General features: G+C 64.9%; 45 protein-coding genes (1 of these 45 only partly in view). 19 read left to right on the top strand and 26 right to left on the bottom strand.

The annotated features are described in order from the left end of the window. Positions 1 to 595: the 3' portion of a lactonase family protein gene (locus tag AC25MA_RS02155; RefSeq protein ID WP_028692920.1), read on the top strand. It extends 536 nt beyond the left edge of the window; the window shows 595 of its 1,131 coding nt (coding positions 537-1,131); its start codon lies off the left edge, out of view; it ends in the stop codon at positions 593 to 595. A gap of 282 nt (positions 596 to 877) precedes the next feature. Next, the gene (locus tag AC25MA_RS02150) at positions 878 to 1,054 is read left to right on the top strand and encodes a hypothetical protein (protein WP_167388412.1); all 177 of its coding nucleotides are present in this window, start codon (positions 878 to 880) and stop codon (positions 1,052 to 1,054) included. 157 nt (positions 1,055 to 1,211) lie between these two features. On the opposite strand, the gene AC25MA_RS02145 is transcribed toward AC25MA_RS02150, so the two are convergent. From AC25MA_RS02145 to AC25MA_RS02085, 13 genes are all read right to left on the bottom strand, one after another. After that, the gene (locus AC25MA_RS02145) at positions 1,212 to 1,805 is read right to left on the bottom strand and encodes a glutathione S-transferase (RefSeq protein WP_486971755.1); all 594 of its coding nucleotides are present in this window, start codon (positions 1,803 to 1,805) and stop codon (positions 1,212 to 1,214) included. Beyond that, a complete protein-coding gene (locus AC25MA_RS02140; RefSeq protein ID WP_486971754.1) occupies positions 1,802 to 5,446 on the bottom strand; it encodes an AAA family ATPase in 3,645 nt (1,214 codons plus the stop codon). Before AC25MA_RS02140 ends, AC25MA_RS02145 begins: the two co-directional genes overlap by 4 nt. After that, positions 5,443 to 6,681 carry an exonuclease SbcCD subunit D C-terminal domain-containing protein gene (locus AC25MA_RS02135; RefSeq protein WP_028692923.1) on the bottom strand — a complete coding sequence of 413 codons (1,239 nt, stop codon included), beginning with the start codon at positions 6,679 to 6,681 and terminating at the stop codon, positions 5,443 to 5,445. The genes AC25MA_RS02140 and AC25MA_RS02135 overlap by 4 nt, the downstream gene beginning before the upstream one ends. Before the next feature lie 96 nt (positions 6,682 to 6,777). Next, complete coding sequence (locus AC25MA_RS02130) at positions 6,778 to 8,403, bottom strand: BatD family protein (protein ID WP_028692924.1); 1,626 nt, start codon at positions 8,401 to 8,403, stop codon at positions 6,778 to 6,780. Next, positions 8,400 to 10,118 (bottom strand): vWA domain-containing protein, encoded by a 1,719-nt coding sequence (locus tag AC25MA_RS02125; protein WP_028692925.1) that lies wholly within the window; start codon positions 10,116 to 10,118, stop codon positions 8,400 to 8,402. The genes AC25MA_RS02130 and AC25MA_RS02125 overlap by 4 nt, the downstream gene beginning before the upstream one ends. Then, on the bottom strand, positions 10,115 to 11,191 hold the full coding sequence (locus tag AC25MA_RS02120; RefSeq protein WP_028692926.1) for a vWA domain-containing protein: 1,077 nt from the start codon (positions 11,189 to 11,191) through the stop codon (positions 10,115 to 10,117). Before AC25MA_RS02120 ends, AC25MA_RS02125 begins: the two co-directional genes overlap by 4 nt. Beyond that, positions 11,184 to 11,678: a DUF4381 domain-containing protein gene (locus AC25MA_RS02115; RefSeq protein ID WP_062363855.1), complete on the bottom strand. Its 495-nt coding sequence runs from the start codon at positions 11,676 to 11,678 to the stop codon at positions 11,184 to 11,186. Before AC25MA_RS02115 ends, AC25MA_RS02120 begins: the two co-directional genes overlap by 8 nt. Then, positions 11,675 to 12,619: a DUF58 domain-containing protein gene (locus AC25MA_RS02110; RefSeq protein WP_028692928.1), complete on the bottom strand. Its 945-nt coding sequence runs from the start codon at positions 12,617 to 12,619 to the stop codon at positions 11,675 to 11,677. The genes AC25MA_RS02115 and AC25MA_RS02110 overlap by 4 nt, the downstream gene beginning before the upstream one ends. Before the next feature lie 4 nt (positions 12,620 to 12,623). After that, positions 12,624 to 13,583, bottom strand: a complete 960-nt coding sequence (locus AC25MA_RS02105) for an AAA family ATPase (RefSeq protein WP_011532987.1) — start codon at positions 13,581 to 13,583, stop codon at positions 12,624 to 12,626. Positions 13,584 to 14,662: 1,079 nt separating this feature from the next. Then, the gene (locus AC25MA_RS02100) at positions 14,663 to 15,991 is read right to left on the bottom strand and encodes an MFS transporter (RefSeq protein ID WP_028692929.1); all 1,329 of its coding nucleotides are present in this window, start codon (positions 15,989 to 15,991) and stop codon (positions 14,663 to 14,665) included. A gap of 46 nt (positions 15,992 to 16,037) precedes the next feature. Further along, complete coding sequence (gene lhgO, locus AC25MA_RS02095; protein ID WP_028692930.1) at positions 16,038 to 17,231, bottom strand: L-2-hydroxyglutarate oxidase; 1,194 nt, start codon at positions 17,229 to 17,231, stop codon at positions 16,038 to 16,040. Between the two features lie 102 nt (positions 17,232 to 17,333). Beyond that, entirely contained in the window at positions 17,334 to 18,044 is a 711-nt protein-coding gene (locus AC25MA_RS02090) for a FadR/GntR family transcriptional regulator (protein WP_213883988.1), read from the bottom strand. Between the two features lie 105 nt (positions 18,045 to 18,149). Beyond that, on the bottom strand, positions 18,150 to 18,503 hold the full coding sequence (locus tag AC25MA_RS02085) for a hypothetical protein (protein ID WP_028692932.1): 354 nt from the start codon (positions 18,501 to 18,503) through the stop codon (positions 18,150 to 18,152). Positions 18,504 to 18,774: 271 nt separating this feature from the next. Between AC25MA_RS02085 and AC25MA_RS02080 the strand changes: the two genes are divergently transcribed. Beyond that, positions 18,775 to 23,640 (top strand): NAD-glutamate dehydrogenase, encoded by a 4,866-nt coding sequence (locus AC25MA_RS02080; protein ID WP_028692933.1) that lies wholly within the window; start codon positions 18,775 to 18,777, stop codon positions 23,638 to 23,640. An 86-nt stretch (positions 23,641 to 23,726) separates the two neighbouring features. On the opposite strand, the gene ppsR is transcribed toward AC25MA_RS02080, so the two are convergent. Beyond that, on the bottom strand, positions 23,727 to 24,545 hold the full coding sequence (gene ppsR / locus AC25MA_RS02075) for a posphoenolpyruvate synthetase regulatory kinase/phosphorylase PpsR (protein ID WP_028692934.1): 819 nt from the start codon (positions 24,543 to 24,545) through the stop codon (positions 23,727 to 23,729). A gap of 178 nt (positions 24,546 to 24,723) precedes the next feature. On the opposite strand from ppsR, the gene ppsA reads away from it, so the two are divergent. From ppsA to AC25MA_RS02035, 8 genes are all read left to right on the top strand, one after another. Continuing rightward, positions 24,724 to 27,099, top strand: coding sequence for a phosphoenolpyruvate synthase (ppsA, locus tag AC25MA_RS02070; RefSeq protein WP_028692935.1), 2,376 nt, complete (start codon positions 24,724 to 24,726; stop codon positions 27,097 to 27,099). A gap of 136 nt (positions 27,100 to 27,235) precedes the next feature. Further along, positions 27,236 to 28,228 (top strand): alpha/beta fold hydrolase, encoded by a 993-nt coding sequence (locus AC25MA_RS02065; protein WP_028692936.1) that lies wholly within the window; start codon positions 27,236 to 27,238, stop codon positions 28,226 to 28,228. Positions 28,229 to 28,349: 121 nt separating this feature from the next. Further along, positions 28,350 to 28,841, top strand: a complete 492-nt coding sequence (gene rraA, locus AC25MA_RS02060; protein ID WP_023630330.1) for a ribonuclease E activity regulator RraA — start codon at positions 28,350 to 28,352, stop codon at positions 28,839 to 28,841. A 25-nt stretch (positions 28,842 to 28,866) separates the two neighbouring features. Further along, entirely contained in the window at positions 28,867 to 29,862 is a 996-nt protein-coding gene (locus tag AC25MA_RS02055; RefSeq protein ID WP_028692937.1) for a zinc transporter ZntB, read from the top strand. 210 nt (positions 29,863 to 30,072) lie between these two features. Next, positions 30,073 to 30,336 carry a hypothetical protein gene (locus AC25MA_RS02050; protein ID WP_028692938.1) on the top strand — a complete coding sequence of 88 codons (264 nt, stop codon included), beginning with the start codon at positions 30,073 to 30,075 and terminating at the stop codon, positions 30,334 to 30,336. A gap of 2 nt (positions 30,337 to 30,338) precedes the next feature. Next, positions 30,339 to 31,163 (top strand): mechanosensitive ion channel family protein, encoded by an 825-nt coding sequence (locus AC25MA_RS02045; RefSeq protein ID WP_028692939.1) that lies wholly within the window; start codon positions 30,339 to 30,341, stop codon positions 31,161 to 31,163. Positions 31,164 to 31,275: 112 nt separating this feature from the next. Beyond that, positions 31,276 to 31,842, top strand: a complete 567-nt coding sequence (gene sigX / locus AC25MA_RS02040) for an RNA polymerase sigma factor SigX (protein ID WP_036986838.1) — start codon at positions 31,276 to 31,278, stop codon at positions 31,840 to 31,842. Positions 31,843 to 31,953: 111 nt separating this feature from the next. Then, on the top strand, positions 31,954 to 32,994 hold the full coding sequence (locus AC25MA_RS02035) for an OmpA family protein (RefSeq protein ID WP_028692941.1): 1,041 nt from the start codon (positions 31,954 to 31,956) through the stop codon (positions 32,992 to 32,994). Between the two features lie 72 nt (positions 32,995 to 33,066). Here the strand turns inward: AC25MA_RS02035 and AC25MA_RS02030 are convergent, their stop codons facing one another. The 4 genes from AC25MA_RS02030 to AC25MA_RS02015 all read right to left on the bottom strand — a co-directional run bounded on the left by AC25MA_RS02030 (position 33,067) and on the right by AC25MA_RS02015 (position 37,957). Further along, positions 33,067 to 34,725 carry a bifunctional protein-serine/threonine kinase/phosphatase gene (locus AC25MA_RS02030; protein ID WP_062359628.1) on the bottom strand — a complete coding sequence of 553 codons (1,659 nt, stop codon included), beginning with the start codon at positions 34,723 to 34,725 and terminating at the stop codon, positions 33,067 to 33,069. 9 nt (positions 34,726 to 34,734) lie between these two features. Then, positions 34,735 to 35,946, bottom strand: a complete 1,212-nt coding sequence (locus AC25MA_RS02025; protein WP_069017317.1) for a nitrate/nitrite transporter — start codon at positions 35,944 to 35,946, stop codon at positions 34,735 to 34,737. 150 nt (positions 35,947 to 36,096) lie between these two features. Next, positions 36,097 to 36,672, bottom strand: a complete 576-nt coding sequence (locus tag AC25MA_RS02020; protein WP_062359624.1) for an ANTAR domain-containing response regulator — start codon at positions 36,670 to 36,672, stop codon at positions 36,097 to 36,099. Positions 36,673 to 36,682: 10 nt separating this feature from the next. Continuing rightward, the gene (locus tag AC25MA_RS02015) at positions 36,683 to 37,957 is read right to left on the bottom strand and encodes a CmpA/NrtA family ABC transporter substrate-binding protein (RefSeq protein ID WP_197866929.1); all 1,275 of its coding nucleotides are present in this window, start codon (positions 37,955 to 37,957) and stop codon (positions 36,683 to 36,685) included. A 66-nt stretch (positions 37,958 to 38,023) separates the two neighbouring features. Here AC25MA_RS02015 and AC25MA_RS02010 point away from each other — a divergent pair, with 66 nt between their 5' ends. Continuing rightward, complete coding sequence (locus AC25MA_RS02010; protein WP_028692946.1) at positions 38,024 to 39,046, top strand: quinone-dependent dihydroorotate dehydrogenase; 1,023 nt, start codon at positions 38,024 to 38,026, stop codon at positions 39,044 to 39,046. Positions 39,047 to 39,174: 128 nt separating this feature from the next. Here the strand turns inward: AC25MA_RS02010 and rmf are convergent, their stop codons facing one another. Beyond that, a complete protein-coding gene (rmf, locus tag AC25MA_RS02005; protein WP_003248687.1) occupies positions 39,175 to 39,390 on the bottom strand; it encodes a ribosome modulation factor in 216 nt (71 codons plus the stop codon). A gap of 550 nt (positions 39,391 to 39,940) precedes the next feature. Here rmf and rlmKL point away from each other — a divergent pair. Then, on the top strand, positions 39,941 to 42,139 hold the full coding sequence (rlmKL, locus tag AC25MA_RS02000; RefSeq protein WP_486971753.1) for a bifunctional 23S rRNA (guanine(2069)-N(7))-methyltransferase RlmK/23S rRNA (guanine(2445)-N(2))-methyltransferase RlmL: 2,199 nt from the start codon (positions 39,941 to 39,943) through the stop codon (positions 42,137 to 42,139). 95 nt (positions 42,140 to 42,234) lie between these two features. Continuing rightward, positions 42,235 to 44,631, top strand: a complete 2,397-nt coding sequence (locus AC25MA_RS01995; RefSeq protein ID WP_028692948.1) for a sensor domain-containing diguanylate cyclase — start codon at positions 42,235 to 42,237, stop codon at positions 44,629 to 44,631. A gap of 337 nt (positions 44,632 to 44,968) precedes the next feature. Here the strand turns inward: AC25MA_RS01995 and dacB are convergent, their stop codons facing one another. Further along, entirely contained in the window at positions 44,969 to 46,432 is a 1,464-nt protein-coding gene (gene dacB, locus AC25MA_RS01990) for a D-alanyl-D-alanine carboxypeptidase/D-alanyl-D-alanine endopeptidase (protein WP_062359614.1), read from the bottom strand. Between the two features lie 186 nt (positions 46,433 to 46,618). On the opposite strand from dacB, the gene AC25MA_RS01985 reads away from it, so the two are divergent. Further along, positions 46,619 to 46,963: a YggL family protein gene (locus AC25MA_RS01985; protein WP_028692777.1), complete on the top strand. Its 345-nt coding sequence runs from the start codon at positions 46,619 to 46,621 to the stop codon at positions 46,961 to 46,963. A gap of 30 nt (positions 46,964 to 46,993) precedes the next feature. Here AC25MA_RS01985 and AC25MA_RS01980 read toward each other — a convergent pair whose 3' ends face one another. The 6 genes from AC25MA_RS01980 to AC25MA_RS01955 all read right to left on the bottom strand — a co-directional run bounded on the left by AC25MA_RS01980 (position 46,994) and on the right by AC25MA_RS01955 (position 53,967). Next, positions 46,994 to 50,626 (bottom strand): ATP-binding protein, encoded by a 3,633-nt coding sequence (locus AC25MA_RS01980; protein ID WP_486971771.1) that lies wholly within the window; start codon positions 50,624 to 50,626, stop codon positions 46,994 to 46,996. Between the two features lie 7 nt (positions 50,627 to 50,633). Beyond that, positions 50,634 to 51,254 (bottom strand): response regulator transcription factor, encoded by a 621-nt coding sequence (locus AC25MA_RS01975; RefSeq protein ID WP_028692775.1) that lies wholly within the window; start codon positions 51,252 to 51,254, stop codon positions 50,634 to 50,636. A gap of 281 nt (positions 51,255 to 51,535) precedes the next feature. Further along, a complete protein-coding gene (locus AC25MA_RS01970; RefSeq protein WP_486971770.1) occupies positions 51,536 to 52,867 on the bottom strand; it encodes a deoxyguanosinetriphosphate triphosphohydrolase in 1,332 nt (443 codons plus the stop codon). Between the two features lie 78 nt (positions 52,868 to 52,945). Then, positions 52,946 to 53,275: a hypothetical protein gene (locus AC25MA_RS01965; RefSeq protein WP_028692773.1), complete on the bottom strand. Its 330-nt coding sequence runs from the start codon at positions 53,273 to 53,275 to the stop codon at positions 52,946 to 52,948. Further along, positions 53,272 to 53,646 carry a phage holin family protein gene (locus tag AC25MA_RS01960; protein WP_028692772.1) on the bottom strand — a complete coding sequence of 125 codons (375 nt, stop codon included), beginning with the start codon at positions 53,644 to 53,646 and terminating at the stop codon, positions 53,272 to 53,274. Before AC25MA_RS01960 ends, AC25MA_RS01965 begins: the two co-directional genes overlap by 4 nt. A gap of 9 nt (positions 53,647 to 53,655) precedes the next feature. After that, positions 53,656 to 53,967, bottom strand: a complete 312-nt coding sequence (locus AC25MA_RS01955) for an ElaB/YgaM/YqjD family protein (protein ID WP_028692771.1) — start codon at positions 53,965 to 53,967, stop codon at positions 53,656 to 53,658. Positions 53,968 to 54,269: 302 nt separating this feature from the next. Here AC25MA_RS01955 and AC25MA_RS01950 point away from each other — a divergent pair, with 302 nt between their 5' ends. From AC25MA_RS01950 to AC25MA_RS01935, 4 genes are all read left to right on the top strand, one after another. After that, positions 54,270 to 55,478: an ammonium transporter gene (locus AC25MA_RS01950; RefSeq protein ID WP_028692770.1), complete on the top strand. Its 1,209-nt coding sequence runs from the start codon at positions 54,270 to 54,272 to the stop codon at positions 55,476 to 55,478. Between the two features lie 72 nt (positions 55,479 to 55,550). Then, positions 55,551 to 55,787: a glutaredoxin family protein gene (locus AC25MA_RS01945; RefSeq protein WP_028692769.1), complete on the top strand. Its 237-nt coding sequence runs from the start codon at positions 55,551 to 55,553 to the stop codon at positions 55,785 to 55,787. 68 nt (positions 55,788 to 55,855) lie between these two features. Then, positions 55,856 to 56,164, top strand: coding sequence for a hypothetical protein (locus tag AC25MA_RS01940; RefSeq protein WP_028692768.1), 309 nt, complete (start codon positions 55,856 to 55,858; stop codon positions 56,162 to 56,164). A gap of 49 nt (positions 56,165 to 56,213) precedes the next feature. Beyond that, positions 56,214 to 57,098, top strand: a complete 885-nt coding sequence (locus AC25MA_RS01935) for a pseudouridine synthase (protein ID WP_280092372.1) — start codon at positions 56,214 to 56,216, stop codon at positions 57,096 to 57,098. The last annotated feature ends 63 nt before the right edge of the window (positions 57,099 to 57,161 follow it).

The following is a 57,161-nucleotide window of genomic DNA, read 5'->3' as shown; positions in this document are numbered from 1 at the left end:
CGATGGCCGCCACCTGTACGCCAGCGATCTGGGCGCCGACAAGGTGTTCATCTACCGCTATGACGGCGCCAGCCCCGAGCATCCGCTGAGCCCGGCGATCCCGCCCTCGGTGACACTGCCACCAGGTAGCGGCCCACGTCACCTGCTGTTCGACGCAAAGGGCCGGCATGCCTACCTGACCCTGGAGATGAGCGCCGAGGTGGTGGTGTTCGATGTGCAGGACGGCGCGCTGACCGAGCGCCAGCGCCTGCCGCTGACCGAAAGCAAGGACTTCGCGGCGAAGGCCGCGGGCGGCCTGCACCTGTCGGCCGATGGGCGTTTCCTCTATGTCAGCAATCGTGGCACGGCCAACGAGATCGTGGTGTATGCCGTGGGCAAGGACGATGGCCGGCTCACCCTCCTGCAGCGCCGTTCGGTGGAAGGCGACCATCCCCGGGAGTTTGCCCTCGACCCGGATGGCAACTACCTGCTGGTGGCGAACCAGAAGAGCAACCAGATCGTGGTCATGCGCCGCGACCCGCGCAGCGGCAAGTTGGGGGATACGGTGCAGAAACTGCCCCAGCAGGCGCCTTCGGACCTCAAGTTTCTGGAGTGATCATCCTCCGCCGGGTTGTCTCGCCCCCTGTGGGAGCGGCCTTGCGTCGCGAATGGGCTGCGTAACAGCCCCAGAGTTTCAGCGTTGACGCAAGAATCGCCGGGGCCGCTGTGCGGCCCTTTCGCGACGCAAGGCCGCTCCCACAGGGGGGCTTCCAATTATCGATAGGCGTGATAATCGCTACTGCTGCAATGAATTTCAGTGGTCGAGTCCATCGGCGTAAGTTTTGACCCAAGGCCCCCGACGGGCCAACGTCAACCACCGAAGTCGAGGTCAGCCCACATGAACTTCAATCTCTTCCCGGTCATCGCCGCTTCCGCCATCTCCGCCTCCGTCGTACTGCCGGCCCACGCCCAGCTGGAGCAAAGCGCCAAGGCGTCCAACACCCACAGCTACACCCAGAAATACCTGCAGCAGAGCGCGCATTTCCACGCCGCCCTGAGCAAGCATGCCAATTGAGTGTGTAAAGCCATTGGTAATAGCACAACGCCATGTGATTTAATTTGACGCTAAATTTTTGACTCGCCAAAGGGGCAGAGCATGATGTGGCGTATCACGGCGGTAGTGCTGTTGTTGATGTCCGCGCCGATCCTGGCGCTTTGAGCGACACGCTGTCTCACTTGGCCATCACGGCCTTGAACAGCGGCGATGCCAGCCAGCCCTGCAACCAGCTGCGCAACCGCGGATAAGCCGCCTCGGTGAACCATTCGGGTTCGACCCCGGCAAACTGGCGCATCAGGGGCAGCAAGGCGGCGTCGGCCAGGCTTGGGTGAGCGGCCAGCAGATAGGGTCTGCCTTCGAGCAGACGTTTCAGCTCGGCCAGCCAAGGCTCGGCCTGGGCGCGGTAGTGCGCCCGGGTGTGCTCGGGGTAGCGCTCGGCGTACTTGTACAAGTTCACTTGCGCCTTGAAGGTGCCATCGTTGCGCGCGATCAGCGTTTCGGCCTGCCGCGCGGCGGCGGGGTCGGCCTGCAGGCGCCAGTCCTCGGGGTCATGTCGGGCCAGCGCCCAGCGCATGATGTCCAGGCTTTCCTCCAGCACCGCATCCCCGGTATCGAGCACCGGCACCGTGCCCTTGGGCGACAGTGCCAGCAGCTCGGCCGGCTTTTCCTTCATCTTCACCTCGTGGACCTGTACGTCGCAGCCGGCGTAGCGCAGGGCCAGGCGCGCGCGCATGGCCCAGGGGCAGCGGCGGAACGAGTAGAGGATCACCCGCACACCTGCACGTCGCTCAGGCCATTGCCCTGGCGGCGCACCTGGATCTGCACCGGAATGCGCTCGTGCATCTCCTGCACGTGGGAGATCACCGCCACCTTGCGCCCCTGGGCCTGCAGGCCGTCGAGGGCGTCCATGGCCAGTTGCAGCGACTCGGGGTCGAGGCTGCCGAAGCCTTCGTCGATGAACAGCGATTCGATACGCAGGGTGCTCGACGCCATGGATGCCAGGCCCAGGGCCAGGGCCAGCGACACTAGGAAGGTCTCGCCGCCCGACAGCGAATGCACCGAACGCAGCTCGTCGCCCATCTCGGTGTCCAGCACCAGCAGGCCCAGGGCGCTGCCGCCGCGCTTGAGGCGATATCGCCGGGCCAGCTGGCGCAACTGGCTGTTGGCGTGGTGCAGCAGCAGGTCGAGGTTGTAGCCCTGGGCGATCTTGCGGAATACATCGCCCGAGGCCGAGCCGATCAATGCATTCAGGCGTGCCCAACGTTGCCATTGCTGGTAGGCCTGGTCGATCTGTTCGGCCAGGGCCTGGCTGGCCTGTTGCCGGCGCTGGTCCTCGGCCTGTTGGGCGCGCAGCTCAGCGCATTGCTGCTCCTGGGCTGACAACTGCACGGCCAGCTCGGCGAGGGCGGTTTCCAGCGCTTCGACGGACAGTTCGCCGTGGGCCTGTGCGGTGTGTTGCTGCAGCTGCTGCTCACGCTCCCCTAGCAACACGCGGCCTTGCTCGACAGCTTTTTCCGCGGCCTGCAGGCGTTGGCGCAGCTCGCCCACCTGGCTGTCGTCGATGGCCAGCAGGCGGTCGAGGCCGGCGTCGTCCAGTTCCGGGTGTTCGCTGCGCCACTGGGCGATTTCGCCCTGCAGCTGCTGGTGCTCCTGCTCCAGTGCCTGTTGGCGCTGCTGGTTGGCCTTGAGTTCGCCGGCCAGTTGCACACCTTGGGTGTGCAGCGCCTGCAGTTGCCGGGCGCTGTCTGCCTCGGCGGCGCGGGCCTGCTCCAGCTGGGTGTCCATGTGCTGCTGCCAGGCTTCGGCGCTGGGCTGATCGCCGAGCAGTTCGCCCAGGGTGGCCTGGGCCTGGCGGCGTTGTTCGTCCAGCACGGCAAGCTTCTGTTGCAGCTGTTGCTGGCTGTGCAGGCGCGCCTGTTGCTGATCGCGCTGTTTGTCCAGCTGGACCTGGCGAGCCTGCTGTTCTTCCTGCTCGTCCTTGCGCAGGTCGAGTTGCTGACGGCGTTGGGCAATCTGCTGGTCGAGGCCGAGGAACGCATTGGCCGGGTCGTCGCGCAGGGCCTGGAGAATGTCCGGGGGCAGCACGTTTTCGAGACTTTCGAGGGCCTGCGCGAGTTGCTGCTCGTCGGCGGCCAGGGCCTGGTGCTGCTGGTCAAGGTGGCGCTGGGCCTGTTGCTGTGCTTCGCCTGCGGCCTGCAATTGCTGGGTGAGGCGCGCGGCGTCCTTTTGCAGGGCGAGCAGGGCGCCCTGGCGTTTCTCGTCGCGGTCGATCTCGTCGCCGAGGCGGCGCAACTGGCCGTCGAGCCACTTGCCCCGGCCGCTGTCGTCCTGCGGCGCCAGCGCTGGCCACAAGGCATGGGCCTGGACCTGCTCGAGGACGGGCTGCAGCTGCTCGCTCAACTGCTGCTGTTGCTGCTGGTAATCCTTGAGCTGGGCGTTGACCACGCCCAGCTGGGTGCGCAGCTCCACCAACCGGGTATTGAGCTGTTCGACCTGCTGCTGCGCCGCCGCTTCCTCGGCCTGGTCGTGGCGCCCGAGGCTGTGCAGCAACGCTTCGGGCTGATGGAACGGATGCTCGGCGCTGCCGCACACCGGGCAGGGCTCGCCATCGCGCAGTTGGGCGCGCAGTTCCTCGACGCTGGTGTTGCGGGCCAGGCGCTGGCGCTCGAGCAACTGGCGGGTCAGGGTCAGCGCCTGCTCGGCGCCCTCCAGTTCGGCCTTGGCCGCCGTGCCTTCACCGATCAGTTGCTGGCGTTGCTGCATGGCCAATTGTTGGCGCTCGCGCAGCGCATCGAGGCCGTTGCGCAGTTCCATTTCGCGGCCATGCAGGCGCGACAGCTCCTCGACCGCGCGTTGCTGCTTACGGTTGTCCTGGAGCATGGCGCCGAGCAGGTCGATCTGCTCGGCCAGCGCCTGGGGTTCGGCCCCGGCCTCGCGGAACAGCAACTCGAAATGCTCGCGCTGGGCTTGCAGTTGGGCGTTGGCCTGACTGGCTTGGGCCTGCAGGCCGGGCAGCTCTTCGCGGCCCTTGGCCAGGCGGCCGCCGATCAGCATCACCTGTTTGAGCTGCGGCAGGTAGGCTTGCCAGGCGTCGGCCAGGCTGCCGAGTGCTTCGCTCTCGGCCAGGGCGCTGTCGATCCGAGCCAGTTGTTGCAGGCTGCGCTGCTGGCTGTCCTCCAGCTGCAGCAGTTGCTGCTGGGCTGTACCGACTTCCTGTTCGACCCGGGTGCAGGCTTCACGTTGCTCGGCAAGCTCCTTGTCCAGGCGCGCCAGGTCGCCCTGGGCAGCAAAGGCCTGGCGCAGGCGCGGGGCGTTTTCGCCGTGCAGGGCCTGGTGCTCGATCAGGTGCTGGCGGGCTGTTTCCAGGGCCAGCTGCAGCGCGTCGGTGTGTTGCTGCAGTTCGGAGTGCTGGCGCTGTTGCTGGTCGATATCGGCCAGTACCGGGGCCAGTTGCGCGGCCAGGTGCTGCTGACGGTGGAACTGGTGGCGCTGGGGCGCCAGGCGTTCCAGGCGTTGCAGGTCGACGCGCTGTTCGGCCAGTTGTTGCCACTCGTGTTCCGCGTTTTGCAGGGCCGTGCCGGCTTCACTGTGCAGCGCCTGCAGGCGCTGCTGTTCGGCAAACCAGGTGCGCTGCTGTTCCAGCTGGCGCTGGCGCGCCTGTTCGGCCTTGAGCTGCTGCTGGGCCTGTTCCAGTGCCTGGTCGAGGGCGGCGCGGGCTTCGGCTTCCATTGGCAGCAGGTGCTCGGCCTGCTTCTTCAGGTCGTTGTGAACCTCGCCGGTTTCCCGCGCCTTGCTGAAGGCGCGTTGGCCCAGGCGGGTGTAGATTGCGGTGTTGGTGAGTTTTTCCAGCAGTTCGCTGCGCTCACGGTCGTCGGCCTTGAGGAAGGCACCGAATTCGCTCTGGGCCAGCATCACCGCGCGGGTGAACTGCTCGAAGTTCAGGCCCAGGCGCGCCTCGACCAGTTGTTTGTATTCGTTCTTGCCGCTGCCCAGCAGTTGCTCGCTGTCCAGGTCGTAGAGGCTCTGGCGGCTGTTCTGCAGTTTGCCGGTGGCCTTTTCGCGAGCGCGGTTGGCTTCCCAGCGGGCGCGGTAGCGGCCGCCGTCGATGCCGACGAAATCGACCTCGGCGAAGCCGCTGCCAGTGCCGCGACGCAGCAGGTTGCGCGGATCCGAGGTGGGGATCTCGCCATCGGCGTCCGGGACCTTGGCTTCCCGGGCGATGTCGTTCAAGCGCGGCACGCTGCCGAACAGCGCCAGGCACAGGGCGTCGAGCAGGGTGCTCTTGCCGGCGCCGGTGGGGCCGGTGATGGCGAACAGGCCGGCGCTGGCCAGGGGCTCGGCGGTGAAGTCGATATCGATCGGGCCGGCCAGCGAGGCCAGGTTCTTCAGGCGGATGGCGAGGATCTTCATGCCTGCTCCTCCTCTTGCAGGACGTCCTGCAGCAATTCGGCGAAATCGGCCAGGGCCTGGTCGTCGGCGGGGTTGCCATAGGCCTGCTCCCAGGCACGGCCGAACAGGTCCTGCGGGGTCATCTGGGCCAGCTCGACGAAGGCGTGCTCGTCGTCCTCGGCGCGGCCGCTGCCGGCGTATTCGGCGCTGATGCGCACCAGGCGCACGGCCTTGCCCTGCAGGGCGCCTTCGATCTGCTGGCGCAGGTCGGGCTGCGGCTCGTCCAGGCGCACCCGCACTTCCAGCCAGGGCTGGCGGTTGGGGTCTTCGAGCAGGTCGATCACCGGCAGTTGCCCGAGCTGTTCGAGCAATTCGCCCAGCGGCGCCGGCCCGACCCGTTGCAGGGCCACCGCGCGGGGCACCGGACGCGGCTCGACACTGACCAGCTCGGCACCGTCCAGCTCCACCTCCAGGACCTGGTGCGGGTAGTTGATCTCGGCGAACGACAACGGGATCGGCGCGCCGCTGTAGCGGATACGGTTTTCGCGGTTGACCTTCTGCGGCTTGTGCAGGTGGCCGAGGGCGACATAGCTGATGGCCTTGTCGAACAGCCTGGCCGGCAAGGCCTCGGCGTTGCCGATGATCAGGCTGCGCTCGGAGTCTTCCGAGATGCTGCCGCCGGCCATGTGCGCGTGGCTGATGGCGACCAGTGCCTGGTCTTTCTTGCGCTTCTTCTGCGCCGCGGCGATCAGTTGCTCATGGACCTGGTTGATGCCCTGCAGGTAGTCGTCCCCCAGCGCGGGGCCGGTGACTTCGGCGGGGCGCAGGAAGGGCAGGGCCAGGCACCAGGCGCCGACCTTGCCACGGGCGTTGGTCAACGGGATCAGCAGTCGCTCGGTGTCCAGCTGGCCCTCGTCTAGCCAGTGCACCCGGCCCAGGGCGTGGGTGCGCAGGCGGCGCATCAGTGGCGCCGGCAGCTCGATGCGCGAGCCGGAGTCGTGGTTGCCAGCGATCATCACGATATCCAGCTTGGGCTGTTGCTCGTGGGCCTGGACAATGAAGTCGTAGAGACGCTCCTGGGCTTTGACCGGCGGGTTGACCGTGTCGAAGATGTCGCCGGCGATCAGCAGCGCGTCGGGTTGGCGCAGGCGCAGCTGGCCGAGCAGCCAGTCAATGAAACAGGCGTGTTCGAAATCGCGTTCCTGGCCATGCAGGCTCTGGCCCAGGTGCCAGTCGGAGGTGTGAAACAGACGCATGGAAGATCCGTTGGATGAGCGGCAGGGGGCGTTTGGATTAGGGCGCTATGGTAACTCATCGCGGGGCCGTGGGAGCGGGCTTGCCCCGCGATGAGGCTACTTGGGATACAGCGGCGGCAAGCTGCCGGCTTCGCCCGACGGCGCCAGCACCTGCTCGGCCGGCGGAATCGCGCCAATCGCGCGCCACAGCTCGTCGCCGTGCCAGTATTGCCCGCTCTCGCTGTACAACGCGCCATTCAACCCATCCAGCGCATCGGACAACGGCACGAAGCGCGCCGCCATCTCGGCCAGGGTTTCCGGCTGCTGCCGGGCCCAGGCGTCCAGCGCCTGGCGGGTGGCCTGCGGGTCGTTGGCCTGGCAGGCGCGCTTGAGGTCATCGAGCAGCGTGCGCGGGCTCGGGCCGGTCTGTGCCGCGCGCAGCACCGCCGGTTGCGAGCGGGCCCGCCACCACAGGGTGAAGCCGAGCAGGGTGGTCAGGGCCAGGACCAGCGTGGCCAGTTGCCAGGGCCAGAGCGGGCCGGGGCTCAGGTTGCCGTCGCCGGCCGGGGTGTCGGCGCTCAGCGCCGGGTTGTCCTGCACGTTCAGGGTGCGGGCCGGCAGGCTGCTGTGCTCCAGATGGTCTTCGCGGGTGTTCCACCAGGTCACCTCCAGCGCCGGCAAGGCCAGCTCGCCAGCGTGGGTCGGCACCAGCGCCTCGCGCTCTTCGCGATTGGCGACCATGCCGCGCTCGCCGATCTCGTTGCGCAGCAGCGGCTGGTCGGGGTAGCGGCGCAGACCGGCGGCTTCGGTGGCCGGCAGTGGCGGCAACTGGGTGCTCGACAGGCCCTCGGCGCGCACGGTGATGTTGCGCGTGAGCGAGTCGCCGATCTGCGTCGGCTGGCGCTCCGGGTCGGGGTTCCAGTGTTCTTCCAGGGTCAGGCTGCGGGCCGGCAGCCAAGGGCGGTCGGCTGGGTAGCTGGCCGGGATCGGCTTGACCGTCAGACGCAGCGGCAGCGAGCTGACCTGCACCTGGCGACCGACCCGCGGCGTGCCGGCCGGTTGTTCGCCATTGTCGGCGGCGGTGGCGGTGAAGCGCAGCGGCGGCACTTCAAGGCTACCGCTCTGTTGCGGATAGATCGCATAACGGGTCTCAATCACCCCGTGACGCACGCCGTTGATGTCCTTCTCGTAGGTGCGCGACTCGCCCAGCGGGTCGACCTTGGCGTTTTCCAGCTGCAGTGGGCTGAGGCTGCTGTCGTCGTACAGCGCCACCGAATGGTAGATGCGCAGGGTCAGCACGGCCTGGGCCTGGACATAGACCTCGCTGCTGTCCAGGGTGGCCTCGACGAACACCTGCGCAGCCGCGTCCGGGCGCTGGCTGTCGGCCTGCTGCACCTGCAGTTCGATGGCCTGGCTGCGCGATTGGCCCAGCTGCAGCTCGGGAATGCGCAGGCTGCCGCTGCGCCGGGGCAGCAGGGTGATGATCCAGCGGGTGCTGGCGCGGGTTTCGCCGTCCAGGGTATGCAAGCTGTTGAGCTGGCGCGTGCCGCGCACCTCGAAGTCGGGCTCGAGGGAGCGCAGGTCGGGCTTGCCGAACTGGGTGACGTCCTGACTCTCGAGGGTGAGTTCCAGGGTTTCGCCGGCTTCCAGGCGCGTGCGGTCGACGCTGGCCTGCAGGATCGGTTCGGCCTGGGCCGCGAGGCTCCACAGCAGGCCTAGGAGAAAGACGCCGAGGCGACTCATCGTGGGGTTTCCTGATGCAATTGCTGTTCGTACCAGAATTTGCGCCGCAGCAGTTCCGCCGGGTTGTCGGGGATCTCCCGCAGCCATTGCTCCAGGGCCTGGCGCTGTTCGGCGTCGAGGCTGGTGGAGAGCGGCCGCTGGGGCGGCTGGGTGAGGCTGTCGTCATCGCCGCCGGCAGCGCCGGGCGGGGCCTGGGTGTTGCCCTGGCTGTCGCCGTTCTGCTGGCCCTGGGCCTGTTCGTCGCTGCCTGGCGTGCCCTGGGCCTGGCTGCTGGTCGAGCTGCTGTTGCCTTCGGTTTCGCTGCCGGGTGTGCCTTGGGCATCGGCGTTGTTCGGTTGGGTCTCGGCGCTGGCCTGGCGTTGTTGCAACAGTTGCTGGACCAGGGCCTGGTTGTCCAGTGCCGCCTTCAGGTCGGGTTGGCGTTCCAGGGCCTGTTCATAGGCGTCCAGCGCCGCCTCCAGTTCCCCGGCGCGGGCCAGGGCATTACCCCGATTGTAGTGGGCGGCCGCTGTGCCGGCCTGGGCGAAGGCGGCGGCGGCGCCTTCGAAATCGCCGGCCTGGTACAGGGCCATGCCGCGCCACTGGCTGTCCTCGAAGTGGTGGGCCGCCTGGGCCGGGCGTTGCCGCTCCAGCAGGCGCTGGCCCTGCTGGTCGGGGCGCAGCCACAGGTCATTGAATTCGAAGGCCTGGCTCGGTTGCGGCAAGGCCAGCAGCAGCGGCAGGCAGAACAACCAGCCGCGCCGGCCAGCGCAGGCGGCTAGCAGCAGCAGGGGCAACAGCAGCCAGTAGCCCTGGTCGGCCCAGCTGTCCAGTTGCAGGGTCTGGCCATCGTTGTGCAACAGTCGCGGGTTGTCGAACAAGCCCAGGCCGCGCAGGTCGAGGTCGTCGATGCGGGCATGGCGGTAACGCCCGCCGGTCGAGCCGATGAAGCTTTTCAGCGAGGCGCTGTCCAGGCGTGGCAGGAGGATGCCGCCCTGGTCGTCCTTCAGGTACTCGCCGTTGGCCTGGCGTACCGGTGCACCCTCGGCGCTGCCGACGCCCAGCATCAGCAGGTTTGGGCCCTGGCGCCCGAGGGCCTGTCGAATGCCTTCGCGCTCCGGTTCACTCAGCGACGAGCCGATCAGTAGCAGGCGGCCCTGGCCCAGGCCGCTCTGGGCGAGCAGGGCCAGGCCCTTGTGCACGGCGAGGTCGGCACGCTGGCCGGGCTGCGGCATGATCGACGGGTCGACGGCCTCGAGCAGGTTGCGCGTGGTGCCCAGGTCATCGGATAGCGGCACCAGGGTGTGGGCGGAGCCTGCGTAGACGATCAGCGCGGTCTGGCTGTCGCGACGGTGCTCAAGCAGGTCGAGGATCTTGCGCCGGGCCTGTTCCAGGCGGTTCGGCGTGCTGTCCTCGGCGAGCATCTGCGGCGTCAGTTCGAGCAGGATCACCAGCGGGTCGGCCGGGCGTTGGCGGGTTTCTTCCAGGCGTTGCCAACTCGGCCCGAGCAGGGCCAGGACGATCAGCAGCCAGGCCAGGCCCAGGGCGATCCACGGCAGCTTGCTGGTGCTGCCGCTGCCACCGCCAAGCAAGACCGCGTGGAACGGCTGCGGCAGGATCAACTGCCAGCGCCCGGCGCGCTTGCGCCGATGCCAGAGCTTGAACAGCAGCCAGCCGAGCAGGGGCAGCACCAGCAGCCAGAGCGGGCGCAGCCATTGGGGCCAGAGTTCGATCATCGCCGCCTCCTCAGGCGCAGGCGCTTGAGGCGCTGGCGCCATTCCGGGTGGGGCTGCAGGAAGCGTGGCTTGCGCAGCAGGCGTTGCAGCAGGTTGTCCGGCCACTGCACGGCCACCACCAGCAGCACGCTGAGCAGCAACGCCAGGGCCAGCGGCCAGGCGTACAGCGCGTGGGCGGTGCGCGCCTGGGTCGGCTGCTGGGCCACCGGTTCCAGTTGGTCAAGGGTGTCGCCGATGGCGTTCAGCTCGGCGCCGTCGTGGGCGCGGAAGTAGCTGCCGTGGGTAATTTCGGCGATTTCCTTGAGCGAGGCTTCGTCCAGGTCCAGGCTCGGGTTCAGCCCGAGCAGGCCCGGCGTGCCGCTGGCCTCAGGGTTGGCACCGATGCCGATGGTGTAGATGCGCACGCCTTCCTGGGCGGCCAGGCGGGCGGCGGTCAGTGGGTGGATCTGCCCGCCGTTGTTGGCGCCATCGGTGATCAGGATCAGCACCCGACTTTGCGCCGGGCGCTGGCGCAGACGCTTGACCGCCAGGCCGATGGCGTCGCCGATGGCGGTGTTCTTGCCGGCGATGCCGATCTGCGCCTCGTCGAGGAAGGTGCGCACGGTACGCCGGTCGAAGGTCAGCGGGGCCTGCAGGTAGGCCTGGCTGCCGAACAGGATCAGGCCGACGCGGTCGCCCTGGCGGTCCTGGAGGAAGTCGCCCATCAGCGCCTTGACCAGGTCCAGACGGCTGATCTCGTCGTCCTTCCACTGCATGTCGGGGAAGTCCATGGAGCCCGACACATCCACTGCCACCAGCAGGTCGCGGCCACTGGCCGACACCGGCAGCGGATCGCCCAGCCACTGTGGGCGGGCGGCGGCCAGCAACAGCAGTAGCCAGATCAGGATGAACGGCGCCTGCTGGCGCCAGGTTGGCAGGTTCAGCCGCGCGCGGCGCCCGGCCAGGCCTTCGAGTTCGTCGAGAAAGCCCACCTTGAGCACCGGCTCGCCGCTGTCGGCGGCAGGCAGCGCCAAGCGCGCCAGCCAGGGCAGCGGCAACAGCAGGAAGATCCACGGCCAGGCCAGTTCAAACATGCTTGCGGATCCAGGTTTCGACCGCCTGGGTGAGCCCGGCGATGGCCTTGTCGTCGAGCTTGCACTCGGGCTTGTAGGCGCCTTCGACCAGTACCATCCAACGGGTCAGGCCGGCGGCCGGGCAGCGGTTGTCGAGAAACGCCAGCCACTGCCGGCCATTGAGGGTGTGGCTGTTGGCGCCGGGATAGTGGTTGCGGCACAGGCGCTTGAGCAGGGCGTTGATCTGCTGCAGCCAGGCGCCGGCCGGCGCGCCGTCATAGGGGCGTGGCAGGCGCGCCAGCTCGGCCAGGGCCTCGACACGAATCGGGTCCAGCGGCAGTTCGGCGCGCACCACCTTGCGCTTGCCCGGGCGCCAGTGGCGCAGGCGCCACAGGCCCCAGCCGAGCAATGGCAGCAAGGCGAGCAACAGCCACCAGCCTGGGGCCGGTGGCCACAGGCCGATGGCCGGCGGTGCGATCAGCGGTTGCAACTGATCCAGGGGGTTCATTTGGCGCTCCCGGGACGCTGCGCGTTCAGGTATTCGCGCAATTGCTCGATCATCTCACTCTGGGTGCTCAGCGGCATCAGCACCACCCGCAGCTTCTGCGCCAGCAGTTCCCAGCGCTCGATGCGCGCCTCGGCCTGCTGGCGGTAGGCCTGGCGCAGGTTGGCATCCAGCGTGTCGAGTTCCAGTTGCGCGCCGCGTTGGGCGAAACGCAGCAGGCCGGCGGCGGGCAGGGCATGGTCGAGCGGGTCGCTGACCGGCATCAGCAGCACGTCGCAGTGACGCGACAGCATCGCCAGGTGCTGCTCGACGCTGGCGCTCAGGGCACGCTCGTCACAGATGACGATGGCCAGGCTGCCCGGGCGCAGCACCTCACGTGCCCGGCGCAGGGCCAGGCCCAGGCTGTCGGGCTGTGGCACGGCCTCGGTGTGCAGGGCCTGGTTGACCTTGGCCAGGCGGTTGAGCAGTTGCAGCAGGCTCTGCTTGCTGCGCCTCGGCTTGATCTCGTGGGGCTCGCTGTCGCCGAACACCAGCCCGCCGATACGGTCGTTGTGGCCCAGCGCCGCCCAGCCGAACAGGGCCGCGGCCTGGGCCGCCAGCACTGACTTGAACATCAGCCCGGAGCCGAAGAACAGCCGCTGGCTCTGCTCGACCATGATGAAGATCGGCCGCTCGCGCTCTTCGTGAAAAAGCTTGGTGTGCGGCTCCTGGGTGCGCGCGGTGACGCGCCAGTCGATGTTGCGCACATCGTCACCGGCCTGGTAGACCCGCACCTGGTCGAAGTCCACGCCGCGGCCACGCAGCTTGGAGTGGTGCAGGCCCACCAGCGGGCTGCGCTGGCCGGGCCGGGAGAACAGCTGGATCTCACGCACGCGGTGGCGCATGTCGATCAGGTCGGCCAGGCCGATGCGGATGCCGGGTTCGGCCAACTGCGAGGTGGGCATGGGGTCAGGCGACGGCGACGACGTCGAGGATGCGCTGGACCACGCGGTCTTGGTCGACCCCGGCCGCCTCGGCCTCGAACGAAAGGATGATGCGGTGGCGCAGCACGTCGAACAGCACTGCCTGGATATCCTCGGGGCTGACGAAGTCGCGCCCGGCCAGCCAGGCGTGGGCGCGTGCGCAACGGTCCAGGGCGATTGAGCCGCGGGGGCTGGCGCCGTAGGCGATCCAGTCGGCCAGCTCACTGTCGAACTTGGCCGGGGTGCGGGTGGCCATGACCAGCTGCACCAGATATTCCTCCACGGCATCTGCCATGTACAGGCCGAGGATTTCCTTGCGGGCGGCGAAGATGGCCTGCTGGCTAACCCGGCGCTCGGGCTTCACCTCGCCACCCAGTGCCTCGCCCCGGGCTTGCAGGAGGATGCGTCGCTCCACCGCGGCGTCTGGGAAGCCGATTTTGACGTGCATGAGGAAGCGGTCGAGCTGGGCCTCGGGCAGCGGGTAGGTGCCTTCCTGCTCGATCGGGTTCTGCGTGGCCATCACCAGGAACAGCGGCGACAACTCGTAGGTGCTGCGTCCAACGCTGACCTGGCGCTCGGCCATGGCTTCGAGCAGCGCCGATTGAACCTTTGCAGGGGCGCGGTTGATTTCGTCGGCCAGCACCAGGTTGTGGAAGATCGGTCCTTGCTGGAACACGAAGCTGCCGGTTTCCGGGCGGTAGATCTCGGTACCGGTGATGTCGGCGGGCAGCAGGTCGGGGGTGAACTGGATGCGATGGAATTGCGCCTCGATGCCCTCGGCGAGCTCCTTGATAGCCTTGGTCTTGGCCAGGCCCGGGGCGCCTTCGACCAGCATGTGGCCGTCGGCCAGGAGCACGATCAGCAGGCGCTCGACCAGTTTTTCCTGGCCGAGGATCTGGGAGGAGAGAAAGGTGCGCAGCGCGATCAGCGCTTCACGGTGTTCCATCGTTGGCGGTTCCTGGGGATGGGCCCTGGCGCGCTGAGGGCGCTTGCCGGGCGAGGGGGGATACTTTAATCCATCCGGGGGGGTGGCGACCAATGGCGGTTTGCAAAAATCGTGTAAAGGATAGAGGTGAGGCAGTGGGAACCTATCGTGGCAGGGAAGTCTGTTACAGGTGTTGGATGGGGTTGCTGGGGGCGCTTCATTGCTTCTTGACGGCGGTCGCTTTGAGGGGCAGTAGTTACACGTAACGCGGCGCCCACTATCCCCCATAGGTGTTTTCCTGCTCGGCAGGTGATTCATATTTTTTGATCTTGATCTTGATCTTGATCTTGATCTTGATCTTGATCTTGATCTTGATCTTGCTTTTAAGTGTGCGATAGTTCAGGCAACACCAATTGCGACTTCAGGAGGCCGAGCGGAGTTCTTGCGGAGGGAGGTGACGGCCATGGATGGCCGTCAAGCGCTGCGCCCCAGGATGGGGCGTTCAGCGCGGTCCTCCCGGGAGCAAGAACGGAGCGAGGGGACCCCGGAGCGAAGCGTAGGGGCCGGATGAATGGAGCGAGGATTTTTTGGTGACTTTTTGATCCTTCAAAAAGTTACCCGCCGTAAGGGCGGAAAGGTAAATTCGCGTCGCCATCGCGAATGAATGCGCATGTAAATTTCAAAACACATGCTCTAAAAGTCAAAGTCAAATTCGGTCAGTACTGGTATTGATAGTTGTAGGTGCATTCATTTGCGATGTCGACGCATAGTCACCTTTTCGCCCTTACGGCGAGTTCCTTTTTGAAGGATCAAAAAGGAACCAAAAAATCCTCGCTCCATTCATCCGGCCCTACGCTTCGCTTCGGGTCCCCTCACTCCGGCCTTGCTCCCGGGAGGACCGCGCTGCAGGGCCCATCCTGGGCCCCAGCGCTTGACGGGCATCCATGCCCGTCACCTCCCTGCGCAAGACCTGCGTTCGGCCTCCTGAAGTCGCGAAGTTACGGGCGGCGCCTGGGCTGGCGTAGCTGTCGCTAGTGAGGAGGGGTTAGCCTTGCGATCAAGATCAAGATCAAGATCAAGATCAAGATCGTTGGTGTCGCTTAATTCTTCGACTTCGAATGCCGCCAGCCCTGGTCAAGGAACGCAAACACCACCACCAGCACCCCGGCCACCGCGAGGATCAACGCCACGCCATCGGTGGAGTGAGTCGCCGACCCGGCCACCAGCGCCAGCCCGCCCAGCGGCGCCAGGCCACCGGCCACGGCGGTACCGACCTCGCGCCCGGTGCCGAACCCCGACGAGCGGGTCTGGGTCGGGAACTGTCGGCTGAGGAACGAGCCCTGCGGGGCGAACATCATCGGCGCCAGGATCCCGGTGCCCACGGCAATGGCCAGGTAGATCATCATCGGCTCGCCGGTCGACAGCAGTTGCAGGAACGGAAAGGCGAACAGCGCCGACAGCAACCCGCCGAGCATCAGCACGGTCTTGCTGCTCCACTTGTCGCACAGCCAGCCGAAGAACGGCACGGCAAAGATCGCCACCAGGCTGGCCAAGGTCACCGACAGCGAGGTGACGTGGGCCTCGACGCCCTTGAACTGGGTCAGGTAGGCCAGCGAGAAAGTCTTGAAGATGTAGCTCAGGGCGTTGTAGCCCACGGCCACGAAGAACACCACCGCCAGGCCTTTGAGGTCGTTCCGGAACAGCAGCTTGAGCGGCGACACCTGCGGCTTGTCGTCGTCCTTGTCCAGCTCCTTGAAGTCCGGGGTCTCGGGGATGCTCTTGCGCACCCACAGGCCCACCGCCACCAGGGCGATGCTGGCGATGAACGGGATGCGCCAGCCGCCGGCCAGCAGGAACTCGTTGCCGTTCATGGTCAACAGGTACACGGTCAGCGACGACAGCAGCAGGCCCAGATTCAGCCCCAGCGCCGGCCAGGCGCCCTGGCTGCCGCGCTTGCCTTCGCTGGCGTGCTCGTAGGAGGTCACCGCCGCGCCGGACAGTTCGGCACCGGCGCCCAGGCCCTGGATGATGCGGATGATCACCAGCAGGATCGGCGCCCATATGCCGATGGTGGCGTAGCCGGGGATCAGGCCGATCAGCATGGTGCACAGGCCCATCATGCAAAAGGTGATCACCAGCACGTGCTTGCGCCCGAAGCGATCGCCCAGGTAGCCGAACAGCACGCCGCCGAAGGGCCGGGCGATGAAGCCGATGGCGAAGGTGGAGAACGCCAGCAGCGAGGCCACCGCCGGGTTGCTCGGGTCGAAGAAGATCTTCGAGAAGACGATCGCCGCCATGGTGGCGTAGAGGTAGAAGTCGTACCACTCCAGCATCGAGCCGAAGATGGTCGCCGCCGCCACCTTGCGCAGGCGCTTGCGTTGCTGTTCGGGGGTTTCGCTCGCGGCCAGGGCCGTTTCGTGTACCGACATTGAGGTTTTCCTTGTTGTCTTTGTAATTGTGGATGCAGCGGGTGGATCAGCGAGCCTGGAGAATCTTCTCGGCGATCATCTGGCCGATGGGGATCGCCGAGGTGGCGGCGGGCGACGGCGCATTGCACACATGCACCATGCGTGGCGTCTCGGCGAACAGGAAGTCGTGCACCAGGGTGCCGTCGCGCATCACCGCCTGGGCGCGGATGCCGGCTTCATAGGGCAGCAGGTCCTCGACTTCGAGGGACGGGCAATACTTGCGGCACTGCTCCAGATAGCCGCGCTTGAACAGCGAATTCTTCATCTCGGTGGTGCCGGAACCGAGGTTGTTCCAGAGGGTTTTCCAGAAGCCCGGAAAGCGCGCGTACTCGGCGACATCGCGCCAGTTCACCGAAAACTTGCGGTAGTTCTCCCGACCAAAGCCGAGCACCGCGTTGGGGCCGACGGTGACGCTGCCGTCGATCATCCGCGTCAGGTGCACGCCGAGGAACGGCAGCTCCGGGTCGGGGATCGGGTAGATCAGGTGGTTGACGATCTGGCTCTTGCTCGCTGGCAGGCGGTAGTACTCGCCGCGGAAGGGAATGATCTGATGGTCGATCCTGACCCCGGCCAGGCGCGCCAAGCGGTCGGACTGCAGGCCAGCACAGGCCACCAGCTGGCGGGCGCGCCAGGCGTTGCCGTCGGCGCTGATCGCGACGTGGTCGCCATGTTCCTGGATGGCGCGCACGGTGGTGGACAGGCGCAGTTCGCCGCCGGCCTGGCGGATTACCTTGGCCATGGCGTCGCACACTTGCTGGTAGTCGACGATTCCGGTGGCATCGAGGAACAACGCGCCCTTGCCGACGATGTTCGGCTCCCGCTCGCGCAGGGCGTCGGCATCCAGGCGCTCGACCTTCAGGCCATTGTGCTGCGAGCGCTCGTACAGCGCCTGCATGCGCTGCACTTCCTGGTCGTTGGAGGCCACCAGCAGCTTGCCGCAGACCTCGAAGGCGATGCCGTGCGCGCCGCAGAAATCCTTGGTGGCCTGGGCGCCGCGCTTGCACAGGTCGGCTTTGAGGCTGCCGGGGGCGTAGTAGATGCCGGCATGGATCACGCCGCTGTTGTGGCCGGTCTGGTGACGGCCGAGGCTGGCTTCCTTTTCCAGGATCAGCAGCGAAGCGCCGGGGCGTCGTTCGAGCAGGGCCATCGCGGTGGCGAGGCCGACGATGCCGCCGCCGATGATGCAGTAGTCGTAGGTCATGCAGGGTACCTTGGTATTCTTGTCGGTGAATCTGCTTATCAGGTTGTCAGACTAAGTAGTTCGCGTGAAAGCCTCGCCAGGTCGCGATGGGGTTCTCCGGAGTCAGTCGAGGTCGGGAAGGTCGAGTTTCAGGCGCTTGGCAGAGGCGCGCAGGTGGGCTTCAGCGCAGCCGGCAGCCGCCTGGCGGTCACCGTCGGCGATGGCTTGGTACAGCGCCCGGTGCTCGCGCAGGGCATCGGCCGAACCGCCCACCGCCGGGGTGGCGGAGTTTTCCCAGGCGGTGCGGCGCGCGGCGGCCAGCTGGCCGCCGAGGAAGTCGTGGAAGGCGACAAAGTAGTCGTTCTTGCTGGCTTCGGCGATGGCGCGGTGGAAGGCCACGTCGGCGGCCGAGGCCGTGGCGAAGTCGCTACGCGGGTTTTCCATCGTGCCCAGGGCGCTGGCCATGCGCGCGAGGTCGTCGGTGTCGCGGCGGCGGGCGGCGATGGCGGCGGCCTGGGTTTCGATCCACAGGCGCATCTCGAACATCTGCACCAGGTCCGGCTTGCGCCCCTGGCTGCCGGGGAAGCGGAACACCGTGCCGCTGGGCGTCTGCGAGATGTACGAGCCGAGCCCGCGGCGGGCGATCAGCACCCCGTCGGCCTTGAGCTGCGCCACGGCCTCGCGCACCACCGAGCGGCTGACATTGAGTTGTTCAGCCAGTTGCTGTTCGGTGGGCAGGCGCGATTCGGCGGCCAGGCGGCCGGAATCGATCTCGGCGCGGATGGCGCTGACGACACGTTCGACGAGGGTGTCGGGGCGCTGGAGCTCTAGCATGGACAGGGGTTCTTATTGGTCAGGTTGTCAGACAATGCCTGTCTCGATAGTGGCCTGTCAATCTCCTGAAGGCTTGCGCGGTCCCTGTAGGAGCGATGTAGCAGTTCAGATTTCGGACACGAATGTCCCGGTCCCGGCAAGGATGTTCTGCAACGTTTCCTTCACTTCATCCAGGTCGGTTCCGGCGCTGGTCAGAATGATCTCCAGCGTTTCATCCCCCTTCAGCGCATCACGATCCCCCGCCGCCACCTCGATCAGCAGCCGCTGCGCGCTCAGGGTCACCTTCAGCCCGTCCAGGGTCGACGGCTCGTCATCCAGGGTCAGGTCGACGGTGTCCTCGTCCGGATAACGGGTCAGCAGGAACATCTGGCCCTTGTCGCTGTGGCAGCACAGGGTCGCCATGTTGTCTTCCTCATCGTCACAGGGGGTGGCGAAGAGCAGGGCGGTTTTCAGTTGCATGGGCGGCTCGGGTCAATGGCAAAGGAAAGGAATTCTGACAGCCTTGGCGGCCGCGATAAACGTAAAGTTACCGCGCATTGACCGAAATTGTCGCAGCGCTGCAAGCCGCGGTGACCGTTCAGTCGTTAAGCTGCCCAGTCGGTGGACATGACGTTCATGTCCAACGCCTGGTTTTACCGTCCGGCTTGCCGCGGGTTGGCTATCGTTGATCCGTACCCGGCGGACGTACGCGACGCTTCACCTATAACAAAGCCCAAGCGGAGTACCACAGATGGCGTTTTTCACCGCAGCCAGCAAAGCCGACTTCCAGCATCAACTGCAGACGGCCCTGGCGCAGCACATCAGCGAACAGTCCCTGCCACAAGTGGCGCTGTTCGCCGAGCAGTTCTTCGGCATCATCTCTCTGGACGAACTCACTCAGCGCAGGCTGTCGGACCTTGCCGGCTGCACGCTGTCCGCCTGGCGCATCATCGAGCGCTTCGACCCCGAACACCCGCAGGTGCGGGTCTACAACCCTGATTACGAACGCCACGGCTGGCAATCGACCCATACCGTGGTCGAGGTGCTGCACCACGACCTGCCATTCCTGGTCGACTCGGTGCGCACCGAACTCAACCGCCGCGGCTACAGCATCCACACCCTGCAGACCACCGTGCTCAGCGTGCGCCGCGGCGCCAAGGGCGAGCTGGTCGAGCTGCTGCCAAAAGGCACCCAGGGCGAGGGCGTCAGCCATGAGTCGCTGATGTACCTGGAGATCGACCGCTGCGCCAATGCCGCCGAGCTCAACACCCTGAGCATGGAGCTGGAGCAGGTGCTGGCCGAAGTGCGCGGCGTGGTCGCCGACTTCGAGCCGATGAAAGCCAAGATCCGCGAGCTGCTGGAGTTGGTGGAGCAGAACGCCTTCGGCCCGGCGCAGAACGACAAGGCCGAGGTCAAGAGCTTCCTGTCGTGGCTGCTGGACAACCACTTCACCTTCCTCGGCTACGAGGAGTTTACTGTCGAGTCCGATGCCGACGGCGGCCACCTGGTCTACGACGAGGCCTCGTTCCTGGGCCTGGCCCGCCTGCTGCGCGCAGGCCTGGGCGCCGACGACCTGCGCATCGAGGACTACGCCGTCGCCTACCTGCGCGAGCCGCGCCTGCTGTCGTTCGCCAAGGCCTCGCAGCCAAGCCGCGTGCACCGCCCGGCGTACCCGGACTACGTGTCGATCCGCCAGATCGACCAGGACGGCAAGGTCATCAAGGAATGCCGCTTCATGGGCCTGTACACCTCGTCGGTGTACGGCGAGAGCGTGCACACCATCCCGTACATCCGTGGCAAGGTCGCCGAGGTCGAACGCCGTTCCAACTTCGACCCCAAAGCCCACCTGGGCAAGGAGCTGGCCCAGGTCCTCGAGGTGCTGCCGCGCGACGACCTGTTCCAGACCCCGGTCGACGAACTGCTCAGCACTGTCATGTCGATCGTGCAGATCCAGGAGCGCAACAAGATCCGCGTGTTCCTGCGCAAGGACCCGTACGGCCGCTTCTGCTACTGCCTGGCCTACGTGCCACGTGAGATCTACTCCACCGAGGTGCGGCAGAAGATCCAGCAGGTGCTGATGGAGCGCCTGAAGGCCACCGACTGCGAGTTCTGGACCTTCTTCTCCGAGTCGGTGCTGGCCCGCGTGCAGCTGATCCTGCGGGTGGACCCGAAGAACCGCATCGACATCGATCCGCAGCAGCTGGAAAACGAAGTGATCCAGGCCTGCCGTTCGTGGCAGGACGATTTCTCGGCGCTGGTGGTGGAGAACTTCGGCGAGGCCCACGGCACCAATATTTTGGCCGACTTCCCGAAAGGCTTCCCGGCCGGCTACCGTGAGCGCTTCGCCGCGCACTCGGCCGTGGTCGACATGCAGCATGTGCTGAACCTGTCCGAAGCCAAGCCGCTGGCCATGAGCTTCTACCAGCCGCTGACCCAATTGGGCGAGCGCCAGCTGCACTGCAAGCTGTACCACGCCGATACGCCGCTGGCGCTGTCGGACGTGCTGCCGATCCTGGAAAACCTCGGCCTGCGCGTGCTCGGCGAGTTCCCGTACCGCCTGCGCCACGCCAGCGGCCGCGAGTTCTGGATCCACGACTTCGCCTTCACCTACAGCGAAGGCCTCAATCTTGATATCCAGCAGCTCAACGACACCTTCCAGGACGCCTTCGTCCATATCGTCAAGGGCGACGCCGAAAACGATGCCTTCAACCGCCTGGTGCTGACTGCTGGTCTGCCGTGGCGCGACGTGGCGCTGCTGCGCGCCTATGCCCGCTACCTCAAGCAAATTCGCCTGGGCTTCGATCTGGGCTACATCGCCAGCACCCTGAACAACCACACCGACATCGCCCGCGAGCTGACCCGGTTGTTCAAGACCCGCTTCTACCTGGCGCGCAAGCTGACCCAGGAGGACCTGGACGACAAGCAACAGCGCCTGGAGCAGGCGATTCTCAGCGCCCTGGACGAGGTCCAGGTACTCAACGAGGACCGCATCCTGCGTCGCTACCTGGACCTGATCAAGGCCACCCTGCGCACCAACTTCTACCAGCCGGACGCCAACGGCCAGAACAAGTCGTACTTCAGCTTCAAGTTCAACCCCAAGCTGATCCCGGAACTGCCGAAACCGGTGCCGAAATTCGAGATCTTCGTCTATTCGCCACGGGTCGAGGGCGTGCACCTGCGCTTCGGCAACGTCGCCCGCGGCGGCCTGCGCTGGTCGGATCGCGAAGAGGACTTCCGCACCGAAGTGCTCGGCCTGGTCAAGGCTCAGCAGGTGAAGAACTCGGTGATCGTGCCGGTGGGCGCCAAGGGCGGCTTCCTGCCGCGCCGCCTGCCGCTGGGCGGCAGCCGTGACGAAATCGCCGCCGAAGGCGTGGCGTGCTACCGCATCTTCATCTCCGGCCTGCTCGACATCACCGACAACCTCAAGGACGGTGGCGTGGTGCCGCCGGCCAACGTGGTGCGTCACGATGAGGACGATCCGTACCTGGTGGTGGCGGCCGACAAAGGCACCGCGACCTTCTCCGACATCGCCAATGGCATCGCCATCGACTATGGCTTCTGGCTGGGCGACGCCTTCGCCTCTGGCGGCTCGGCTGGCTATGACCACAAGAAGATGGGTATCACCGCCCGTGGTGCCTGGGTCGGCGTGCAGCGTCACTTCCGCGAACGCGGCATCAACGTGCAGGAAGACCCGATCACCGTGGTCGGTGTCGGCGACATGGCCGGCGACGTGTTCGGCAACGGCCTGCTGATGTCCGACAAGCTGCAACTGGTGGCCGCGTTCAACCACCTGCACATCTTTATCGATCCGAATCCGGATCCGGCCACCAGCTTCGTCGAGCGCAAGCGTCTGTTCGACCTGCCGCGCTCGGCCTGGAGCGACTACGACACCAGCATCATGTCCGAAGGCGGCGGGATCTTCCCGCGCAGCGCCAAGAGCATCGCCATCAGCCCGCAGATGAAGGAACGCTTCGCCATCGAGGCCGACCGCCTGACCCCGACCGAGCTGCTGCACGCGTTGCTGCAGGCGCCGGTGGACCTGCTGTGGAACGGCGGTATCGGCACCTACGTCAAGGCCAGCAGCGAAAGCCACGCTGATGTCGGCGACAAGGCCAACGACGCCCTGCGCGTCAACGGCAACGAGCTGCGCTGCAAGGTGGTGGGCGAGGGCGGCAACCTGGGCATGACCCAGCTCGGCCGGGTCGAGTTCGGCCTCAACGGCGGCGCCACCAACACCGACTTCATCGATAACGCCGGCGGCGTGGACTGTTCCGACCACGAGGTCAACATCAAGATCCTGCTCAACGAAGTGGTGCAGGGTGGCGACATGACCGAGAAGCAGCGCAACCAGTTGCTGGGCAGCATGACAGACGAAGTCGCAGGGCTGGTGCTGGGCAACAACTACAAGCAGACGCAAGCGCTGTCGCTGGCTGCCCGCCGCGCCCGCGAGCGAATCGCCGAGTACAAGCGCCTGATGGCCGACCTCGAGGCCCGTGGCAAGCTGGACCGCGCCATCGAGTTCCTGCCCACCGAAGAGCAACTGGCCGAGCGCCTGGCCGCCGGTCACGGCCTGACCCGCGCCGAGCTGTCGGTGCTGATCTCGTACAGCAAGATCGATCTCAAGGAGCAACTGCTCAAGTCGTTGGTGCCGGACGACGACTACCTGACCCGTGACATGGAAACGGCCTTCCCGCCGTCGCTGGTAAGCAAGTTCGCCGACTCGATGCGCCGCCATCGCCTCAAGCGCGAGATCGTCAGCACCCAGATCGCCAACGACCTGGTCAACAACATGGGCATCACCTTCGTTCAGCGCCTGAAGGAGTCCACCGGCATGAGCCCGGCGAACGTCGCCGGCGCCTATGTGATCGTGCGCGACATCTTCCACCTGCCGCACTGGTTCCGCCAGATCGAGGCTCTGGACTACCAAGTCCCTGCCGAGATCCAGCTGACCCTGATGGACGAGCTGATGCGCCTGGGCCGCCGCGCCACCCGCTGGTTCCTGCGCAGCCGTCGCAACGAGCAGGACGCGGGTCGCGATGTCGCCCACTTCGGGCCGAAGATCGCCCAGTTGGGCCTGAAGCTGGACGAGTTGCTGGAAGGTCCGACCCGTGAGCGTTGGATGGTCCGCTACCAAGGCTTCGTCGAGGCCGGCGTGCCGGAACTGCTGGCGCGCATGGTGGCGGGCACCACCCACCTGTACACCCTGTTGCCGATCATCGAGGCCTCGGACGTCACCGGTCACGATCCGGCGCAGGTGGCCAAGGCCTTCTTCGCCGTGGGCAGCTCGCTGGACCTGACCTGGTACCTGCAGGAAATCAGCAACCTGCCGGTGGAGAACAACTGGCAGGCCCTGGCCCGTGAGGCGTTCCGCGACGACATCGACCTGCAGCAGCGGGCGATCACCATCTCGGTGTTGCAGATGGCCGACGCGCCGCAAGACATGGATGCACGGGTGGCGCTGTGGTGCGAGCAGCACCGGGTGATGGTCGAGCGCTGGCGCGCCATGCTCGACGACCTGCGCAATGCCAGCGGCACCGACTATGCGATGTACGCGGTGGCCAACCGCGAGCTGGTCGACCTGGCGATGAGCGGGCAGGCGGCGGTGATTCCGTCCTGAGCCTGGCGTTGAGGTAAAAGAAAGCCCCGGCAGTGATGCCGGGGCTTTTTCATATCTGCTGGCACAATCTCTGTGGGAACGGTGTGTTATTTGAACCTGCGCTCCACGCCTTTCTCCACCAGAATCTTCGCCGAGATCTCCTCCACCGAGAAATGCGTGGAGTTGATGTTGGGAATGTTCTCCCGACGGAACAGGTTCTCCACCTCGCGCACCTCGAACTCGCACTGGGCAAAGCTCGAGTAGCGGCTGTTGGGCTTGCGCTCGTGGCGGATGGCGGTCAGGCGGTCGGGGTCGATGGTCAGGCCGAACAGCTTGCTGTGGTGCTTCTTCAGCACCGCCGGCAGTTGCAGGCGCTCCATGTCGTCCTCGGTCAGCGGGTAGTTGGCGGCGCGGATGCCGAACTGCATGGCCATGTACAGGCAGGTCGGGGTCTTGCCGCAGCGCGACACACCGACCAGGATCAGGTCGGCCTTGTCGTAATAGTGGGTGCGCGCGCCGTCGTCGTTGTCGAGGGCAAAGTTGACCGCCTCGATGCGCTCCATGTAGTTGGAATTGCCACCGATCGAGTGGGACTTGCCCACGGAATACGACGAATGGGCGGTCAATTCCTGCTCGAGCGGGGATAAAAACGTCGAGAAGATGTCGATCATGAAGCCATTGGACGTGGCCATGACCTCGCGGATGTCCTGGTTGACGATGGTGTCGAAAATGATCGGACGCACCCCGTCGCGCTCGGCCGCGGCGTTGATCTGCTGGACCATGGCCCGGGCCTTGTCCAGCGTGTCGATGTAGGGGCGCGTGAATTTATTGAACGGAATGCTCTCGAATTGTGCGAGCAAGCTCTGGCCCAGCGTTTCTGCAGTGATGCCGGTACCGTCGGAGATGAAGAACGCGGTTCGTTTCATTTGCACCTGGGGGCCTTAAGCTGCCGAAGATTTCTGGATATGATAGGTTCGGTTTGCCGAACGCGGTTGCTCGGCATTCTCACTTATTTTCCAGGTCCAGGCCACAAGCGTCCGGCCCAGTCAGTCAGGCAGGCGGGCGCCCTTGAGCTTTTCCAATACAGTTAGTGGAGAGATCACCTTGGTAGAGTACGTAGTTTCCCTCGATAAGCTCGGCGTCCATGATGTGGAGCATGTGGGGGGCAAGAACGCATCCCTGGGCGAGATGATCAGTAACCTCGCAGGTGCCGGTGTCTCGGTGCCGGGCGGCTTTGCCACTACGGCTCAGGCGTACCGCGATTTTCTCGAACAAAGTGGCCTCAACGACCGCATCCACGCGGCGCTCGATGCGCTGGACGTCGATGACGTCAACGCCCTGGCCAAGACCGGCGCGCAGATCCGCCAGTGGGTGATGGAAGCCGATTTCCCGGCGCGTCTGGATTCGGAAATCCGTACGGCCTTCGCCGAGATGGCCGGCGGCAATGAAAACATGGCGGTGGCCGTGCGTTCCTCGGCCACCGCCGAAGACCTGCCGGATGCCTCCTTTGCCGGCCAGCAGGAGACCTTCCTCAACATTCGTGGCGTCGACAACGTGATCCGCGCGGCCAAGGAAGTGTTCGCGTCGCTGTTCAACGACCGCGCCATTTCCTACCGCGTGCACCAGGGCTTCGACCACAAGCTGGTGGCCCTGTCCGCCGGCGTGCAGCGCATGGTCCGCTCCGAGACCGGCACCGCCGGTGTGATGTTCACCCTCGACACCGAGTCGGGCTTTCGCGACGTGGTGTTCATCACCGGCGCCTACGGCCTGGGCGAAACCGTGGTGCAGGGCGCGGTCAACCCTGACGAATTCTACGTGCACAAGCAAACCCTGCAGGCCGGCCGCCCAGCGATCCTGCGCCGCAACCTGGGCAGCAAGGCGATCAAGATGGTCTACGGCGACGAGGCCAAGGCCGGTCGTTCGGTCAAGACCGTCGAGGTCGAGCGTGCCGAGCGCGCGCGCTTCTGCCTGAGCGACGCCGAAGTCAACGAACTGGCCAAGCAGGCAATGATCATCGAGCAGCACTACCAGCGCCCGATGGACATCGAGTGGGCCAAGGACGGTGACGACGGCAAGCTGTACATCGTCCAGGCCCGCCCTGAGACCGTGAAGAGCCGTTCCAGCGCCAATGTCATGGAGCGCTACCTGCTGAAAGAGAAAGGCACCGTGCTGGTCGAGGGCCGCGCCATCGGCCAGCGCATCGGCGCCGGCAAGGTCCGCGTGATCAACGATGTCTCGGAAATGGACAAGGTCCAGCCGGGCGACGTACTGGTCTCGGACATGACCGACCCGGACTGGGAGCCGGTGATGAAGCGCGCCAGCGCCATCGTCACCAACCGCGGCGGGCGTACCTGCCACGCGGCGATCATCGCCCGTGAACTGGGCATCCCGGCTGTCGTCGGCTGCGGCAACGCCACCCAGGTCCTGAAAGACGGCCAGGGCGTCACTGTATCCTGCGCCGAAGGCGATACCGGCTTCATCTTCGAAGGTGAGCTGGGCTTCGACGTCAAGCAGAACTCGGTCGATGCCATGCCGGAGCTACCGTTCAAGATCATGATGAACGTCGGCAACCCGGACCGCGCCTTTGACTTCGCCCAGTTGCCCAACGCCGGTGTCGGCCTGGCGCGCCTGGAGTTCATCATCAACCGCATGATCGGCGTGCACCCCAAGGCGCTGCTCAACTACGCCGGCTTGCCGCCGGAGCTGAAGGAAAGCGTCGACAAGCGCATCGCCGGCTACGACGACCCGGTCGGCTTCTATGTCGAGAAGCTGGTCGAGGGCATCAGCACCCTGGCTGCGGCCTTCTACCCGAAAAAGGTCATCGTGCGCCTTTCGGACTTCAAGTCCAACGAGTACGCCAACCTGATCGGCGGCAAGCTCTACGAGCCGGAAGAAGAGAACCCGATGCTGGGCTTCCGCGGTGCCTCGCGCTACATCAGCGAGTCGTTCCGTGACTGCTTCGAGCTCGAGTGCCGTGCGCTGAAGCGGGTGCGCAACGAGATGGGCCTGACCAACGTCGAGATCATGGTGCCATTCGTGCGTACCCTGGGCGAAGCCAGCCAGGTTGTCGACCTGCTTGCCGAGAACGGCCTGGCCCGCGGTGACAACGGCCTGCGCGTGATCATGATGTGCGAGCTGCCGTCCAACGCGATCCTGGCCGAAGAGTTCCTCGAGTACTTCGACGGCTTCTCCATCGGCTCCAACGACCTGACCCAGCTGACCCTGGGCCTGGACCGCGACTCTGGCATCATTGCCCACCTGTTCGATGAACGTAACCCGGCCGTGAAGAAGCTGCTGGCCAATGCCATCGCCGCGTGCAACAAGGCCGGCAAGTACATCGGCATCTGCGGCCAGGGCCCGTCGGACCACCCGGACCTGGCCAAGTGGCTGATGGAGCAGGGCATCGAGAGCGTGTCGCTGAACCCGGACTCGGTGCTCGAGACCTGGTTCTTCCTGGCCGAGGGCCAGGGCGCGGCCTGATGCGCTGAAGGCAACACACTGTGGGAGCGGGCTTGCCCCGCGATAGCGCCAGATGGGACAGCAGTGTCTGCAGATCTGGCTCAATCGCGGGGCAAGCCCGCTCCCACGTTCAAGTCACCTGTTTTTTCGTGAACCCATGCAAAGCAGCTCCACCCAATTCCCCGTCGCGTTGCTCAGTGCCGAGCGCCGCGGCGACCTCAGCGAAGATGTCTATCGGATCAAGGCCGGCAACAGCCCCGACCCGAGCGTCGAGCTGGCCGTCACCCGCCTGGGCCTGGCCGACCAGGATCGCGCGCAGGGCGTGCCGGTCATCCTCCTGCACGGCAGTTTCTCCAACCGGCGCTTCTGGTACTCGCCCAAGGGCATCGGCCTGGGCGCCTACCTGGCCCGCGCCGGGTTCGATGTGTGGATCCCGGAGATGCGCGGCCATGGCCTGTCGCCGCGCAACCGCGACTGGCGGCAGAACCGCGTGGCCGACTATGCCCGCTACGACCTGCCGGTAATCGGCGCTTTCGTTCGTGAGCAGGCCGGGCAGGCGCCGCACTGGGTCGGCCACTCGCTGGGTGGCACCACCCTGGCGGCGGCCCTGGGCAGCGGTTGCCTGGATACCGCGCTGGTGGCCAGTGCGGCGCTGTTCGGCACCCAGGTCAGCCGGGTCTACTGGCCGCTGAAAGTGCCGCCGGTGGAGTGGGGCGCGCGGGTGTTGCTCAAGCGCTTCGCGCAGATCTCGGGCTCGCGCCTCAAGCGTGGCCCTGAGGACGAACCTATCGGTTTGGCCTTGGAGAGCCTGCGCTGGAATGGCCTGTTCGGCCGCTTCGGCGACAAGGACAAGGACTGGTGGGCGGGCCTGGCAGAGGTCGAGGTGCCGCTACTGGCGGTGGCCGGGGCCGGCGACTTCCAGGACCCGGTGTGGGCCTGTCGCAAGCTGTTCGAGCAGTTCGGCGGTGACGCCAGGCAGTTCCTGCGCCTGGGGCGCGAGGAGGGCTTCGAGGCCTTCGGACATGTCGACATGCTGGTCAGCAAGGCGGCGCAAACCCAGGTGTGGCCGCTGGTGGAGCGCTGGTTGAGGGATCCGCGAGTGCCGGTGCATGCCTCGACGGTTGTGATGGAGCCGGTGCCCGCCAATTGATTGCGTGTCGGCATCTTCGCAGGTAAAGGCGAACTGACTGCTCGGTCCCGGATGACTGCCGGCCTCCTGCGGTGTAGCCTTGCTCCACATCCGCTTTCGTTGTGACTGACAGGAGTTTCCCATGCAGCATTACGTAACGCCCGACCTGTGCGACGCCTACCCGGACCTGGTCCAGGTGCTCGAACCGATGTTCAGCAACTTCGGCGGCCACGACTCGTTCGGTGGCCAGATCGTCACCATCAAGTGCTTCGAGGATAACTCGCTGGTGAAGGAGCAGGTCGAACTCGACGGCAAGGGCAAGGTCCTGGTGGTCGACGGCGGCGGCTCGCTGCGCCGCGCGCTGCTGGGCGACATGCTCGCCGAGAAGGCCGCGAAGAATGGCTGGGAAGGCCTGCTGATCTACGGCTGCGTGCGTGACGTGGACGTGCTGGCGCAGACCGATGTCGGCATCCAGGCCCTGGCCAGTCACCCGATGAAGACCGACAAGCGCGGCATCGGCGACCTCAATGTCGCGGTGACCTTCGCCGGCGTGACCTTCCGCCCGGGCGAGTACGTGTATGCCGACAACAACGGCGTGCTGGTCTCGCCAAGCCCGCTGAAGATGCCCGAGTGACGCGCCGTACACCGATGGAGCTTTGATGTTCGAGGAAGACAACGCGCAGTGGGGCCTGGTGCATGCCCTGGTGCTCGATGGCAAGGGTGGCGCGCGCTCGATCGCCCGCACCGAGCTGGACGACCTGCAATTGCAGCCCCAGGAAAGCCTGTGGCTGCACTGGGATCGCAGTCACCCGCAGACCCGCACCTGGTTGCTCCACGACAGTGGCCTCAGCGAGTTCGCCTGCGAGCTGCTGCTGGAGGAGAACACCCGCCCGCGCCTGCTGCCGCTGGCCGACGAGCAGATGCTGCTGTTCCTGCGTGGGGTCAACCTCAACCCGGGCGCCGAGCCCGAGGACATGGTCTCGGTGCGTATCTTCGCCGAGGCGCGGCGGGTCATTTCCCTGCGTCTGCGGCCCCTGCGGGCGAGTGACGAGGTCTTGCAGCAACTGGACGAGGGCAGGGGGCCGAAGACTGCCTCCGAACTGCTGTTGCTGATGGGCGAGCTGTTGACCGAAAAGGTCCAGGCGCTGGTCAGTGACCTGTCAGAAGCGGTCGATCTGGAAGAAGAAAAGGCAGAATCCGACGAACGGTATTCTCCGGCCCAGGGCAGCCTGCAGCAGATCCGTCGCCGCGCCGCCGGCCTGCGGCGTTTCCTAGCCCCCCAGCGCGACATCTATGCCCAGCTGTCGCGCAATAAATACAGCTGGTTCGCCGATGCCGATGGGGACTACTGGAACGAGCTGAACAACAGCCTGATCCGCTACCTCGAAGAGCTCGAGCTGGCCCGCGAGCGCGCCGCGCTGGTGCTGGAAAGCGAGGACCGGCGGCGCAGCGAGCGGATGAACCGGACCATGTACCGGTTCGGCATCATCACCTGCATATTCCTGCCCATGAGCTTCGTTACCGGGCTGCTTGGCATCAATGTCGGCGGAATTCCGGGGGCGGAAAACCCCTACGGCTTCCTGTTCGCCTGCATCGTCGTGCTGGGGCTGGCGGCAGGGCAGTGGTGGATGTTTCGGCGGTTGCGGTGGGTTTGACATCGAAGGGGCCGCTGCGCAGCCCATCGCGACACAAGGCCGCTCCTACAGGGATCGCGTTTGCCTGTGGGAGCGGCCTTGTGTCGCGATGGGGCGCGCAGCGGTCCCTGAGTAGTGGCCAGCGGAGGCAATTTGAAACATTCGTCCCAGTGGCAGGTGTGACCCGTCGTCACCAGCCCTCGTCTTTGACTGACATTGCGCGAGGTGCCCATGCACGATCCGTTTGAAGAATCCCTGCGCGACCTGCTCAAGGCGTCGCCGTCCGGCCAGGACCGCGACGACGCCGCCTGCCTGGGTCGCGTGCTCAAGACCGCCAACCGCCAGGTCGGCGCGGGTGATCTGTTCAGCCTGCTTGGCCGCTGGAGCCAGGCGCTGCTGATCGCCGTGAACAATGGTTCGGCGCACGTCGCGCCGGTCCGTCGCAACTCTACCCGCAAACCTGCCGCCGGCAGCAACGCAGATAAGGCCGATTGAATATGGAACTCGATCTCTGGACCCAGAGCTTGGTCACCGCCATGACTGCCCTTTGGACCAAAGTGGCGAACTTCATCCCCAACCTGTTCGGCGCGCTGGTGGTGGTGCTGCTTGGTTTCGTCGTGGCCAAGCTGCTCGACACCCTGCTGTCCAAGGTGCTGGCCAAGTTCGGCCTGGATCGCCTGATGAGCGGCACCGGGCTGACCAAGATGCTCGCCCGGGTCGGCATCCAGGTGCCGATCTCGACCCTGATCGGCAAGATCGTCTACTGGTTCGTGCTGCTGATCTTCCTGGTCTCGGCCGCCGAATCCCTGGGGCTCGAGCGGGTCTCGGCGACCCTCGACATGCTCGCCCTGTACCTGCCCAAGGTGTTTGGCGCGGCCCTGGTGCTGCTGGCCGGCGTGCTTCTGGCGCAACTGGTCAACGGCCTGGTGCGCGGTGCCGCCGAGGGCATTGGCCTGGAATACGCCGCCGGCGTCGGGCGCATCGCCCAGGGCCTGGTGATCATCATCAGCATCTCGGTGGCCATCAGCCAGCTCGAGGTCAAGACCGACCTGCTGAACCACGTGATCGTCATTGGCTTGATTACCGTTGGTCTGGCAATTGCATTGGCGATGGGGCTGGGCAGCCGGGAAATCGCCGGGCAGATCCTGGCCGGCATCTATGTGCGCGAGCTGTACCAGGTCGGCCAGCAGGTGCGCATTGGCGAGGTCGAAGGCCACATCGAGGAGATCGGCACGGTCAAGACGACCCTGCTGACCGATGAGGGCGAACTGGTGTCGCTGTCTAATCGCGAGCTGCTCGAGCAGCGCGTGAATAGCCGCTAACCGCGCAAAAGCTGTTAATGTATGCCGCCGCAAAAATCGGCCCAGGGGCCGAGCGGCGACATTGACCTGACTGTCGGCCAGATCCGTTTTGAATAAAGTTCATTCGCCGCCCATGCGCTATGACCCCCGCGAGCTCACCGACGAGGAGTTGGTGGCGCGATCGCATGAGGAGCTGTTTCACGTCACCCGCGCCTACGAGGAGCTGATGCGCCGCTACCAGCGCACGCTGTTCAACGTCTGCGCGCGCTACCTGGGGAACGATCGGGATGCCGACGATGTCTGTCAGGAGGTGATGCTCAAGGTGCTCTACGGGTTGAAGAACTTCGAGGGCAAGTCCAAGTTCAAGACCTGGCTCTACAGCATCACCTACAACGAATGCATCACCCAGTACCGCAAGGAGCGTCGCAAGCGCCGGCTGATGGATGCCCTGAGTCTGGACCCTGTCGAAGAGGCGTCCGAGGACAAGGCACCGAAGCCGGAGGAAAAAGGCGGGCTGGACAGATGGCTGGTGCATGTGAACCCGATCGACCGGGAAATCCTGGTGCTGCGATTTGTCGCAGAGCTGGAATTCCAGGAGATCGCGGACATCATGCACATGGGCCTGAGCGCCACGAAGATGCGCTACAAGCGTGCGCTCGACAAGCTTAGAGAGAAATTTGCAGGCCTGGCTGAAACTTAGTTGTCAGCAAATACCTCTAACCAATCGGCAAGTTCTGCTAGACTTGCCGTCGAGTTGTCCCCCCGGATTTTGGTGGGACTGCTTAACTATCACCAGATGGGGATTTAACGGATGAAATTGAAAAACACCTTGGGCTTGGCCATTGGCTCGCTCGTGGCCGCTACTTCGTTCGGCGTTCTGGCTCAAGGCCAAGGCGCTGTCGAAATCGAAGGCAACGTCACCAAGCAGTACTACGACAGCGAACGTAACTTCAAGAACGACGGCACCAACCCAGGTGTCCGCCTCGGTTACTTCCTGACCGACGACGTCTCCCTGGACCTGGGCTACAACGAGACCCACAACGCGCGTGGCGAAGTCTTCAACAAAGACATCAAAGGCTCCAAGACCAAGCTGGACGCCACCTACCACTTCGGTACCGTCGGTGACGCCCTGCGTCCGTACGTTTCCGCTGGTTTCGCTCACGAGAGCCTGGGCCAGGCCACTCGTAACGGCCGTGACCACTCCACCTTCGCCAACGTTGGCGCTGGCGCCAAGTGGTACATCACCGACATGTTCTTCGCCCGTGCCGGCGTCGAAGCCATGTACAACATCGACAACGGCAACACCGAGTGGGGCCCGACCGTCGGTCTGGGTCTGAACTTCGGTGGTAGCGGTGGCCAGAAAGCCGCTCCTGCGCCGGCTCCGGTCGCCGAAGTCTGCTCCGACAGCGACAACGATGGCGTCTGCGACAACGTCGACAAGTGCCCTGACACCCCAGCCAACGTTACCGTTGACGCTGATGGCTGCCCGGCTGTTGCCGAAGTCGTTCGCGTTGAACTGGACGTCAAGTTCGACTTCGACAAGTCGGTCGTCAAGCCAAACAGCTACGGCGACATCAAGAACCTGGCTGACTTCATGAAGCAGTACCCACAGACCACCACCACCGTGGAAGGTCACACTGACTCCGTCGGCCCAGACGCTTACAACCAGAAGCTGTCCGAGCGTCGTGCCAACGCTGTCAAGCAAGTCCTGACCCAGCAGTACGGCATCGAATCGAGCCGTGTTGACTCGGTTGGCTACGGTGAGACCCGTCCGGTCGCCGACAACGCCACCGAAGCTGGTCGCGCCGTCAACCGTCGCGTAGAAGCTCAGGTAGAAGCCCAGGCCAAGTAATTGGTTTGACGCTTCACGAAAAACCCGGCCTTGGCCGGGTTTTTCTTTGCCTGCGATTTCTCGCGAATGCGCTCAGGGCTTGAGCAGCACCAGCAACAACACCATGTTCAACAGCAGTGACACCAACCCAATCGTTCGCCATACCTTCAACGGCTCGCGCTCCAGCAGCGGCCGTGGCCGCTCGGTCAGCTCCTGGCGATCTCCCCGCTCCAGCAACAGCAACCACTGCTCTGCGGTCTCGAACCGCTGCGCGGGGTCGGCGGCCACCGCCTGCAACAGGTTACGCTGCAACCATTCCGGTAGATCCGGCCGATAACGCGCCGGGTTCACTGGCGTACCGAAACGCGGCCGCTGGAACGCCTCGACCTCGCCGTAGGGGTAATGGCCGGTGAGCAGGTGGTAAAGCGTCACGCCCACTGCATACAGGTCCTGGCGCGGCGCGGGGGGCTGGCCGTCGAAGGCTTCCGGGGCGAGAAACGAGGGTGTGCCCGGCAAGGCATGGGGCGGGTCTTCGCAAAGCCCAGGGCAGTACGCCAGCCCAAAGTCCAGCAGGCGCAACTGGCCATCGCTGCCGTAGTGCAGGTTCTCCGGCTTGATGTCGCGGTGCAGCAGGTTGCGCCGATGCAGCACGCCGACGGCTTGCAGCAGCTGGCGGGCGACCTCCAGCCATTGCGCCAGCGGCAGCGGGGGCTGTCCGCTGAGGGGCGTGCCGGGGTAATCGCGCATCAGGTAGTACAGATGCTGGCGTTGACTGGCCGGGTGCACCTCAGGGAAGTGACGGCCGGCGACACGGCGTAGGAACCACTCTTCCAGCAGCAGCGCCTGGGCGGCCCCGGGCTCCTGGTCGCGTGACTGCGGCAGGGTCTTGAGCAGCCAGGGTTGGCCGTGCGGGTCGCGGACCCGGTACAGCAGCGATTGCCGACTCTGGGCCAGCAGGCCGTCGACTTGCCAGCCATCGATCGACTGGCCGTCACGCAACGCACCTGGCAGCGGCCAGTGCTGGAGTTGCGCCAGCGTGTCGCCCAGATTGCTGGCGCCCAGTTGATCTACTCGCACCAGCAAGGCGCTGGCGTTGTCCTGGCTGCCGCAATGGTGGGCACTGGCAACCAGGGTTTCGGCGGCCATCTGCAGGTCGGGTTGTTCGCGCAGGATCGCGCGGATGTGCGCATCGCCCAGGCTGGCCCACACGCCGTCGCTGAGCAGCACGAAGCACTCGCCTTCGCACAGGTCGCCTTCCAGGTAGTCCACCAGCAGTTGCTGGTCCAGCCCCAGCGCGCGCTTGAGCACGTGCTGCATGCCGGGCTGGTCCCAGACATGGTCTTGGCTCAGGCAGTGCAGCTGGTCGGCTTGCCAGCGATACACCCGGCAATCGCCGACATGGGCCAGGGTGAATCGCCGCCCGCGCAGCACCAGGGCGCTGAGGGTGGTCAGCAGTGGCTGGCCATTGCCTTGGGCACGCAACCAGCGGTTCTGCGCCGTGAGCAGGCGCTCCAGCGCCTGCGTCACGGCCCAGGTGGCGGGCGTGGCGTAGTAGTCCAAGGCCAGGGCCTGCAGGCTGGAGCGCGCCGCCAGGCCACCATCGGCGCACTGGCTGACGCCGTCGGCCAGTGCGCACAAGTAACCTTTGCTGGCGGCCAGCTCCGGCGCGGGGGTCACCAGGCGCAGGGCGTCCTGGTTTTCCGGGCGAGGTCCGGTGGCGCTGGCCTGGGCGAAGCTCAGTTGCAGGCTCATGGCGCGGCCTCAGACCCGCGCGGCGGTGATCGCCGCCGAGCCCCAGGTGGTGCGCCAGCGTTGCTTGACACCATGCAGGCCGACCCAGGCCAGCAGGCCGAGGCTGGCGAACAGCCACAGGCCGAGCTGGTAGTCGCCGGTATGCTGCTTGATGGTGCCCAGGCCTGCGGCAAGCAGGAAACCGCCGATGCCGCCAGCCATGCCGATCAGCCCGGTCATTACGCCGATCTCCTGACGGAAGCGCTGTGGTACCAGTTGGAACACCGCGCCGTTGGCGGCGCCCAGCCCGAGCATGGTACTGACGAACAGGGCCAGGGCCGCCGCAGCGCTGGGCAGGTTGAAGCCCACTGCGGCGATACACACGGTGGCCACGCCGTACATTGCCAGCAGGGTGCGAATTCCGCCGAAGCGGTCGGCCAGGGCACCGCCGAGGGGGCGCATCAGGCTGCCGGCGAACACGCAAGCGGCGGTGTAGTAGCCCGCGGTCACTGGGCTCAGGCCGTACTGGTCGCTGAAGTAGCCGGGCAGGGTGCTGGCCAGGCCGATGAAGCCGCCGAAGGTCACGCTGTAGAAGAACATGAACCACCAGCTGTCGCGATCACCCAATGCCTTGAGGTAGTCGGCCATTGCCTTGGGCCTTGGACGTTGCGGTGCATTGCGCGCCAGCAGGGCGAACAGGACGAGGGTCAGCAGCAAGGGCAGCAGGGCGAAGCCGAACACATTGTTCCAGCCGAAGCCCGCCGCCAGCGCCGGGGCCAGCAGCGCGGCGAACACCGTGCCGGAGTTGCCGGCGCCGGCGATGCCCATGGCCTTGCCCTGGTGCTGGGGCGGATACCATTGCGAGGCCAGCGGCAGGGATACGGCGAACGAGGCCCCGGCAAAGCCGAGGAACACGCCCAGCAGCAACGCCTGCTCGTAGCTGTGAACGCCCAGGTGCCAGGCGCAGGCCAAGGCGACGATCACGATGACCTGGCCGATCAGCCCGGCGGTCTTGGGCGACAGGCGATCGACCAGTAGCCCCATGGCAAAGCGCAGCACCGCGCCGGCCAAGATCGGCGTGGCCACCATCAGCCCCCGTTGCTGGGCGCTAAGCTGCAGGTCGGCGGCGATCTGCACCGCCAGGGGGCCGAGCAGGTACCAGACCATGAAGCTCAGGTCGAAATACAGGAAGGCGGCGAACAGCGTGGGCACATGCCCGGATTTCCAGAAGCTCGTATTCATCGAACACCTCGTTGGGCGCGGAAACGAAAAGACGCCGCTGCCCGGTCCACGGCCGTGGAAGGGCGAGCGACGTCTTTGTCGGGGGTATGGGGGCAACCGCCGTTGGCTACCGGGGCGATTTCAGCAAGAGCCGGGCCAAGTCTGCTGGCGTCAGCCCAGTATCTCCGACATCGCGATGATCTGTTCCGCCACCTGGATCAGCTTCTGCTGACGGCTCATGGCCTGGCGGCGCATCAGGGTGTAGGCGTGTTCCTCGTTGCAGTCCTTCATCTTCATCAGCAAGCCCTTGGCCTGCTCGATGCGCTTGCGCTCGGCCAACTGCTGGTCGCGGGCCAGCAGTTGGGCCTTGAGCGCTTGATCGCTTTCGAAGCGGGCCATGGCCACGTCGAGGATTGGTTGCAGGCGCGTGGCCTGGATGCCCTCGACGATGTAGGCGCTGACCCCGGCCTGTATCGCCTGGCGCATCACGCCGGGGTCATGCTCGTCGGTGAACAGCACGATAGGGCGCGGGCGGTCGCGGCTGACCAGCACCACCTGCTCCATCACGTCACGGCCCGGTGACTCGGTATCGATCAGCACCACGTCCGGGTGCACTGTTTCGACACAGGCGGGCAGGTCGATGCTCAGGCTGCCGGCCTCGATGACTTCGAAGCCGGCCTCGATCAGGGCAGCCTTGAGGCGGCCGACCTTTTTTTCCGTGTCGTCGATCAGCAGGATGCGCAACATGCCCGTGTCCTCAGCGGCGGACGCGGGCGTCGGGCGCCGCGTCCAGGGCGTGCAAGTGGAAGCTGCGCGCATAACCATGGGGGTCGCTGCCGTCCCAGCGGCTGCCGTCGATCAGCAGGCTGCTGCGCATGGGCGGGTCGGCGCAGGGTACGCCCAGCGCCGTGGCAGCCTCGCGGTACAGCGCCAACTGCTGCACCTGGCTGGCGACTGCCAGGTAGTCCGGGTCGTCATGCAGCAGGCCCCAGCGGCGGAACTGGGTCATGAACCACATGCCGTCGGACAGGTACGGCAGGTTGGTCCGACCCTGGTCGAACAGGCGCAGGCCGTGAGGGTCGTGCCAGCGATGGCCCAGGCCGTCCTGGTAGTCGCCGAGCAGGCGCGGCTCGATGCTGCCGACCGGGGTGTCCAGGTAGGCGCTACCACTGAGCAGTTGCGCGGTACCACGACGGTTCTCCTGACTCTGCTCGATGAAGCGCGCGGCGGCGAGTACCGACTTGATCAGTGCCCGGGCGCTGTTGGGGTACTGTTCGACGAAGCCGTGGGCACTGGCCAGGACTTTTTCCGGATGATCGGGCCAGATCGACTGGCTGGTGGCCAGGGTGAAGCCCTGCCCCCTGGCGAGGGCATCCGCTGACCAGGGTTCGCCGACACAGAAGCCGTCGATGCGCCCGGCCTGCAGGTGGGCGGCCATCTGCGCCGGCGGCACTACCACGCTGGTGACGTCGTGCAGCGGGTGGATGCCCTGGCTGGCGAGCCAATAGTACAGCCAAAGGGCATGGGTGCCGGTGGGAAAGGTCTGGGCGAAGGTCAATCGCGCACCCTGCTGGTGCACCAGCCGCGCCAGTGCCTCGGGGCTGGTCACGCCTTTGCGTTGCAGTGCAGGGGAGAGGTTGATGGCCTGGGCGTTCTGGTTCAGGCCCATGAGCACGGCCAAAGGGCTGGCAGGTGCGCCGCCGATGCCCAGGTGTACTGCGTACACCAGGCCATAGAGGCAGTGGGCGGCGTCCAGCTCGCCACTGACCAGCCTGTCGCGCAGCCCGGCCCAGGAGGCTTGGCGGCGCAGGTTGAGGGTCAGGCCGAACTGCTGGGCGAAGCCCTGGGTGGCAGCGACCACCACCGAGGCGCAGTCGGTCAGGGCCATGAAGCCGATGTCCAGGCTGGGCTTTTCCGGCGCGTCGCTGCCGTTGACCCAGGCCAGGGGCGTTGTCGGGAGGGCTGTGTTCACGAAAATCCTCGGGCGATCGCGGATGGCTGCATGCAACAGACTTAGCAACCCATGTGCCATGGCCCTGTCGCCCCGGCGGCGCGCTGGCTATAATCGCCCCCTCACACACCGCGAGTCCGCCCGCCCATGTATACCCTGGCCCGCCAGCTGCTGTTCAAGCTCTCCCCGGAAACCTCCCATGACCTCTCGCTGGACCTGATCGGCGCCGGTGGCCGCCTTGGGCTCAACGGCCTGCTGTGCAAGCAGCCGGCGGCGTTGCCGGTAACGGTGATGGGCTTGAACTTCGCCAACCCGGTTGGCCTGGCCGCCGGCCTGGACAAGAACGGCGCGGCCATCGACGGCTTTGCCCAGCTGGGCTTCGGCTTCGTCGAGATCGGCACCGTGACGCCGCGTCCGCAGCCGGGCAACCCCAAGCCACGGCTGTTCCGCCTGCCGGAGGCCACCGCCATCATCAATCGCATGGGCTTCAACAACCTGGGCGTCGATAACCTGCTGGCGCGGGTACGTGCCGCGAAGTACACCGGTGTGCTGGGCATCAACATCGGCAAGAACTTCGACACCCCGGTCGAGCGGGCCCAGGACGACTACCTGATCTGCCTGGAGAAGGTCTACAACGACGCCAGCTACATCACCGTCAACGTCAGCTCGCCGAATACCCCGGGCCTGCGTTCATTGCAGTTCGGCGACTCGCTCAAGCAACTGCTCGATGCCCTGGCCGAGCGCCGTGAGAAACTGGCACAGGCGAACGGCAAGCGCGTACCGCTGGCGATCAAGATCGCGCCGGACATGAGTGACGAGGAGACCGCCCTGGTGGCTGCGGCGCTGGTCGAATCGGGGATGGATGCGGTAATCGCCACCAATACCACCCTGGGGCGCGAGGGTGTCGAAGGCCTGCCGTATGGCGGCGAGGCCGGCGGCTTGTCGGGTGCGCCGGTGCTGGAGAAGAGTACCCACACGGTGAAGGTGCTCGCTGGTGAGCTGGGCGGCAAGCTGCCGATTATCGCTGCGGGCGGGATCACCGAGGGGCGCCATGCGGCTGAGAAGATTGCCGCAGGGGCGAGCCTGGTGCAGATCTATTCGGGCTTCATCTATAAAGGCCCGGCGCTGATCCGCGAAGCGGTGGATGCCATCGCCGCGATGCCAAGGTAGTTTCGAGGGACATTTCGCGCATTGATGCAGGACAAGGGCATAAAAAAGGGCCCCTTCAAAGGGGCCCCTGGGCCGCAGCCCGCCGCCCGGATAGGGCGCGCATGGTGACTCGAATTCAGCGTCCTCGTTCAGCCAACGGCGTGATTTTCGTTGAGTCTATGAATGCCAGCGGTGCCGGTCATGCCATCCCAGTTGTCGCCGCGACCTTCGCGCCAGCCGTTGATCCAGGCTTGGCGTACAGAGGGTAGATTGAAGGGGCAAAGTTCGCGGGATTTGCCGGTGACCCCATACTGGTAGCCACGTGAATATGCTCTTTCCAACGGATCACGCTTAAGTCTTCTCATAGGGTGTTGCCCTCACTTGTTGACTGTAATGTCCCGTCGGCCTCTCCGAGGCCGGGCAGAATCGTTCTGCCGGTGTGCGCCCGCTGCCGGCGTCGCGGGCTGGAAGTGCCGCCCCGTTGCGGTGCGGCCTGAGATCAGTTCTAACGAATGCGAGTCACAGTGTGAATGATCGATTTGTCATAAGGACGTAACCTTTCCGAGGGTGAGGGGATAAGTAAATAAATGCGACTCAACCTTGTTTGTCGTTGAGCCCGCTATGATCAGGGTTTAGTCAACCTTGACGTCAATTGGCCAGCGTTGCTGGATGATCACAGTAATATTTGGTAATGCGACGAAGGGTCACATCTGAGCCCCACGTCCACGCAATTTTCATACTGCCCGACGATCAAAGCTTCTTGCGCCACCCGGCAAAGGTGTGATCGACCGGGCGGCCAGGCTTGGCGAGCGTTTCGCCGGGCCACCCGGACGCCTGCTGGAAAGGCGTCCGGGCAAACAGCGGCAGCCGATGCGTCGGCTTGCCATTTACCTAGCCAAAGGCTCTGGATTGCACATGTCGGACCGTTTCGAACTTTACCTTACCTGCCCCAAGGGTCTTGAAGGCCTGCTCGCCGAGGAGACCCGCCAACTGGGGTTGAATGAGGTGCGTGAGCACACCTCGGCCATTCGCGGCGATGCCGACATGGAAACCGCCTACCGCCTATGCCTCTGGTCGCGCCTGGCCAACCGCGTGTTGCTGGTGCTCAAGCGCTTCTCGATGAAAAACGCCGACGACCTGTACGACGGCGTACACGCCGTCGACTGGGCCGACCATCTGGCGGCCGATGGCACCTTGGCGGTGGAATTCAGCGGCCATGGCTCGGGCATCGACAACACCCATTTCGGCGCCCTCAAGGTCAAGGATGCGATCGTCGACAAGCTGCGCAACCGCGAAGGCCTGCGCCCGTCGGTAGAGAAGGTCGACCCGGATGTGCGCGTACACCTGCGCCTGGACCGCGGCGAGGCGATTCTGTCCCTCGACCTGTCCGGCCACAGCCTGCATCAGCGTGGCTATCGTCTGCAGCAGGGCGCTGCGCCCCTGAAGGAAAACCTGGCGGCGGCGGTGCTGATCCGCGCCGGCTGGCCACGCATCGCGGCCGAGGGCGGCGCCTTGGCCGACCCGATGTGCGGCGTGGGCACCTTCCTGGTCGAGGCGGCAATGATCGCCGCCGATATCGCCCCCAACCTCAAGCGCGAGCGCTGGGGGTTCAGCGCCTGGCTCGGCCATGTGCCGGCGCTGTGGCGCAAGGTACACGATGAGGCCCAGGCCCGTGCCCAAGCCGGCCTGGCCAAGCCAGCGCTGTGGATCCGCGGCTATGAGGCCGACCCGCGACTGATCCAGCCCGGGCGCAACAACGTCGAGCGCGCGGGCCTCGGCGACTGGGTGAAAATCTACCAGGGCGAGGTGGCCAGCTTCGAACCGCGTCCGGACCAGAACCAGAAAGGTCTGGTGATCAGCAACCCGCCGTACGGCGAGCGCCTGGGCGACGAAGCCAGCCTGCTGTACCTCTATCAGAACCTCGGCGAGCGCCTGCGCCAGGCCTGCATGGGCTGGGAGGCGGCGGTGTTCACCGGTGCGCCGGAGCTGGGCAAGCGCATGGGTATCCGCAGCCACAAGCAGTATGCCTTCTGGAACGGCGCGTTGCCGTGCAAGCTGTTGCTGTTCAAGGTCCAGCCCGACCAGTTCGTCACCGGTGATCGTCGTTCGGTCCAGGCCGAGGCGACTGAGGGCGAGCCTCGTCGTCAGGCCCCGGTGGCCAGTGAGCCGGCGCGCCTGTCGGAAGGCGCGCAGATGTTCGCCAACCGCCTGCAGAAGAACTTCAAGCAACTGGGCAAATGGGCTCGCCGCGAGAAGGTCGATTGCTACCGTGTATACGACGCTGACATGCCCGAGTATGCCCTGGCGGTCGATCTGTATCACGACTGGGTGCACGTGCAAGAGTATGCGGCGCCGCGTTCGATCGATCCGGACAAGGCCCAGGCACGTCTGCTCGATGCGCTGAGCGCGATTCCCCAGGCCCTCGGTGTCGATCCGCAGCGCGTGGTGCTCAAGCGCCGGGAACGCCAGACCGGCACCCGCCAATATGAGCGCCAGGCCACCGAAGGACGCTTCCAGGAGGTCAATGAGGGCGGCGTCAAGCTGCTGGTCAACCTCACCGACTACCTGGACACCGGGCTGTTCCTCGATCACCGCCCGATGCGCATGCGCATCCAGCGCGAGGCGGCGGGCAAGCGCTTCCTCAACCTGTTCTGCTACACCGCCACGGCCACCGTGCATGCAGCCAAGGGCGGCGCGCGCAGCACCACCAGCGTGGACCTGTCGAAGACCTACCTGGACTGGGCACGGCGCAACCTGTCGCTCAACGGTTTCTCCGAGCGCAACCGCCTGGAGCAGGGTGATGTCATGGCCTGGCTGGAGAATGCCCAGGACAGCTACGACCTGATTTTCATCGACCCGCCGACCTTCTCCAATTCCAAGCGCATGGAAGGGGTGTTCGACGTGCAGCGCGACCATGTGCAGCTGCTCGACCTGGCCATGGCGCGCCTGGCCCCGGGCGGTGTGCTGTACTTCTCCAACAACTTCCGCAAGTTCCAGCTCGACGAGCACCTGGCGACGCGGTACGTGTTGGAAGAGATCAGCGCCCAGACCCTGGACCCGGACTTCGCCCGAAACAACCGTATCCACCGCGCTTGGCAGCTGCGTCTGCGCTGAACCGACGAGGTACGTGGCACGCCTGCTGGCCAGTGGCTATAAATCAGGACAGGGCGGGACAATACGCAGGACGCTGACCTTGGTTGGAGTCCTCTATGTCGAACCCGGGCGTACCTGTGAAGCGGCTTGGCCTGGTCGGCGACGAGTTGTCGGCCTGGGGCGTGGCCCTGGCGGCGCTGGTCGCCGGGGCGTTGCTCACGGCGGCTCTGGCAATCGCCACCCAGACCTTCTACCAGCAGCAACTGCGCCAGCGCTTCGAGCTGCTGGCCAGCGAGCGCTACAGCCGTATCGCCGAGCGTTTCGAGGAACAGGCGCAGCGCCTGGATGGCCTGCGCCGGTTCTTCACCTATTCCACTGACATCACCCCCCGCGAGTTCGATGGCTACGCACGTCCTTTGCTGCATCGCACCCAAGCCTACTCCTGGGCACCGCGGGTAGAGGCGGCGCAGCGCGAGGACTTCGAGCGGCGCGCGAGTGCCTCGCTCGGCCAGCCTTACCAGATACGCGACCTGGACGACCACGGTGCTTGGCAGGCAGCGCCTGCGCGCGATCATTACTATCCGGTCCTGTACACCCAGGCGGCGAGCCGTCAGGCCCAGCCCTATGGTTTCGACCTGGGTGGACAGGTCCTGCGCGCCGCGACCCTGGCCCGGGCCGCGAGCCCCGGCAGCATGGCCGTGTCGGCGCCGCTGGACATGATCAATGTCCAGCCGGACTATACTCGTGGCCTGTTGATTGTCGCCCCGGTGTTCACTGATGGGGCGCCCAGGGATGAGCCTCCCCGGGGTTATGTCATGGCCTTGCTGAGTCTGCATCAGCTGATCGCCGAGAGCCTGCCGACGGTGGCCGACGACAACCTGGTGGTGCGCATTGTCGACCTGTCCACGGAGGGTGGGCACGAGTTGCTTTTTGATTCGGGGATGGCGCCAGTGCGCATGGGCTTTACCAGCAGTCACCTGTTGCATCTTGCCGATCACCACTACCAACTCGATATTCACCCCAGCCAGGGTTTTCTCGCCGCCAACCGCTCATCGGCGGTGCCGGTGGTGGCGTTGCTCGGCGGTCTGCTCAGTGTGTTGCTGGCGCTACTGCTGTACAGCCTGTTCAGTCAGCGCCAGCGCGCCCTGGGCCTGGTGGCTCGGCGCACCGCCGAGCTGCGCATCAGCGAGCAGTCATTGCGCGAAACCCACAACCAGTTGCGTAGCGTGCTCGATGCCGCGACTCAGGTGGCGATCATCGCCACCAGCCTGCGCGGAGTGATCGGTACGTTCAATGCGGGCGCCGAGCGCATGCTGGGCTATTCGGCCGGCGAAGCGCTGGGCCAATTGCGGCTGGAAGATCTGGTCTTGCCTGAAGAGTTGCACCAGCGGGCCCATGCCTTGAGCGTGCGCTTTGGTCGCGAGGTTGGCGCGGGTCAGGCGATGTTCGCCGAGACCGTGCAGGAGGGCGGCGCGGAGCCAGCGGACTGGACGCTGGTGCGCAAGGATGGCAGCCACCTGCTGGCCAATATGCTGGTAACGGCGGTGCTGGACGAGCAGGGGTTGTGGGTGGGCTACCTGGCGATCTGCATCGATGTCACCGAGCGGCGCCGGGTGCACGAGGCCTTGGCGGCCCGCGACCGGCTGCTGGAAAAGCTCAGTGCCGAGGTGCCTGGTGGGATCTACCAGTATCGCCTGAACGCCGATGGACATTCCTGTTTCCCCTACGCCAGCCAGGGCCTGCACGACATCTACGAGGTGGACCTGGCGTTGCTGCGCCAGGACGCCGCGGCGGTGTTCGAGCGCATCCATCCGGACGACCTGGAGCGAGTGCGGCGCTCGGTGCGTTACTCCGCCGAGTACCTGACGCCGTGGCGTGAGGAGTACCGGGTGTGCCTGCCACGGGCGGGGTTGCGTTGGGTGCGGGGGGAGGCAACGCCGGAGATCGGTGAGCACGGCAGCACGCTCTGGCATGGGTACCTGACCGATATCTCGGACCTCAAGCGGGTGGAGGAGGAGCTGCGGGCGTTGTCGGTGACCGATGCCCTGACTGGGATCTACAACCGGCGCTACTTCCAGGAGCGGCTGCGTAATGAACTGGATCGAGCGCAACGGGATGGGTTGGACCTGGCGGTGATCATGCTGGATATCGATCACTTCAAGCGAATCAACGATCAGTACGGGCATGCGGTGGGGGATCATGTGCTGCGCAGCCTGTGCCAACGGATCGGGCAGCGGTTGCGGCGCACTGATGTGTTTTGTCGGTTGGGGGGGGAGGAGTTCATGGTGTTGTGTCCGGGGAGCAATGCCGAGCAGGCGCGGATGTTGGCGCAGGAATTGTGGCAGGGGGTGCGGAGTGTGCCGGTGGAGGGGGTGGGGCGGGTGACGGCGAGCTTTGGTGTGGCGGGGTGGCGGGTTGGGGAGGGGGCGGATGCGTTGTTGTTGCGGGCGGATGCTGGGGTTTATGTGGCCAAGCAGGGGGGGAGGGATCGGGTTGAGGGGGAGTTGTCTTGAGTTAAGCTTGGTCTGTTGTTTGATTGTTTGATTGTTTGATTGTTTGATTGTTTGTGTTGAAGGTTTTATGCGCATTCATTTTTGATGTCGACGCTTAGTCACCTTTGCGCCCTTACGGCCAGCCCTTTCAAGGTCTTGCGATTTTTGAGATATGACGTTTCCAGCTCAATATTGCCGGGGTCGCAAAGCGACCCCGGCAATTCCAAGTCGAACGCTAATTTTCAACACCTTGAAAGGGCTGGCCGTAAGGGCGAGAAGGTGACTATGCGTCACCATCGCCAATGAATGCGCTTACAACCCTCAAAACCACCACCCTGAAAGCCCAAGCCCACTCAAATCAAGGCATCACCCCAACAGTCCCATTCCCCGCCTTCGGCTGCCGGTAAAGATCCAGCAACACCTGGTCCAGCACCTGGGAAGCCCCCCAAGGCTTGGGATCATTGAGAATGGCCGCCACCGCCCAGGTGTGCCCGTTACTGTCCCGGCTGAACCCGGCAATCGCCCGCACGGTATTCAGGGTCCCGGTCTTGATGTGCCCTTCACCGGTCACGGCCGTGCGCTTGAGCCGCTTGCGCATGGTGCCGTCCATCCCTACCAGCGGCATCGAGCTGATGAACTCCGCCGCGTAAGGACTCTTCCAGGCCGCTTGCAACAGTGCCGCCATCTCGCGGGTGCTGACCCGCTCGGCACGGGACAGGCCCGAGCCGTTCTCCATCACCAGGTGCGGCGAAGTGATGCCTTTCTTGGCCATCCACTGTCGCACCACACGCTGGGCGGCACGGGCGTCGTCGCCGTCAGCGTCGGTGCGGAATTGCGCGCCAAGGCTCAGGAAAAGCTGCTGGGCCATGGTGTTGTTGCTGTACTTGTTGATATCGCGGATGACTTCGACCAAGTCCGGCGAGAAAGCGCGGGCCAACAGGCGAGCGCTCTTGGGCACGTTCTCGATGCGGTCACGGCCCTGGATGCTGCCGCCCAGCTCGTTCCAGATCGCCCGCACGGCGCCGGCCGCGTAGGTCGGGTGGTCCAGCAGTGACAAATAGGTCTGCGAGTTGCAGCCATCGGCGAGCTGGCCACTGATCGTCACGCTGACACCGTCCGGCTGGACTACCGGGTTGTAGCGCACATCGCCGGTGCACTGCTTGCCGGCCACGGCCTTGACCTGGTTGTCGATGCGGATGCTGGCGATCGGCGGCTCGACCGAGACATTGACCTTGCCACCGTCGTTGCGGGCGACGAAGCGCAGGGCTTTGAGGTTGACCAGCAAAGAGTCCGGCTTGACCAGGAACGGCTTGTTCTCGTCGCCGCCGTCGTCATCGAACTGCGGCAGGTTAGGCTGCACGAAGTGGCTACGGTCAAGGACCAGGTCGCCGGTCACGGTGCGCACACCGTTGGCGCGCAGATCGCGCATCAGCAGCCAGAGCTTCTCCATGTTCAGCTTGGGGTCGCCGCCACCCTTGAGGTACAGGTTGCCGTTGAGCACGCCATTGCTCAGGGTACCGTCTGTATAGAACTCGGTCTTCCATTGGAAGGTCGGCCCCAGCAGTTCCAGCGCGGCGTAGGTGGTGACCAGTTTCATGGTCGAGGCCGGGTTGACCGACACGTCGGCGTTGAACACGGTTGCCGTGCCCGGGCCATCCAGTGGCAGCATGACCAGGGACAGGGCAGAGTCCTGTAGCTTGTTGGTCTTGAGCGCCTGCTGCACCTTGGGTGGCAGGCTGGTGTTGACGGTGGCGGCCTGCACGGACAGCGAAAGGGGCAGGAACAGGCTGGCGAGCAGCAGTGGGCGGAGCGTCTTGATCATAAATGGACAAACCCTGCAGGCGAGGGGAAAAGACAACGGGGCTGTAGGAAGTGATGGCCCCAGGACAAAATGTAGTGCGCATTATGCCCCAAGCAGAACGTGCATGGGCTTCATTCGACGGAAAAGCGCCGTTAGGCGCCGGAAACTGGTAAAGTGCCGCGCGTAATTAATTGAGAGGATTGTTTCATGGCTACCAACCGTTCCCGTCGCCTGCGCAAGAAACTGTGCGTGGACGAATTCCAGGAGCTGGGTTTCGAACTGAACCTGGACTTCAAGGAAGACCTGTCCGATGAAGCCATTGATGCCTTCCTCGACGCTTTCCTGGCTGAAGCCATGGATGCCAACGGCCTGGACTACGTCGGCGGTGACGACTTCGGCCTGGTCTGCAAGGCTACCCGCGGTTCGGTCAGCGAAGAACAGCGCGCCGCTGTCGAAGCCTGGCTGAAAGGCCGCAGCGAACTGACCAAGATCGAAGTCAGCCCGCTGCTGGACGCCTGGTACCCGGAAAAACCGGTCAATCCGGCTTCCTGATCAATAAGGGCGGTACGGCCTGTACCACCCTTATTTGGCTTCGGCCAGGCGCTCCCGCTGCCTGGCCAGGGCCTTCTCCACGCGGCGCATGTGCCGCGCCAGCACCTGGCGACGCCTTTTCAGTTCTGCCTGTGACAAGTTCGTCTCCTCCAGCGCTTCACACGCTTCGATCAATGCCTGCGCATCCAGCATTCGCCCCGCGCTGAGGATCTTGTGTGCCTGTAGCGACAGCTCGGCACCTTCACGTTGCGGATCTATGGCCATCAGAATTTTCAGGTCCTGGCGCAGGCTCAGAAGCAAAGTGTCGAGAATGCGGTCGCGATCGGCGAGGTTGTCGCCGACGATCACGGACAGGCCTTCAAGGTCGAAGCGTGGGGGCGGGGCAGACTTGCCGTGGTCCTGTCGGGGGATCCGTACAATGCCCTTCAGGCGTTGCCCCAGCACTTGCAGGCCGATGGGCTTGAGCAGGCAGTCGTCCATGCCGGCGTCGAGACACTGCTGACGCACCTCGGGCTGGGCATTGGCGGTGTAGCCCAGGATGGTACAGCGTGGCCGATCCTGCAGGCGCTCTTCCATGCGCACAGCTCTGGCCAGTTGGTAGCCATTCATCTGCGGCATGTTGCAATCGACGATGAGTACATCGAAGCAGCCCTCGCGCCATTTGCGCAACCCTTCGCATCCCTCTTCGGCACTTTCCTGGCTCAACCCCAGGTAGTTCAGTTGCTGGGCCATCAACAGCAGGTTGGCCGGGTGGTCGTCTACCACCAGGATGTTCAACTGCTGCTCGGGTTGCAGGATGTCCGTGGCGAGTCGCGGCAGGACCGCTACTGATTCGACACATTGCAAGGGCATCACCAAGCGCACGCGGGTACCGACACCCTGCAGGCTCTGCAGGGTGAGCTCGCCGCCCATCATCGCGCACAGATCGCGGCTGATGACCAGCCCGAGCCCGGTGCCGGCTCGGGCACCGACGCTATGGGGGTTGGCTTGCACGAAGGGAGAGAACAGGCGCGGCAGGTCTTTCTCGTGGATCCCGATACCGCTGTCACGGACTTCGAGGTCGAGCGTCGGCAAGTCTTGCTCGCAGTCGTTGCGCACCCTGGCGGTGATGCGCACCTGTCCTTGTTCAGTGAACTTGATCGCATTGCTCACCAGGTTCGACAGCACCTGCTTGAAACGCAGCGGGTCAAGCATCGCATGGCAGCGTGCCTCGCTGGCGATCACGATGTCCAGTACCAGGCCCTTGTGTCGGGCCAGGCCATCGAACACACGTCCTACCGACTCGATCAGGGCCGCGAGGTCTACAGGTTCGGGGGCCAGGGACATTTGTCCTGACTCGATACGGGCGATGTCCAGGATGTCGCCGATCAGCCCCAGCAGGTCACTGGCCGAATGATGGGCGACCTCCAGCGCCGGGCGGTCCAGCTTGCCCTGATCGGCATGTCTAAGGGCCAGCTCAAGCATGCCGATGAGTGCGTTCATCGGAGTACGGATCTCATGGCTGATGGTGGCCAGGAAAGTGCTCTTGGCTCGGTTGGCATCATCGGCCTGCTGCTTGGCCAGGCGCAGGTCCTGGACCAGGTTGCGGCGTTCGCTGATGTCGATCCAGCCACCGATGATGCCTTGCATTTCGCCCAGCGAATCGCGGTAGGGCAGGATCCAGTGATAGATCGTCAGGTCGCGGTCCTTCAGGCGCAGCGGGCGGTCGAGAATCAACGGCTTACCCTGCGCCATTACCCGCTGGTAGTCGTCCTGGACTTGGAGTGTGTAGTCGCAGTCGCTGTAGGGCGCATCCTCCAGGCGTTTGCCCAGAACCTGCTCGAGGTCGGCGCCGACCGCCTGCAGGTAGCTGTCGTTGCAGCTTTGCAGGCGTCCTTCACGATCGCGTACATACATCGGATGAGGCGTGCCGTTGAGCAACGCGCCCATGAACTCCAACTGGTCGTTCAGCGCCCGCTCGGCCCGCTGGCGCTGTTTGATCTGGCGGCGCAGCCGGGCATTCCATACCAGTGCGAGCACCAACAGGACGGCAATCACCCCCACCACCTGCAGGATTACCCGACGGTAGTTGCGCCAGTAGGCGTCGTCCTGCAGGCCGTGGTCCCGCCAGCGACTGTTGATCACGCCCAGTTCCTCCGGCGAAATGCTCAGCAATGCTTTGTCGAGTATTGCACCCAGTTCGCTGGCGTCAGCGGCGGTCGCCATGGAGAACGCCGCTGGCTCCGTGCCCACGGTGCTGCGGATGACCAGATCGTTGCTGGTAGCGAGCATGTGGTTGGCATCGATCAGGGTGGCGATCGCCGCATCCACCGCGCCGCTGCCGAGCAGCACCATGGAGTAGTAGGTGCTTTCGGTGGCGACCTGGTGGATGCCTGGGTGGCGTGTCGTCAGCAGGGTGGCCACCGTGCTGTCGCGAGGCACGGCGACACGCTTGCCCTTGAGTTGCTTCAGGCTGCTGGGTTGGTCGTTGCCGGTGTGGCTGACCAGCACATAGGCGCTTTCCAGGTAGGGGCGGCTGACCTGCAGTGGATTGACCCGACGGGCATCGGTGGAGAGGCTGGCGATGATGTCGGCACGACCAGACTCAAGCTGGTCGATCATGTCGCCATCGCCACTCGCGCGACGAATCTCGAAGCGCAGGCCGGTACGCAGGCGGATCAGTTCGAGCAGGTCGGCGACAATGCCTCGCAGGCGGTCATTGTTGTCGAAGAATGTCAGGGGGGCTGCAGTATCGTTGACCACCACCCGCATGATCGGGTGCTCGCTCAGCCACTTTTCCTCGCGTGCCGATAGCTGTAGCTTGCGGTCAGTCAGCAGGCTGCCGCTGCTGGCACTCCAGCGCTTGAAGATGTCGTTGCGGGTGGCGTTGGGCTGGGCGTCGAGCGCGGCGTCCACCAGGGACTGAAGGATGCGCGCGTCCTCGCGCATGGCAAAACTGAAGCCCACGGCTTCGTGCTTACCGAAGTTGGCCATGCGCAGGTGCGGCAGGTGGCCCTGACTGATCAGGTAATGAGTAGAGATGGTGTCACCGATGAACACGTCGGCCTGCTCGAAGGCCACGGCATTCAGTGCCTGTGTGGACGACTCGAAGGTAAGTAACTCGGCCTTTGGATAGTTGGCGCGGATCTCCCCGGGCGGCAGGTAGTGATACAGCATGCTCAGGCGCATGCCTGCGAGACCGGTGTCCAGCGCCCGGGTTTCATCCTCGCGGGTTACCAGCACCGGTTGGTCAATGGCGTAGGGGAGCGACAATGCAAGACCCTGGGTCACCGCCTCATAGCCGTTGGCGCTACCCAGCAGGTCGATATGGCCGCTTTTCAGTGCGGCGACCGCGGCCGGCCGGCTGGGAAAACGCTGCACCCGGACCGGCAGGCCCAAGGCGCTGCCGACCAGGCCGGCGTAGTCGGCGGTCAGTCCTTGGTACTCGCGCCCACCGGTTGCAATGTCGAATGGTGGGTAGTCGGGAGCCGAGGTACCCAGTACCAGTTCCTGGCGCTCTGCGAGCCATTCGCGCTGGGCGGGTGTCAGGGACGGCTGGACGGAAGCAGGCGCCGAGCGGCTGAGCAGGGTATAGGTCCGGCCCGTGTCGACGGTCACGCCGGCGCCTTGCAGTGGCGTACCCAGCCCGAGGCAGAGCAGCGATGTAACGATACACCTCCACATCATGACCTCAGACCAGCGCGTTGCGCTTGGCGACGTCGATCAACTCCACCAATGTGCTGGCGCGCAACTTGTGCATCAGGCGTTTCTTGTAGGTGCTGACAGTCTTGTTGCTGAGGAACATGCCCTTGGCGATCTCCTTGTTGCTGCGTCCCTGAGCAAATAGTTGCAAGACCATGAGTTCCCGGTCGTTGACTTGGCGAAACAGCTCCAGCTCCTGGTTGCTACCTGTTGGAGGTGGATTGAGCGCCTGGCTGGGAAAATAGTTATATCCCGACAGTACGGCCTTGATGGCGCTGAGCAATTCACTGAGGTCTTCCTGTTTGCACACATACCCGGCAGCGCCGGAATGCATGCAGCGCACGGCGAACAGGGCCGGTGCTTGGGCGGTCAGTACCAGAACCTTCAGCGGAATGGCCATGGCCTGCAGGCGCGAAAGCATTTCCAGACCGTCCAGCTTGGGGATGCTGATGTCGAGGATAACCAGATCGGGCGGGGTTTCACGGATAATCTGCATGGCGTCCACGCCATTGTCCGATTCACCGACTACCTTGTATCCCTGGTTTTCCAGCAACATCCGTATTGCCAGGCGTATGACGGGATGGTCATCAACTATAAAGACTGAGTGCATATTCAACATTCCATGCTGCGCGTGAAGGCAGCCGGCACATTAGCTCAGTTGAATGTCGACGGGCAGGGAAGTGGTTGCCAAATCGGGGATATAGGAATTTACTTACAGCACTTACGAAGCATTGCTACGAGTGATGTGGATGTTGGTAGGGATTTATCAGGATTTGATCGTTTTTGTCGGTGTTGTTGGTGGACGTGTTTAATATCAAGCGATATTGCGTGGGAAATTTCACGCATATTAAACGTCGGTGGCAAACAGACGCCTGCCACCTCGTCCCGTCATTACTTCGGACTTGAGCGCCCGGTCATTTCCAGCGCCATTTCGCTGGCGTAGCTGTCGGTCATCCCGGCGATGAAGTCGATCATGCGCAGGAAGGCGCTGTGCAGCGAACCGTAAGGGTCGGGAGCGTTGTTGCCGATCAGGTCCAGAACCCGCCGGCTCTTGAAGGACGGAACGCGGCCGCCATGCTGTTCCAGCGCCGCGCCACAGAAGGTGTTGAGCAGGATCTCCAGGGTCGTGTACGCTCCGATCTCGTGAAGGGTCTTGCGTTTGTCCTGGAAGATTTTCTTGCGTGCCATGTCCTTGGCCTGCAGCACGCAGCGTTGCGCCGGCCCGTGCATGTGCTCGACCAGGTCGCCCGTCAGCCGGCCAACGAGCAGGGCCTGCTGCTGTTCGACGAAGGCCTGGGCGGCGGCGTTGGTCAGGTGCTCGATGGCTTTGCCGCGCAGGATCGCCAACTTTCGCCTGCGCGATTCACCGGGCCCCAGCAGGCGATAGGTTTCCGGTAGATCGTCGCCCACCAGGTCCAGCAGCAGAGCCTCGACCTCTGCGTACTGCAGCAAGTCCATCTCCAGCCCGTCCTCGAGGTCGATCAGGGCGTAGCAGATGTCGTCCGCGGCCTCCATCAGATACACCAGCGGGTGACGGGCCCAGCGTTGGTGCTCTAGCTGCGGCAGGCCTAGCTTGCCGGCGATCTGCTCGAGCAGCCCCAGTTCGCTCTGGTAACAGCCGAACTTGTGCTTCTTATAGCCCAAGGCATCCGCGTGACGTGCCGCCCATGGGTACTTGAGGTAGGCGCCAAGGGTGGCGTAGGTAAGGCGCATGCCACCGTCAAACTGGTGGTATTCGAGCTGGGTGAGCACGCGAAAGCCCTGGGCGTTGCCTTCGAAGTTGAGAAAGTCGGCGCGCTGGTCGTCACTCATGTCGTCCAGCCAGCCACGCCCGGCCGCCTGCTGGAACCAATGACGGATGGCGTCCTCGCCGGAGTGGCCGAACGGCGGGTTGCCGATGTCATGGGCCAGGCAGGCCGACTGCACGATCATTCCCAGATCGCTCGGCTCGCACCAGGCCGGCAGTTGCTCGCGCAGGGTCTCGCCGACGCGCATGCCTAGCGAGCGACCGACGCAGCTGACCTCCAGGGAGTGGGTCAGGCGTGTGTGGATGTGATCGTTGCTGGATACCGGGTGCACCTGGGTCTTGCGCCCCAGGCGACGGAACGCGCCAGAGAAGGTGATGCGGTCGTGATCTTTGTGGAACGGGCTGCGGCCAAGCTCCTCGGGGCTGTAAAGAGCTTTGCCCAGTCGTTCGCGGGTTAGCAGGGTGTGCCAGTCCAAGGCGTGTTCTCCCATCGTAGAGTCGGGATAGCTTCCTGCGTCCGGCGCGCCCGTGCAAGCGTCGGGCGCACCTTGGCTTCAGGGGCGGCGGCTGTTACCGAGGAACAGGCGGATCAATGGAACCAGGCTGGTCCCCACCCGAATCAAGCGCGTCAGGTTGCCGCTGCGCACGCCCTTGCCGGTGAGAAAACCCAGGGCAACGACGGCGCCGATGCCCCACAGTGAGCCATGCTTGACCCCAAGGCCCTCGCCGAACGAGTTGCCCATCCCGCGCAGGCGGCGGACCGGTTCAAGCAACTGGCCGGACTCGTGGCGGATTTCCTGGCGGTGCATTTCCATGCGCAGGCGCAGCAGCGCCTTGCGCAGCTCGCGCGGGTTACGGGTGTTGGGCAGTTCGGGCAGACTCATGGCAGCAGGCGCTCCCGATCTTTGGCCAACTCCTGGAGGGTGGCGTTGAACGGCGAGGACTCATCGAACACCGCGGCCTTAAGACGCAGGCCGCAGTATAGCGCGGCGACCCCGTAGAACACGCACAGGCCGATGATCCCGGCCAGGCGATAGCTGTCCCACAGCAGCACCAGCAGCAGGCCCGACAGCGCGGTCAGCAGCAGCAGGGCGAACACCAAGGCCAGGCCCGCGAACAACAGCAGGCTGAGGGTGCGGGCCTTTTGCTCCTGCAACTCGATGCCGAACAGCTCGATATGGCTGTGCAGCAGACCCAATATGGCCGCGCCCAGGCGCCGACCGGAGGCGCCCGTGCCGATGGCGTCGTTATCCATGCCGGCTCCTCAGCGCTTGGCCAGCAGGCCGATCAGCAGGCCGACGCCGGCGGCGATGCCAATGGCCTGCCACGGGTTCTCCTGTACGTACTGTTCGGCGTTGCCAAGGGCCGCTTGGCCGCGGGCACGCACCGAATCCTGGGTCAGTTGCAGGGTCTCGCGGGCCTGCACCAGGCGTTCGTGGATCTGCTCGCGCAGTTCGTCAGCCTGGTCGCCGGCCAGGTTGGCGGTGTCGGCGAGCAGCTTCTCGGTGTCGCGGACCAAGGCCTGGAAGTCAGCCATCAATATTTCCTGTGCAGTCTTTGCCGATTTGCTGGCCATGGAGGGGCCTCCCTGTGAATGTGTACTGGCTATTTCGAGTGATCGGTGCCGCGGAAGGTTCAGCGGAATATGTTGGTACAGCGCTTGCTAAAAAGCGGTGCGTGTCCGCCAAGACTTGCGCCGAAACCATGCGCCAGCGCTGCGGATACCGCTAAACCTTAACTCAATCCACGACAAACCCAAGAAAAAACCACGCAGGTTCCGCCCGGTTCACCGAAACAGGGCAGGGGCCTGGCACCGATCCGGTGCACGGATGCCGGTTCTTGAACTGTCCTGGTGCCTTTTTGCAGGTCTGCCACTTCATGGAAAACATGCACAGCGCGATGGACTCACTGGTCCATGGCTCCAACACCTTGTTCATCCTCATGGGCGCGATCCTGGTCCTGGCCATGCACGCGGGGTTCGCCTTTCTCGAGGTTGGCACGGTGCGGCACAAGAACCAGGTCAACGCCTTGTCGAAGATCATCAGCGACTTCGCCATCTCGGCTCTGGTGTATTTCTTCATCGGTTACTGGGTCGCATACGGCGTGAGTTTCCTGCAGCCGGCGGCGACCCTGGCCAACGATCACGGCTATGCCCTGGTCAAGTGCTTCTTCCTGCTGACCTTTGCCGCAGCCATTCCGGCGATCATCTCCGGCGGTATCGCCGAGCGCGCCCGCTTCGCGCCGCAACTATGCGCGACGGCATTGATCGTGGCGTTCATTTACCCGTTGTTCGAAGGCGTGGTGTGGAATGGCAACTTCGGCTTGCAAGCCTGGTTGCAGGCGCGTTTCGGTGCGCCGTTCCATGATTTCGCCGGTTCCGTGGTGGTGCACGCCATGGGTGGCTGGTTGGCGCTGGCGGCGGTGCTGCTGCTCGGTGCGCGGCGGGGCCGCTACCGCGACGGGCGCCTGGTGGCGTTCGCGCCGTCGAGTATTCCATTTCTGGCGCTGGGTTCGTGGATCTTGATCATCGGCTGGTTCGGCTTCAACGTCATGAGTGCGCAGACCCTGCAGGGGGTGAGTGGGTTGGTGGCAATCAACTCGCTGATGGCGATGGTTGGCGGCACGTTGTCGGCCTTGTTGGCCGGGCGCAACGATCCGGGCTTCCTGCACAACGGCCCGTTGGCAGGCCTGGTGGCGGTGTGCGCGGGGTCCGACCTGATGCACCCGGTGGGCGCGCTGGTCACCGGGCTGGTGGCCGGTGGACTGTTCGTCTGGTGCTTCACCGCCGCGCAGAATCGCTGGAAGATCGACGACGTGCTGGGGGTGTGGCCATTGCATGGCCTGTGCGGCGTGTGGGGTGGCATCGCCTGCGGTGTGTTCGGCCAGGCAGCCCTGGGTGGGTTGGGCGGCGTCAGCCTGGTCAGCCAGCTGCTGGGAAGCCTGGCGGGCGTGCTGGTGGCGCTGGCCGGGGGTTTTGCCGTGTATGGCCTGATCAAGGCGCTGCATGGCCTGCGCCTGAGTCACGAAGAGGAGTTCCAGGGGGCGGACCTGGCCGTGCACAGGATCGGCGCCACTAGTCAGGATTGAGCCAGGTCAGGTGCGCGCCGGCGGGCTCGGACCTAGAATGAGCATCCATTCATGCGAATTACGGATGTCTGCATGCTCCCTGAAACCCAGTTGTTCGGCACCGTGGGGTGCCACCTGTGCGAAGTGGCCGAGGCCGTGCTGATGCCTCTCGTCGAGCACGGTCTGCTGGTCGAGCTGGTCGATATCGCCGACAGCGAGGCACTGTTCGAACGCTACGGGCTGAGCATCCCGGTGCTACGCCGTTGCGACACCGGTGCCGAGCTGGGCTGGCCGTTCGATGCCGAGCAGGTGGTGGCCTTCCTCGGCTGAGTCGCACATTGACGAGCAGGGGTCTCGCTCCGTATGCTGTATATAAATACAGTATTCGAGGTGAAGCCATGCTCAATGTCGAGCAACTCAAGTACAGCATCAATCACATGGCTCCCGAGCGTGTGTACGAGGCCGTGCTGGAACTGCGCCTCGACGGCATCGTCACCGACGAGCGCACGCCGTTCGGCAAGGTGCATTTCAATACCTGCTTCGCCGAGATCGAGGCGCTGTTCCAGCGCGCTGGCTTCCACCGTCCGCTGGACGTGGTGGGCTACCAGGGCCTGAGCTACGCCCTCTACGATCCGGGGCGCTGGGACGCGGTACAAGTGTTGCGCTGGCTCAAGGCGCGCTGCGAGCCGGTCAGCGAGGCTGGTTGAGGGGCGCGAGCTGGGGGATAATGCCTGCCCCGCAGAACCGAGCCCGACGATGACCACGCCTTTCGACCCCTCCCGCCAGCAAGCCAGTACAGTATGCCTGCCTCCGGGCCTCTGGACGACTGTGCTTGACTGTCTGTGTGATCATTTCAAGGGCATCGACCGTGAGCAATGGCTCGACCGCTTCGCCCGTGGTCGGGTGTTGAATGCCGACGGCCAGCCCATTGCGGCGGATACGCGCTACCGGCAAGGCATGCGCCTGCACTATTTCCGTGAAGTACCCAATGAAAAAGTGATCCCGGTGCAGGAAAAGATCCTGCATGTCGACGAGCACCTGGTGGTGGCGGACAAGCCGCACTTCCTGCCGGTCACCCCCACCGGCGAGTACGTCGAACAGACGCTGCTGCGCCGGCTCATCCGGCGTCTGGACAACCCGCACCTGGTGCCGCTGCACCGCATCGACCGACACACCGCCGGGTTGGTGCTGTTTTCCGCCAACCCGCAAAGCCGTGGCGTCTATCAGCGCCTGTTTCCCGAGCGACGCATCGACAAGCACTACCAGGCCATCGCCGCAGCCATGCCGCAGCATGACTACCCGCTGGTGCACCGCAGCCGCCTGGTGCATGGCGAGCCGTTCTTTCGCATGCATGAAGTGGAAGGGGCCGATAACAGTGAAACTCATGCCTGTGTGCTGGAGAAAAACGGCGAGCTGTGGCGCTATGGCCTGTCACCGGTCACCGGCAAGACCCACCAGTTGCGGGTGCACATGGCGGCGTTGGGCGCGGGGATCTGCAACGATCCGTTCTATCCGCAGCTGGTCAACGAGCAGGATGATTACGCACGGCCACTCAAGCTGCTGGCCCACAGCCTGCGCTTCGAGGATCCGTTGACGGGTGAGGTGCGGTATTTCGAGAGCCGGCTGACGCTCGACTGGTAAACGCATCGCGGGGCAAGCCCGCTCCCACAAATCCTGTGCAGAGTGCCAGACCTGTGGGAGCGG

This window comes from Pseudomonas sp. P65(2024) (assembly GCF_057480955.1).
Note: the sequence above shows the minus strand (reverse complement) of the source record. Positions and strands in the feature narration are given on the sequence as shown.

What these genes read in the sequence shown, in the direction of transcription:
- AC25MA_RS02150 (WP_167388412.1), top strand. Translation starts at nt 878, where the DNA reads ATGAACTTCAATCTCTTCCCGGTCATCGCCGCTTCCGCCATCTCCGCC.
- AC25MA_RS02140 (WP_486971754.1), bottom strand. Translation starts at nt 5,446, where the DNA reads ATGAAGATCCTCGCCATCCGCCTGAAGAACCTGGCCTCGCTGGCCGGC.
- AC25MA_RS02135 (WP_028692923.1), bottom strand. Translation starts at nt 6,681, where the DNA reads ATGCGTCTGTTTCACACCTCCGACTGGCACCTGGGCCAGAGCCTGCAT.
- AC25MA_RS02130 (WP_028692924.1), bottom strand. Translation starts at nt 8,403, where the DNA reads ATGAGTCGCCTCGGCGTCTTTCTCCTAGGCCTGCTGTGGAGCCTCGCG.
- AC25MA_RS02125 (WP_028692925.1), bottom strand. Translation starts at nt 10,118, where the DNA reads ATGATCGAACTCTGGCCCCAATGGCTGCGCCCGCTCTGGCTGCTGGTG.
- AC25MA_RS02120 (WP_028692926.1), bottom strand. Translation starts at nt 11,191, where the DNA reads ATGTTTGAACTGGCCTGGCCGTGGATCTTCCTGCTGTTGCCGCTGCCC.
- AC25MA_RS02115 (WP_062363855.1), bottom strand. Translation starts at nt 11,678, where the DNA reads ATGAACCCCCTGGATCAGTTGCAACCGCTGATCGCACCGCCGGCCATC.
- AC25MA_RS02110 (WP_028692928.1), bottom strand. Translation starts at nt 12,619, where the DNA reads ATGCCCACCTCGCAGTTGGCCGAACCCGGCATCCGCATCGGCCTGGCC.
- AC25MA_RS02105 (WP_011532987.1), bottom strand. Translation starts at nt 13,583, where the DNA reads ATGGAACACCGTGAAGCGCTGATCGCGCTGCGCACCTTTCTCTCCTCC.
- AC25MA_RS02100 (WP_028692929.1), bottom strand. Translation starts at nt 15,991, where the DNA reads ATGTCGGTACACGAAACGGCCCTGGCCGCGAGCGAAACCCCCGAACAG.
- lhgO (WP_028692930.1), bottom strand. Translation starts at nt 17,231, where the DNA reads ATGACCTACGACTACTGCATCATCGGCGGCGGCATCGTCGGCCTCGCC.
- AC25MA_RS02090 (WP_213883988.1), bottom strand. Translation starts at nt 18,044, where the DNA reads ATGCTAGAGCTCCAGCGCCCCGACACCCTCGTCGAACGTGTCGTCAGC.
- AC25MA_RS02085 (WP_028692932.1), bottom strand. Translation starts at nt 18,503, where the DNA reads ATGCAACTGAAAACCGCCCTGCTCTTCGCCACCCCCTGTGACGATGAG.
- AC25MA_RS02080 (WP_028692933.1), top strand. Translation starts at nt 18,775, where the DNA reads ATGGCGTTTTTCACCGCAGCCAGCAAAGCCGACTTCCAGCATCAACTG.
- ppsR (WP_028692934.1), bottom strand. Translation starts at nt 24,545, where the DNA reads ATGAAACGAACCGCGTTCTTCATCTCCGACGGTACCGGCATCACTGCA.
- AC25MA_RS02065 (WP_028692936.1), top strand. Translation starts at nt 27,236, where the DNA reads ATGCAAAGCAGCTCCACCCAATTCCCCGTCGCGTTGCTCAGTGCCGAG.
- rraA (WP_023630330.1), top strand. Translation starts at nt 28,350, where the DNA reads ATGCAGCATTACGTAACGCCCGACCTGTGCGACGCCTACCCGGACCTG.
- AC25MA_RS02055 (WP_028692937.1), top strand. Translation starts at nt 28,867, where the DNA reads ATGTTCGAGGAAGACAACGCGCAGTGGGGCCTGGTGCATGCCCTGGTG.
- AC25MA_RS02050 (WP_028692938.1), top strand. Translation starts at nt 30,073, where the DNA reads ATGCACGATCCGTTTGAAGAATCCCTGCGCGACCTGCTCAAGGCGTCG.
- AC25MA_RS02045 (WP_028692939.1), top strand. Translation starts at nt 30,339, where the DNA reads ATGGAACTCGATCTCTGGACCCAGAGCTTGGTCACCGCCATGACTGCC.
- sigX (WP_036986838.1), top strand. Translation starts at nt 31,276, where the DNA reads ATGCGCTATGACCCCCGCGAGCTCACCGACGAGGAGTTGGTGGCGCGA.
- AC25MA_RS02035 (WP_028692941.1), top strand. Translation starts at nt 31,954, where the DNA reads ATGAAATTGAAAAACACCTTGGGCTTGGCCATTGGCTCGCTCGTGGCC.
- AC25MA_RS02030 (WP_062359628.1), bottom strand. Translation starts at nt 34,725, where the DNA reads ATGAGCCTGCAACTGAGCTTCGCCCAGGCCAGCGCCACCGGACCTCGC.
- AC25MA_RS02025 (WP_069017317.1), bottom strand. Translation starts at nt 35,946, where the DNA reads ATGAATACGAGCTTCTGGAAATCCGGGCATGTGCCCACGCTGTTCGCC.
- AC25MA_RS02020 (WP_062359624.1), bottom strand. Translation starts at nt 36,672, where the DNA reads ATGTTGCGCATCCTGCTGATCGACGACACGGAAAAAAAGGTCGGCCGC.
- AC25MA_RS02015 (WP_197866929.1), bottom strand. Translation starts at nt 37,957, where the DNA reads ATGGCACATGGGTTGCTAAGTCTGTTGCATGCAGCCATCCGCGATCGC.
- AC25MA_RS02010 (WP_028692946.1), top strand. Translation starts at nt 38,024, where the DNA reads ATGTATACCCTGGCCCGCCAGCTGCTGTTCAAGCTCTCCCCGGAAACC.
- rmf (WP_003248687.1), bottom strand. Translation starts at nt 39,390, where the DNA reads ATGAGAAGACTTAAGCGTGATCCGTTGGAAAGAGCATATTCACGTGGC.
- rlmKL (WP_486971753.1), top strand. Translation starts at nt 39,941, where the DNA reads ATGTCGGACCGTTTCGAACTTTACCTTACCTGCCCCAAGGGTCTTGAA.
- AC25MA_RS01995 (WP_028692948.1), top strand. Translation starts at nt 42,235, where the DNA reads ATGTCGAACCCGGGCGTACCTGTGAAGCGGCTTGGCCTGGTCGGCGAC.
- dacB (WP_062359614.1), bottom strand. Translation starts at nt 46,432, where the DNA reads ATGATCAAGACGCTCCGCCCACTGCTGCTCGCCAGCCTGTTCCTGCCC.
- AC25MA_RS01985 (WP_028692777.1), top strand. Translation starts at nt 46,619, where the DNA reads ATGGCTACCAACCGTTCCCGTCGCCTGCGCAAGAAACTGTGCGTGGAC.
- AC25MA_RS01980 (WP_486971771.1), bottom strand. Translation starts at nt 50,626, where the DNA reads ATGTGGAGGTGTATCGTTACATCGCTGCTCTGCCTCGGGCTGGGTACG.
- AC25MA_RS01975 (WP_028692775.1), bottom strand. Translation starts at nt 51,254, where the DNA reads ATGCACTCAGTCTTTATAGTTGATGACCATCCCGTCATACGCCTGGCA.
- AC25MA_RS01965 (WP_028692773.1), bottom strand. Translation starts at nt 53,275, where the DNA reads ATGAGTCTGCCCGAACTGCCCAACACCCGTAACCCGCGCGAGCTGCGC.
- AC25MA_RS01960 (WP_028692772.1), bottom strand. Translation starts at nt 53,646, where the DNA reads ATGGATAACGACGCCATCGGCACGGGCGCCTCCGGTCGGCGCCTGGGC.
- AC25MA_RS01955 (WP_028692771.1), bottom strand. Translation starts at nt 53,967, where the DNA reads ATGGCCAGCAAATCGGCAAAGACTGCACAGGAAATATTGATGGCTGAC.
- AC25MA_RS01950 (WP_028692770.1), top strand. Translation starts at nt 54,270, where the DNA reads ATGGAAAACATGCACAGCGCGATGGACTCACTGGTCCATGGCTCCAAC.
- AC25MA_RS01945 (WP_028692769.1), top strand. Translation starts at nt 55,551, where the DNA reads ATGCTCCCTGAAACCCAGTTGTTCGGCACCGTGGGGTGCCACCTGTGC.
- AC25MA_RS01940 (WP_028692768.1), top strand. Translation starts at nt 55,856, where the DNA reads ATGCTCAATGTCGAGCAACTCAAGTACAGCATCAATCACATGGCTCCC.
- AC25MA_RS01935 (WP_280092372.1), top strand. Translation starts at nt 56,214, where the DNA reads ATGACCACGCCTTTCGACCCCTCCCGCCAGCAAGCCAGTACAGTATGC.